Consider the following 44,258-nt stretch of genomic DNA (forward strand, 5'->3'; position numbering starts at 1 on the left):
AACCCAGACCTATGTGCCTCGTGTTTAACTGTCCAACTTTTTGGGGTCAGTACAGGGGGAGACTTACCCGAAATCTGATTTATTCAACAAAGCCCTGCGCCGTATATACGCCGGCCGGTTTTTCACAGAGCGTGTGGATGCCGTGGCGCATTGCCAGCATTGACAAACGCGGATGCTCGTAGTGCGGCGTTGCGACAATCACCGCGTCGATAAGCCCGCTCTGAAGCATCTCCTGTGCGTCGCTGAAAAGGGGGAGGGAGCCGACCAGCTGGCGAATGGCCGGATGCTTTTCCGGTGCATTATCACAAACCGCCGCCAGGCATGCGTCACTGACCGTACCCGCCAGTAAATAACGCGCGTGGACCGTACCGATATTACCTATTCCGATAATGCCAAAACGTACCTTCTCCATGTCACACCTTAATTTCAGTTGAAATGAGGGATGACCGGAAAATAGGAAAGGGGAGCCGCAGCGACAATGTGTTTTTGTGAGAATACTCGCAAGCTGTTTAAGTAATCTCCAGGGTCTCTGAAATTTGGTTTTAAAATCAAAGCGCTGTTTCTGCAAATATTTGCAAAAACTGATTGAGAGCGAGGTCACACTATGCCGGGCAGGTTAAAAATGGAGGAGATTGCGACCCTGACGGGGTATTCCGTCAGCACGGTTTCGCGGGTATTAAGCGGCAAGTCTTATGCCAGCGATAAAGCCCGTGACGCGATCGTTCGCACCGCGCGCGAATTAGATGTTCTGGAGGCAATGGCAAGCGGAAGGCTGTTAATTAACGGTATCGCTGTCTTTGCCCCGGAAAGAACCTTTCAGGGGCGTGGAGACATTTTTTATCTGGAAGTGACCAAAGGCATTGCTGAAGCGTGCGCCCCGCATAACGTGTGGGTCAGTTGCTGCGGATTAGAAGAGCAGCACGCCGACGTGAAATTGTTTATGGAAAAGGCCAGCCATAAGAATATCAACGCAATAATAATTATTGGGACTGATGATTCCACCATCTTTAAACTGGCGAGCACGCTGAATAAGCCTTGCGTATTGATTAACTCCGTTGATCGGGATCGGGTGCTGGACGCCGTGTCTCCCGATCACCGGGCGATTGGTTTCACCGCCATGCAGTACCTTTTTGAGCAGGGGCACCGCCGTGTGCTCACGCTCACCTGCCTGCGGCGTGAGACGCTGTATGCGCGTCTGGACGGCATTAAAGAGGCGTACCGCCATTTTCACGTGGCCTTTGATCCCCAGCGTGATTTGCTGGTGACGGAGTGGTTTACGGCAGAGGAGGCTGAGCGGGCGCTGGATGCATGGCTGTTAAGTCATGACAGATCGCAGTGGCCAGAGGTGATTTTCCCGAACAGTACCAGCATGACGGAGGGGGTGATCAGGGCGTTAACGCGCCACGGGCTGCGCATTCCGGAAGACATTTCGCTCATTACGACCGATTTTGCATGGAATTTAGCGCACCGTCTGGAAAAACCGATCACGGGCGTCACGGTGCCCTGCCGTGAGCTGGGGATTGAGGCCGTACACCTGCTGCAAACGCGGCTCAACCGACCTCAGGCGCCGGTCTATAACCTGCTGTTGCAGGGCAAAGTCATGGATTACGGCTCAGTCAGTAATGCCACGCGCCACGCGGCTCGCGTGGCGCTGGATCAGTAATCAGGCAAGCTGCGGCGGCAGGCACACGCCGATGCCACCAATGCCGCAGTAGCCGTACGGATTTTTGTGCAGATACTGCTGGTGGTCGTCCTCGGCATAGTAGAACGGTTTCGCGGTGGTGATTTCCGTTGTCACCTCGCGCGTATCACCTGCGTCGCGCATGGCCTGCTGGAAACGCTCCTTACTGGCGAGTGCGGCGGCTTCCTGCTCAGGCGTGAGCGGATAAATCGCCGAACGATACTGGGTGCCATGGTCATTACCCTGACGCATACCCTGCGCCGGGTCGTGGTTTTCCCAGAATACCTGCAGCAGCTGTTCATAGCTGATGACGGACGGGTCGTATACCACGCGTACGGCTTCAGCATGGCCGGTCTCGCCGGAGCAGACTTCGCGGTAGGTGGGGTTTGGCGTATATCCGCCCGTGTAGCCCGCCGCGGTGCTGTAGACGCCAGGCAACTGCCAGTAGAGGCGTTCCACGCCCCAGAAGCAGCCCATGGCAAACAGGGCGATTTCCATGCCATCAGGTACGTTGGTCATGGAATGGCCATTCACGGCGTGTAAGGTTGCGACTGGCATAGGGGTGTTGCGTCCCGGTAATGCATCTGCTTGTGAAACCAGATGCTTTTTGTCGAATAAACTCACGATGGGGCCTCCCGGGGTGCGATGTTTCGGTTAAGGTTGTCACGAAGCGTTTAATTGAACACAATAAATGCGCTGAATGAGTCTAGATTTAATCATAAGAAATATTTGGGTGTTACACCCTTTTTCAACCCGAGAATTGGGTTTTTTGGCCAACAGGCCGTATTTTGCCGCGGAGCGGCACTTCATTTGCTTCCAGGGTGGAAACAGGGATATTCAGGAGAGAACGTGACAAAAATCCGCCAGTTATGTTTGGTCAGTGTCTTGCTGACAAGCGGGGTTGCCAGCGCGGCGAATGTCCGTTTGCAGGTTGAGGGGTTATCCGGGGCGCTGGAAAAAAACGTGCGTGCACAGCTGTCGACGATTGAAAGTGACGAAGTGACGCCGGACCGGCGTTTTCGTGCACGCGTGGATGACGCGATACGCGAAGGGCTAAAAGCCCTGGGATATTACGAACCCACCATCGATTTCGATCTCCGCCCACCGCCAAAAAAGGGGCGGCAGGTACTTATTGCCCGCGTCTCGCCGGGTGAGCCGGTGCTGATAGGCGGCACCAATGTGGTGTTACGCGGCGGCGCGCGTACCGATCGCGATTATCTGGATCTGCTCAGTACGCGGCCTAAAATCGGTACCGTACTGAATCACGGTGATTACGACAGTTTCAAAAAATCGCTGACGAGCGTCTCCTTACGCAAGGGCTACTTCGACAGCCAGTTCAATAAAAGCCAGCTGGGCATTGCGCTGGGCAGACGCCAGGCCTTCTGGGATATCGACTACGACAGCGGCGAACGCTACCGCTTTGGCGATGTGACGTTCGAAGGCTCGCAAATTCGTGAAGAGTACCTGCAAAACCTCGTGCCGTTCAAAAAGGGTGACTACTACCATTCACGCGATCTGGCCGAGCTGAACCGCCGCCTGTCGGCAACCGGGTGGTTTAATTCGGTGGTTGTTGCGCCGGAGTTTGAAAAGGCCCGCAAAACCAAGGTATTACCACTGCACGGTGTGGTGTCGCCACGCACCGAAAACACCATTGAGACCGGGGCTGGCTATTCAACGGATGTGGGGCCGCGCGTGAGGGCGACCTGGAAAAAGCCGTGGATGAACTCGTACGGCCATAGCCTGACCACCAGCGCCAGTATCTCAGCCCCGGAGCAACAGCTCGACTTCAGCTACAAAATCCCGCTGCTGAAGAACCCGCTTGAGCAGTATTACCTGGTCCAGGGGGGCTTTAAGCGTACCGATTTGAACGATACCGAGTCGGATTCCACCACGCTTGCCGTATCCCGATTCTGGGATCTCTCCAGCGGCTGGCAGCGCGCCATTAACCTGCGCTGGAGTCTTGACCACTTTACCCAGGCCAACGTCACCAACACCACCATGCTGCTCTATCCGGGGGTGATGATCAGCCGTACCCGCTCACGCGGCGGCCTGATGCCGACCTGGGGCGATTCCCAGCGTTACTCTATCGATTACTCCAACACCATGTGGGGTTCCGATGTGGATTTCTCGGTGATTCAGGCGCAAAACGTCTGGATCCGCACGCTGTATGACAAACACCGCTTTGTGATGCGCGGTAACCTCGGCTGGATTGAAACCGGCGACTTCGACAAAGTCCCGCCTGACCTGCGCTTCTTCGCCGGGGGAGACCGCAGTATCCGCGGCTACAAATACAAATCCATCGCGCCTAAAGATGATGACGGCAAGCTGATCGGGGCCTCCAAGCTGGCGACCGGCTCGCTGGAGTACCAGTACAACGTCAGCGGAAAATGGTGGGGCGCCATGTTTGTGGACGGCGGCGAAGCGGTGAGCGATATCCGCCGCAGCGATTTCAAAACCGGCGCGGGCGTGGGCGTGCGCTGGCAGTCGCCCGTCGGGCCCATCAAGCTCGACTTCGCTGTGCCGGTGGGTGACAAAGAAGAACACGGTTTACAGTTTTACATCGGTCTGGGGCCTGAATTATGAGTTTATGGAAGAAGATAAGCCTCGGAGTACTGATTTTTATCGTGCTGCTGCTCGGTACGGTGGCGTTTCTGGTGGGCACGACAACCGGCCTGCATCTGCTGTTTAACGCGGCGAACCGCTGGGTACCCGGGCTGGAAATCGGCCAGGTGACGGGCGGCTGGCGCGATCTACGTCTGAAGAATATTCGCTACGAGCAGCCTGGCGTTGCGGTCAACGCGGGCGAGTTTCACCTTGCCGTCAGGCTGGGTTGCCTGCGGGACAGTAAGCTCTGCGTCAACGACCTGTCGCTAAAAGATGTGAACGTGGCGATTGATTCGGAGAAAATGCCGAAATCAGCGCCGGTTGAAGAAGAGGACAGCGGCCCGCTGAATCTCTCGACGCCGTACCCGATTGCGCTTTATCGGGTGGCGCTGGACAACGTCAATGTCAAAATCGATGACACCACCGTATCGGTGATGGATTTCACCTCCGGCCTGCGCTGGCAGGAGAAAAACCTCACCCTGACGCCAACCACCCTGCAGGGATTGCTGATCGCGCTGCCGAAGGTGGCGGACGTGGCGCAAGAGGAGATCGTCGAGCCGAAGATCCAGAACCCACAGCCGGAAGAGAAACCGCTGGGTGAAACGCTGAAAGATCTGTTCTCGAAGCCTGTCCTGCCGGAGATGACGGACGTGCACCTGCCGCTGAACCTGAATATCGAAGCGTTCAAGGGCGAGCAGTTGCGTCTGACTGGCGACACCGATCTCACGGTCTATAACATGTTGCTGAAGGTCAGCAGCATCGACGGCAACATGAAGCTCGACGCGCTGGATATCGACACCAACCAGGGCTCTGTCAATGCCTCGGGTCATGCCCTGCTGCGTGACAACTGGCCGGTGGATATTACCCTGAACAGCGCGCTCAACATCGACCCGCTGAAAGGCGAAAAAGTGAAGGTCAAGGTAGGCGGCGCGCTACGCGACAAGCTGGATGTTGGGGTGAATCTCTCCGGCCCGGTGGACATGGTTCTGCGCGCGCAAACCCAGCTGGCGGAAGCCGGACTGCCACTTAACCTTGAGGTGGTCAGCAAGCAGCTGTACTGGCCGTTCACCGGCGAAAAACAGTTCCAGGCCGATGACCTGAAGCTGAAGCTGAGCGGCAAGATGACCGATTACACGCTGTCGTTCCGTACCGCCGTGAAGGGCCAGGACGTGCCACCCGCCACGATCACGCTGGATGCAAAAGGGAATGAACAGCAGGTTAATCTCGACAAACTGACCGTTGCGGCGCTGGAAGGCAAAACCGAGCTGACCGCGCTGCTCGACTGGCAGCAGGCGATCAGCTGGCGCGGTGAGCTGAAGCTCTCGGGGATTAACACGGCGAAAGAGGTGCCGGACTGGCCGTCAAAACTGGACGGTCTTATCAAAACCCGCGGCAGCCTGTACGGCGGCACGTGGCAGATGGATGTCCCGGAAATCAAGCTCACCGGTAACGTGAAGCAGAACAAGGTTAACGTAGAAGGTTCGCTCAAAGGCAACAGCTACCTGCAGTGGGTGATCCCGGGTCTGCACGTGGAGCTGGGGCGCAACACGGCGGATATCAAAGGCGAGCTGGGGGTGAAAGATCTGAACCTCGACGCCACTATTGATGCGCCGAATCTGGATAACGCCCTTCCGGGGCTTGGCGGCACGGCGAAGGGGCTGCTTAAGGTGCGCGGCACGGTGGATGCACCGCAGTTGCTGGCGGATATCACGGCCAGTAACCTGCGCTGGCAGGAGCTGTCCATCGCCCGCGTTCGCGTTGACGGGGATGTGAAATCCACCGATCAGATCGGCGGTAACCTGAACCTGCGCGTGGAGCGCATTTCTCAGCCGGACGTGAACATTAATCTGGTGACCCTGGACGCCAAAGGCAACGAGAAGCAGCACGACCTCCAGCTGCGCGTGCAGGGCGAGCCGGTTTCCGGGCAGCTTCACCTGACGGGGAGCTTCGACCGCAAGGCGGAGCGCTGGAAAGGGACGCTCGACAACACCCGTTTCAACACCCCGGTAGGGCCACTGGTGCTGTCACGCGCTATTGCCCTGGACTACCGCAATGCCGAACAAAAGATCAGCATTGGCCCACACTGCTGGACCAACCCGAATGCGGAGCTGTGCGTGCCGCAGACCATCGACGCGGGAGCGGAAGGGCGCGCGCAGATCACCCTCAATCGTTTTGATCTGGCGATGTTAAAACCGTTCATGCCGGATACCACTCAGGCGAGCGGCGTCTTTAGCGGGAAGGCCGCTGTGGCCTGGGACACCACCAAAGAGGGGCTGCCACAGGGCAGCGTGACGCTTTCTGGCCGCAACGTGAAGGTGACACAGGATGTCAACAACGCGCCGCTGCCGGTGGCGTTTGATACCCTGAACCTGAGCGCGGATCTGCACAACAACCGGGCCGAGCTGGGGTGGCTTATCCGCCTGACCAATAATGGCCAGTTCGACGGTAAGGTGCAGATTACCGACCCACAAGGGCGACGTAATCTGGGCGGGAACGTCTCTATTCGCAACTTCAACCTGGCGATGGTTAACCCGATTTTCTCGCGCGGTGAAAAAGCGGCGGGGATGCTCAACGCGAACCTGCGGCTGGCGGGCAACGCGCAAAGCCCGCAGCTGTTCGGTCAGATGCAGCTAAACGGTGTGGATATCGACGGCAACTTTATGCCGTTCGATATGCAGCCAAGCCAGATTACGATGAACTTCAACGGGATGAGCTCAACGCTGAACGGCTCGGTGCTGACCCAGCAGGGGCAAATCAACCTCAGCGGTGACGCCGACTGGAGCCAGCTTGATAACTGGCGCGCCCGTATCGCCGCGAAAGGCAGCAAGGTGAGGATCACCGTACCGCCGATGGTACGTCTGGATGTCTCGCCGGATATCGTCTTTGAAGCAACGCCGAGCCTCTTTACCCTCGACGGGAACGTGGACGTGCCGTGGGCGCGCATCGTGGTTCACGAGGTGCCGGAAAGCGCGGTGGGCGTCTCCAGTGATGAAGTGATGCTCGACGATAACCTCAAGCCGATTAATCAGCAAAGCGCGGGCATTCCGATCAACAGCAATCTTACCGTGCATGTGGGGAATAACGTTCGTCTGAACGCGTTTGGGCTGAAGGCACGCCTGACGGGTGACCTGAAAGTGGCGCAAGACAGACAGGGGCTTGGCCTGAACGGGCAGATCAACATTCCTGAAGGGCGTTTCCATGCTTATGGTCAGGATTTGATTGTGCGTAAAGGTGAACTGCTGTTCTCCGGTCCGCCGGATCAGCCGCTGCTCAACATTGAAGCGATTCGTAACCCGGAAGCGACAGAAAACGACGTGATTGCGGGCGTGCGCGTCACCGGTTCGGCCGACGAACCGAAGGCGGAGATCTTCTCCGACCCGGCGATGTCCCAGCAGGAAGCACTCTCTTACCTGCTGCGTGGTCAGGGCCTGGATAGCGGCCAAAGCGACAGTGCAGCGATGACCTCAATGTTAGTGGGTCTGGGGGTTGCACAAAGTGGTCAGGTTGTGGGTAAAATCGGTGAGACGTTCGGCGTAAGCAATCTGGCGCTGGACACCCAGGGCGTGGGTGACTCCTCGCAGGTGGTGGTCAGCGGCTATGTACTGCCGGGTCTGCAGGTAAAATATGGCGTGGGGATCTTTGACTCGCTGGCAACTCTCACGTTACGCTATCGCCTGATGCCTAAGCTATATCTGGAAGCAGTGTCCGGCGTAGACCAGGCACTTGATCTGCTCTATCAGTTTGAGTTTTAGCAATGCGAATATTTGTCTACGGCAGTTTACGAACCAAGCAAGGCAACAGTCACTGGATGACCAATGCCCTGTTGCTTGGGAATTACAATATCGAAAACTACCAGTTGTACAGCCTGGGCCACTATCCAGGCGCGGTTCCCGGCGAAGGAACAGTACACGGTGAAGTTTATCGTATTGATAACGCGACACTTGCCGAACTTGATGCCTTGCGCACCAGGGGCGGTGAATACGCGCGCCAGTTGATCCAGACGCCGTACGGAAGTGCGTGGATGTACGTCTACCAGCGTCCGGTCGAAGGGTTAACGCGGATTGTAAGCGGTAACTGGTTAGACAGAGACCAGTACTGAAAAAACAACGCCACCGTGAGGTGGCGTTGTTTTTTGTGCCTCTTGCCGGGGGCGTAGCGCACCCGGGCGAAACTCTCCATCCACAAAAAAGCCCCGACCAGCGGGGCTTTATCGATGTGCGGAAAGAATTACTTCTTAGCAGCGCGTTCGAAAGAGGCGATGATTTCTGCTTTCGCCGCTTCTGCGTTGTCCCAGCCGTCAACTTTAACCCACTTGCCTTTTTCGAGGTCTTTGTAGTGCTCGAAGAAGTGAGTGATCTGCGCTTTCAGCAGTTCTGGCAGGTCGTTCACATCTTTGATGTGATCGTACTCTTTGCTCAGCTTGGTGTGCGGTACCGCAACCAGTTTCGCATCTTCGCCGGATTCGTCGGTCATTTTCAGCACGCCAACTGGGCGGCAGCGAATGACTGCGCCTGGCTGCAGTGGGTATGGCGTTGGAACCAGCACGTCAACCGGGTCACCGTCCAGAGACAGGGTGTGGTTGATGTAACCGTAGTTGCATGGATAGAACATCGCGGTAGACATGAAACGGTCTACAAACAGCGCACCGCTCTCTTTGTCCACTTCGTATTTGATAGGATCTGCGTTAGCCGGGATTTCGATAACAACGTAGATGTCTTCTGGCAGTTCTTTACCCGCAGGGACGTTGAGTAAGCTCATGTCTGTGTCCTTTAAAATGGATGGTAAACAAGTGGCAGGTATTATAGCCAACTGGCGCTGAATGTCTCCGCCTGTTTTCGTCTTCTCAACGCGTTCGTCTCACTTTTCAGACCGATTCCATGGCAGAAAAATCCATAAACTCAGCCGCATTTTTCATGAAGAAATGAAAGCGATTACAAACTTGTGATTAACGTTTTATTCACTTTTCTGAAGTGTGATGTAACGCAATTCGTTACATATTTCATTGGCTATAGTCATTTCGCAGAACATCTTTTAACCAACAATAACTCACCCTACGAGGACGTTCATATGTGGAAGCGCTTACTTCTTGTCACAGCAGTTTCGGCAGCCATGTCGTCTATGGCGATGGCCGCACCTTTAACCGTAGGATTTTCGCAGGTCGGCTCTGAATCAGGCTGGCGTGCGGCAGAAACCAACGTTGCGAAAAGCGAGGCCCAGAAACGCGGCATCACGCTGAAGATCGCCGATGGTCAGCAAAAACAGGAAAACCAGATTAAAGCCGTGCGTTCGTTTATTGCGCAGGGTGTGGATGCCATCTTTATTGCGCCCGTTGTGGCGACCGGCTGGGAGCCAGTCCTGAAGGAAGCGAAAGACGCTGAGATCCCGGTCTTCCTGCTCGATCGTTCCATCGATGTAAAAGACAAATCTCTCTATATGACCACCGTGACCGCCAACAACGTTCTTGAAGGGCAATTAATTGGTGACTGGCTGGTGAAACAGGTGGATGGCAAGCCGTGTAACGTCGTTGAGCTGCAAGGTACGGTCGGCGCGAGCGTGGCCATCGACCGTAAGAAGGGGTTTGCTGAGGCCATCTCCAAAGCGCCAAACATTAAAATTATCCGTTCTCAGTCCGGCGACTTTACCCGCAGTAAAGGTAAAGAGGTCATGGAGAGCTTTATCAAGGCTGAAAACAACGGCAAGAACATCTGCATGGTTTACGCCCACAACGATGACATGGTGATCGGGGCGATTCAGGCCATTAAAGAAGCGGGCCTGAAACCGGGCAAAGATATTCTCACCGGCTCTATCGACGGCGTGCCGGACATCTACAAAGCGATGATCGACGGCGAAGCCAACGCCAGCGTGGAGCTCACGCCAAACATGGCCGGTCCGGCATTCGATGCGCTGGAGAAATTCAAGAAAGACGGCACGATGCCTGAGAAGGTGACGGTCACCAAATCCACTCTCTACCTGCCGGATACCGCGAAAGAAGAGTTAGAGAAGAAGAAAAATATGGGCTACTAAGCTCAGCCCCCTCACCCTAGCCCTCTCCCCGGAGGGGAGAGGGAAAAGGGCAGTTTGGGCAGAAAATTAAAGACTGGCACGAATAGTCCCCTCTCCCCTCCGGGGAGAGGGTCAGGGTGAGGGGGAAAACCATGACCACTGAACAACACCAGGAAATCCTCCGCACAGAGGGCTTGAGTAAATTCTTCCCCGGCGTAAAAGCGCTGGATAACGTTGATTTTAGCCTGCGACGCGGCGAGATCATGGCGTTGCTGGGCGAGAACGGTGCGGGGAAATCGACGCTGATTAAAGCCCTGACCGGGGTTTATCACGCGGATCGCGGCACCATCTGGCTGGAAGGTAACGCCATATCACCCAAAAATACCGCCCATGCGCAGCAGCTGGGGATCGGGACGGTGTACCAGGAGGTGAACCTGCTGCCGAACATGTCGGTCGCGGATAACCTGTTTATTGGCCGGGAGCCACGACGCTTTGGCCTGCTGCGCCGCAAGGAGATGGAAGCGCGGGCGACAAAACTGATGACGTCTTACGGCTTCTCTCTCGACGTACGCGAGCCGCTGAACCGTTTTTCCGTCGCCATGCAGCAGATTGTCGCCATTTGTCGCGCTATCGACCTCTCGGCAAAAGTGCTGATCCTTGATGAGCCCACCGCCAGCCTCGATACCCAGGAAGTGGAGATGCTCTTTACCCTGATGCGCCAGCTGCGCAATCAGGGCGTGAGCCTGATCTTCGTCACCCATTTCCTCGATCAGGTGTATGAGGTGAGCGATCGCATTACGGTGCTGCGCAACGGCAGTTTTGTCGGCTGCCGCGACACCCGCGAGCTGCCGCAGATTGAACTGGTCAAAATGATGCTCGGCCGCGAGCTGAAATCCAATGCGCTCCAGCGTGCCGGCCGTACGCTGCTGAGTGAGAAACCGGTCGCCGCGTTCAGTGATTTCGGCAAGAAAGGGGTCATCTCGCCGTTTAACCTGGAGGTGCGCCCCGGTGAAATTGTCGGTCTGGCGGGGCTGTTAGGCTCGGGCCGTACCGAAACCGCCGAGGTGATCTTCGGGATCAAGCCTGCAGACAGCGGCACCGCGCTGATCAAAGGTAAACCGCAAACCCTGCGCTCGCCACATCAGGCCTCCTGTCTGGGTGTGGGTTTCTGCCCGGAAGACAGAAAAACGGATGGCATTATTGCCGCCGCCTCGGTGCGGGAAAATATCATTCTGGCCTTACAGGCGCAGCGCGGCTGGCTGCGGCCGATCCCACGGAAAGAGCAAAACGCCATTGCCGAGCGCTTTATTCGCCAGCTCGGTATCCGTACCCCGAGCGCAGAACAGCCGATAGAGTTCCTCTCCGGGGGCAACCAGCAGAAGGTACTGCTTTCCCGCTGGCTGCTGACCAAACCTCAGTTTTTGATCCTCGATGAACCGACCCGCGGCATTGACGTGGGGGCGCACGCCGAAATTATCCGCCTTATTGAAACCCTGTGCGCGGACGGGCTGGCGCTGCTGGTCATCTCGTCTGAACTGGAGGAGCTGGTGGGCTATGCCGATCGCGTCATCATCATGCGCGATCGCAAGCAGGTGGCAGAGATCCCGCTGGATAAACTGTCCGTTCCGGCAATCATGAATGCCATCGCGGCGTAAGGAGTGAATCGTGATGTCTCGTTCGCTTTCGCAAACTGGCGAAACAAAACGCCGCTTCAACTGGCCGACCGGCACGCCGCAAATCGCCGCGCTGCTGGTGGTGTTGCTGGTCGATAGCCTGGTCGCACCGCATTTCTTCCAGATAATCGTGCAGGATGGCCGTCTGTTCGGCAGTCCGATCGATATTTTAAACCGCGCCGCGCCGGTGGCGCTGCTCGCCATTGGTATGACGCTGGTGATCGCCACCGGCGGGATCGACCTTTCTGTAGGCGCGGTGATGGCCATTGCCGGGGCGACGGCAGCATCAATGACCGTCGCCGGGCACAGCCTGCCAGTGGTGCTGCTGGCGGCGTTGGGCACCGGCGTGCTGGCCGGACTGTGGAACGGCATTCTGGTGGCGGTGCTCAAAATCCAGCCGTTTGTTGCCACGCTGATATTGATGGTGGCCGGGCGCGGTGTCGCGCAGCTCATTACCTCGGGGCAGATTGTTACCTTCAACTCGCCGAACCTGGCGTGGCTCGGGAGCGGCAAGCTGCTCTTTTTCCCCACGCCGGTGATTATTGCGCTGGTGACGCTGGTGGTGTTCTGGATCTTTACCCGCAAAACGGCGCTGGGCATGTTCATTGAAGCGGTCGGGATCAACATCCGTGCGGCGCGCAACGCCGGGGTCAATACGCGGCTGATGGTGATGCTCACGTACGTATTGAGCGGCGTGTGTGCTGCCATCGCCGGGGTGATCGTCGCGGCAGATATTCGTGGGGCTGATGCTAACAACGCCGGGTTATGGCTGGAGCTGGATGCGATCCTGGCGGTGGTTATTGGCGGCGGATCGCTGATGGGCGGGCGCTTTAACCTGCTGCTCTCGGTGATTGGCGCGCTGATTATTCAGGGGATGAACACCGGGATCCTGCTTTCCGGGTTCCAGCCGGAACTCAACCAGGTGGTGAAAGCGGTGGTCGTGCTCTGCGTGCTGATCGTCCAGTCACCGCGCTTTGTCAGCATCATTAAGGGGATCCGTGGCCATGATAAAACGTAATTTACCGTTAATGATCACGCTGGGCGTGTTTGTGCTGGGCTATCTCTACTGCCTGACCCAGTTCCCGGGGTTCGCCTCGACGCGTGTGATTTGTAACATACTGACGGACAACGCCTTTTTAGGCATCATCGCGGTCGGCATGACCTTTGTGATCCTCTCCGGGGGGATTGATCTCTCCGTCGGATCGGTGATCGCCTTTACCGGTGTGTTCCTTGCCAAAGCGATCGGTTTCTGGGGCATCTCGCCGCTGGTGGCGTTTCCGTTGGTGCTGGTGATGGGCTGTGCGTTTGGTGCCTTTATGGGGCTTCTGATTGACGCGCTCAAGATCCCGGCCTTTATCATTACGCTTGCCGGGATGTTCTTCCTGCGCGGCGTGAGCTACCTGGTGTCTGAGGAGTCGATCCCGATCAACCATCCGGTGTACGACACGCTCTCCAGCCTGGCGTGGAAAATCCCCGGCGGGGGCCGCCTGAGCGCGATGGGGCTGCTGATGCTGGGCGTGGTGGTCATTGGTATCTTCCTTGCCCATCGCACCCGGTTTGGTAATCAGGTCTACGCTATTGGCGGCAACGCGACTTCGGCCAACCTGATGGGGATCTCCACCCGTAGCACCACCATCCGCATCTATATGCTCTCCACCGGGCTGGCGACGCTGGCGGGGATTGTCTTCTCCATTTACACCCAGGCGGGTTACGCGCTGGCCGGGGTTGGCGTTGAACTGGATGCGATTGCCTCTGTGGTGATTGGCGGCACGCTGCTCAGCGGCGGGGTGGGGACGGTGCTGGGAACACTGTTTGGCGTGGCAATCCAGGGGCTGATCCAGACCTATATCAACTTTGACGGCACGCTCAGCTCCTGGTGGACGAAAATCGCCATCGGCATTTTACTGTTTATTTTTATTGCCCTGCAGCGCGGTCTGACGGTGCTCTGGGAGAACCGCCAGAGCTCGCCTGTTACCCGCGTGAACACATCAGTAACAGAGCGATAACATGCTGAATTTGCTTAAAGTCTAAACATTTTCCGGTAGCGGCCGATACTCTTTTTTTATGCCCAGAAATATCTCGCTACCGGAAATAACATCATGCTTAAAACGCTATCGATTCGTACCGGCTTGCTCTCTTTACTGGCCGTTATGACCCTTCTGCTGCTGATTGTCAGCGGCATTGGCATTTATGCTCTCACACAGAGTTCTTCGTCACTTCAGCGCATTAACCACCTTCAGGGTGAGCAGATGGTGCAGCTCAATTCTGGCTATACGCTGATCCTTCGTGCGCGCAACGAGGCGGGCCAGGCTGTCAGAATGATGGAAATTGGTCTGCTGGACGATGCCGCGAAATCGGTGAAAAGCATTAATCAGGAGATCGCCCTGGCGCAAAAAACGCTGAAAGGCGTGATCGACGCAGGCGTGGCCGATCCCCAGGGACAGCAGTTGCTGGATAAGGTGGCGGCCAGTCTGGCGGCCTATAACCAGCAGGGGATCAACCCAATGTTGAAGGCGCTGAACGAACAGAGCGCAGACAGCTATTACGATCTGCTGGAGAGTAAGCTCATTCCGGTAGCAAAGCAGTTTGATAACGATATGCAGGCGTTCCAGATGTGGAGCGACGCGCGCGGGAAAGCGGAAGTCAGCGCCGTGCAGTCGAGCAAAACGCGGGTTCTGGTCCTGATCGTTGTCGCGGCGCTGCTGACGGCAGGCATCATTGTGCTGGCCTGGCTGGTGCTGCGCCACATGCTGCTCAAGCCGCTCTCGGCGTCGATTGCGCAGCTGGAAAACGTCGCCGCGGGGGATTTAACCCACACGCTGAATGCCCCGGCGAGCCAGGAGTTCAACCGTCTGAACGCTGCCATCGAGGGCATGCGCCAGTCGCTGATGCACTCGGTGCTGCGGGTCCGCGATGCCAGCTCGCAAATTGATACCGGCAGCCGCGAGCTGACGGCGGGAAACAGGGATCTTGCCGAGCGCACGGAGTCCACCGCGACCTCGCTGGAGCAGACCGCCGCCAGCATGGAAGAGATCACCGCCACGGTGAAACTCAACGCGGATAACGCCGAGCAGGCGCACCAGCTGGCGAAATCTGTCTCGGATACTGCCGATCACGGCAGCGAAATGGTCTGCTATGTAATTGAGAAAATGCGCGATATCTCCGGCAGTTCGGCGCGCATTGCCGACATTCTGAGCGTTATTGACGGTATTGCCTTCCAGACTAACATTCTGGCGCTGAACGCCTCCGTGGAAGCGGCGCGTGCGGGCGAGCAGGGGCGCGGTTTTGCCGTCGTTGCGGGCGAGGTGCGCAATCTTGCCAGCCGCAGCGCCGATGCGGCAAAAGAGATCCGTTCACTTATCAGCGACTCGCAGACCCACGTTAATGAGGGCAGCGAGCTGGCGCAGCAGGCGGGCGAAACGATGGATGAGATCGCAACCGAAGTGCTGCGCATGACCAAACTGATGCGCGAAATTGCTACCGCGTCTCAGGAACAGAGCCGCGGCATTGAACAGGTGAATATTGCGGTAAATCAGATGGATGAAACCGCGCAGCAGAATGCGGCGCTGGTACAGCAATCCTCTGCCGCGACGCGCTCGCTGGAAGAGCAGTCACGCCAGCTGATGGAAGCCATGTCATCATTTAAACTGACGACGCAGAGTGTCGCATAATATTCCCCGACCCTGGTACATTCTGTACCAGGATATTATTCTCGGACAAATTAATCGCGCTAATATTATCGTGAATATTACCGAGTAATATTTCCAGATGGTGAGTTAAGGTTAACGCTTTTTCCGTCGGTTCAAGATATAACCCTTTACGGATAAATAGCGGTTCAGCAAAAAGCTGGCTAAAGCGCTTCAACGCCAGGCTCACGGCCGGGCGTGACATCTCCAGCCGGACAGAGGCCTTCGCCATGCTGCCGCAGCGGACCACTTCAATAAAGACAGGAATAAGATTTAAATCGATGCCGGTATTGGCACGGGAATAGTTTTTCGTCACGGGTACGCTCCAGGAAATATCTGTCAAACTGTTATGGAAATAATGCAGGAGCGAATCTGAATATTAAAGCGCGTTTTTTATAAACACTTATACGGTAAATTATATAAATGTATTGGGGAGCCAGAGCGGCTCCCCGGGAGAGGGATTACGCGTCCGGATACTCACGGATAAAACGTTCAACGTCTTCAACCATATGGTTGTTGCCGACGAAGAAGGAACGACGCTGGTGCAGACTTTCTGGCACGATATCCAGAATACGCTCTTTACCATCGCTCGCCTTGCCGCCCGCCTGTTCCGCCAGGAACGCCATCGGGTTGCATTCATACAGCAGACGCAGCTTCCCGTCCGGGTGGCTGGCGGTGCTTGGGTAGAGGTAAATGCCGCCTTTCAGCAGGTTACGGTGGAAATCCGCAACCAGGGAACCGATATAGCGGGAGGTGTAAGGGCGCTGCGTCGCTTTATCTTCTTCCTGGCAGAATTTGATGTACTTCTTCACGCCAGTCGGGAACTTGATGTAGTTACCTTCGTTGATGGAGTAGGTGTTGCCCTTCTCCGGGAAGCGCATACGTTCCTGACACAGGCAGAACACGCCCAGCGACGGATCGTAAGTAAAGGCATGAACGCCACAGCCGGTGGTGTAGACCAGCATGGTGGAGGAGCCATACACGACATAACCGGCAGCAACCTGCTGACTGCCAGGCTGCAGGAAATCTTCTTCTGTCACCGGCGTGCCAACAGGCGTGACGCGGCGGTAGATGGAGAAAATGGTACCGACAGAAACGTTAACGTCGATGTTGGAGGAGCCGTCCAGCGGATCCATCAGAACAACGTATTTCGCGTGTTCACACCCTTCGAATACGACAATTTCATCTTCTTCTTCAGAGGCGATACCCGCAACGATGTCGCGCGCGCGCAGTGCAGCTTTCAGTTTTTCATTTGCGAACAGATCGAGTTTCTGCTGAACCTCGCCCTGAACGTTCTCGGCACCGCTGGCACCCAGGATATCGACCAGACCGGCCTTGTTGATATCACGGTGGATGATCTTAGCGCCCAGCTTTATTGCCGACAGCAAAGCAGTGAGTTCACCGGTAGCATGAGAGAACTCGTGCTGCTTTTCGACAATAAATTCACCTAACGTTTTCATAACACTTTCCCTGCATCTTTGTGAGTAGAGCGATTGTATGTTCACTAAAACGACTAATGCCCAACAATCTTAACAAATATTCAAATAGTAGCGCAGAGGTGAATCGCGCCAGCAATATACGGATTTACCTGAAATGCGTTTCACACCCGCTAACATGTGAGTAAAATGTGCGCCACATTGAAGAAGGATAGTGACGTATGCGCATTCATATATTGGGGATTTGTGGCACTTTCATGGGCGGACTGGCAATGCTGGCGCGCTCGCTGGGCCATGAAGTGACAGGTTCGGACGCCAATGTGTATCCGCCGATGAGCACGCTCCTGGAAAAACAGGGCATCTCTCTGATTCAGGGTTATGATGCCAGCCAGCTGGATCCCGCGCCGGATCTGGTGATCATTGGCAACGCCATGACGCGAGGTAATCCGTGCGTTGAGGCGGTACTGGAACGCAATATTCCGTTCATGTCTGGCCCACAGTGGCTGCATGATTTCGTCCTGCGCGACCGTTGGGTTGTTGCCGTGGCCGGTACGCACGGTAAAACCACCACCGCCGGTATGGCGACCTGGATCCTTGAAGCTTGTGGTTACAAGCCTGGCTTTGTCATTGGCGGCGTTCCGGGCAATTTCGACGTGTCTGCGCGTCTGGGGGAGAGCCCGTTCTTTGTGATCGAAGCCGATGAGTACGACTGTGCGTTCTTCGACAAGCGCTCCAAGTTTGTACACTACTGCCCGCGCACGCTGATCCTCAACAACCTTGAGTTCGATCATGCGGATATCTTTGACGATCTGAAAGCCATTCAGAAACAGTTCCACCACCTGGTGCGCATCGTTCCGGGTCAGGGCCGTATCATCCTGCCGGAGAACGACATCAATCTTAAGCAGACCATGGCGATGGGCTGCTGGAGCGAGCAGGAGCTGGTGGGTGAGCAGGGCCACTGGCAGGCGAAAAAACTCAACGTGGATGCCTCGGAGTGGGAAGTGTGGCTCGACGGCGAGAAAGTGGGTGAGGTGAAGTGGGGCCTGGTTGGCGAACACAACATGCACAACGGCCTGATGGCAATCGCTGCCGCACGCCATGTGGGTGTTCAGCCTGCGGATGCGGCGAATGCACTGGGTTCATTTATCAATGCCCGTCGCCGTCTGGAGCTGCGCGGTGAAGCCCACGGCGTAACCGTGTATGACGATTTCGCGCACCACCCAACTGCTATTCTGGCGACGCTTGCAGCGTTACGCGGCAAGGTCGGCGGTACCGCGCGCATTCTGGCGGTGCTGGAGCCACGCTCTAACACCATGAAAATGGGCATCTGCAAAGACGATCTCGCGCCATCCTTAGGGCGTGCCGACGAAGTCTTCCTGCTGCAGCCGCAGCATATTCCGTGGCAGGTAGCTGAAGTGGCCGATGCCTGCATTCAGCCTGCGCACTGGAGTGCGGATGTTGATGCTCTGGCGGATATGGTGGTGAAAGCCGCTCAGCCGGGTGACCATATTCTGGTGATGAGTAACGGCGGTTTTGGTGGGATCCATCAGAAGCTGCTGGACGGTCTGGCGAAAAAGGCTGAGGCCGCAGAGTAAAAAAAAGCCCGGTGGCGCTAGCGCTTACCGGGCCTACATTACTCTTCTCCCTCTCCCCTATGGGGAGAGGGCTGGGGTGAGGGGGGAACAGGCGGTTCGATATTACTCTTCGTTCTCAGACAGCTCGCGCAGATACTGGAAAATCAGACGCGCGGACTTCGGCGGCTTATTCCCTTCTTTCTCTTTCTTCGCGTTGCGGATCAGTGAACGCAGCTGCTGGCGGTCGGCATCCGGCCACAGGTTCAATACTTCCGGTACCGCATCATCACCCTGTTCAATCAGACGGTCGCGGATCTGCTCCAGCTTGTGGAACAGCGCAACCTGCTGGTTGTGGCGGTTTTTCAGTTTATCCAGCGCCTGGCGGATCGGATCGACGTCGCGCTGACGCAGCATTTTACCGATAAGCTGAAGCTGGCGACGACGGCCTTCTTTTTTGATTTTCTGTGCCAGTTCAATGGCATCACGCAGATCCTGGTCGAGCGGGATCTTATCCAGCGCGTTTTTACCCAGTTCCACCATTTCTGCGCCAAGCTGTTTTAACTCTTCGGCGTCGCGTTTAATTTCACTTTTACTGACCCAGATGATCTCATCATCTTCGTCTTCGATGTCATCACCGGGAACGTCGTCGAGCCAGTCTTCGGGCTGCTTAGTCATGTCAGGCTCCTTAAAAAAAGAGGCTAATGTTACCAGTTAAGACGCGCACTGAAAAACGGTTCTCTGTTAGACTTCAGTTAACTCTCTCTTACAGTATGGCATTTGCGATGAAAGTAACCTCACAAGTTGAAGCGCAGCGTAAAATTCTGGAAGAAGCCGTCTCCACCGCGCTGACGCTCGCTTCAGGTAAATCAGATGGCGCCGAAGTGGCGGTCAGCAAAACCACCGGCATTAGCGTGAGCACCCGCTATGGCGAAGTGGAGAATGTAGAATTCAACAGCGATGGCGCACTGGGGATCACGGTCTATCACCAGAACCGCAAAGGCAGCGCGTCGTCTACCGATCTCAGCCCCGATGCCATTGCCCGTACCGTGCAGGCGGCGCTGGATATTGCGCGTTACACCTCACCGGATCCTTATGCTGGCGTTGCGGATAAAGATCTGCTGGCGTTTGATGCCCCGGATCTCGATCTTTTCCACCCGGCGGAAGTTACCCCGGACGAAGCCATTGAGCTGGCCGCACGTGCCGAACAGGCGTCTTTGCAGGCGGATAAACGCATCACCAATACCGAAGGCGGCAGCTTCAACAGCCACTACGGCATCAAAGTCTTCGGCAACAGCCACGGAATGCTGCAGGGCTATTGCTCAACCCGTCACTCGCTCTCAAGCTGCGTGATCGCCGAAGAAAACGGCGATATGGAGCGGGATTATGCTTACACCATCGGCCGCGCGCTGGGGGATTTGCAGTCTCCGGAGTGGGTGGGCAAAGCGTGTGCCGAACGCACGCTGTCTCGCCTGTCACCGCGTAAGCTCTCCACCATGAAAGCCCCGGTTATTTTTGCCAATGAAGTGGCGACCGGCCTGTTTGGCCATCTGGTGGGCGCTATCGCGGGCGGCTCAGTTTACCGTAAATCGACCTTCCTGCTCGACTCACTGGGCAAACAGATCCTGCCGGAATGGCTGACCATTGAAGAGCACCCGCACCTGCTGAAAGGGCTGGCCTCCACGCCGTTCGACAGCGAAGGCGTGCGCACGGAACGCCGCGATATCGTTAAAGACGGCATTCTGACCCAGTGGCTGCTGACCAACTACTCCGCGCGCAAGCTGGGGCTGAAAAGCACCGGACACGCGGGGGGCATCCATAACTGGCGCATTGCCGGACAGGGCCTGAACTTCGAGCAGATGCTGAAAGAGATGGGCACCGGCCTGGTGGTGACAGAACTGATGGGCCAGGGCGTGAGCGGCATTACCGGAGACTACTCTCGCGGTGCGGCAGGCTTCTGGGTCGAAAACGGCGAGATTCAGTATCCGGTGAGCGAAATTACCATCGCCGGCAACCTGAAGGACATGTGGCGCAATATCGTTACGGTCGGTAACGATATTGAAACACGTAGCAATATACAGTGTGGTTCTGTATTACTGCCGGAAATGAAAATTGCCGGCCAGTAATACCCGAAAAGCGTTTTAATAATAAAAAAGGAAGTGAGCAATGCGTAAACACCTGTTAGCGATCGTCGCGGCTTCAACGCTGGTTCTTGGCTCTTCTGCGTTTGCTGCCGATCTCGAAGACAACATGGACATCCTCAGTCAAAACCTGAAGGTCGTTCAGAAAACGGACAATGCGGCAGAAATGAAAAGCGCATTGACCAAAATGCGTGAAGCGGCGCTGGACGCGCAAAAAGCGACGCCGCCAAAGCTGGAAAGCAAAGCGGCAGACAGCGCAGAGATGAAGGACTATCGCCACGGCTTTGACGTGCTGGTCGGTCAGATTGACGGCGCGCTGAAGCTCGCTAACGAAGGCAAAGTGAAGGAAGCCCAGGCGGCAGCCGACCAGTTTGTCGCGACGCGTAACACGTATCACAAAAAGTATCGTTAATTGGGTGCCTGAGCTGTACGTCCTTTCCCGTATGCGGGGGCGCAGTTAGCGCCCCCGCATCTTTGCTCCCTACTGGCCGGAGCGACACTCCATCCGCGCTGTCACTTCAAGCGAGCCGTTTCGAAAACGGATCTCGCACAGTGTTTTCCTCGTCACCAGCGTTAAGATGATTATTGTCAAAGCAATAATCATCAAAACCCGGATAATTGGGGATTGGCGTTTCATGGATGCCTCCTTGCTTTAAAGCGGGCGAGGTAGCGAACTCCACGGTCCGACGTGTCGTTTCGAGCCCCCGCCCTGATTTTTTATCAGGCGGGGCTTTCCACTTTCCGTCCCATGCCTGAGACGGTCAGTCTCAAGCACCCGCCGCCACTCTAGCGAATCCCCATAAGAAAACCTTATCCACGTCACATTTCTACGAGTCGGCTCGTAATCTTTTCCGCTTCGCTCTTCCCATATTTGCCGTCAGATAACGTGATATTCATCACGTAAATACAGCGATTTATCCAGATTCAGCCTATTTATGTGGCACAGATCACTGCTGCGGCTCGCCTTTCCACTTCGAAGTGGAAAACAACTCGCTACAAACCCGCCATCGCCAACGTTAGTTTTATTCCAGAGCCATTAACGGGGTAAGACCAGTGAGTAACGGAGCGGTAATGAACGACGTTGGGGATCAGGCGGAGCAAACAGAAAAGCTCGCGAACACCATGCTGCAGCAGGTTTATGCCCTGCTGGCCCGGCACAACATCATCCCCAATGCAGTACAGGAACAGATGCTCACCTCCCATGTCCGCGCGATGGCGCACCGGTCCGTGACCGGCGAGCCGCTGCCGGAAGTGGAGGCAGAGCTGTTCGACGAAATTTCACCGGATTCAATGCGGCTCGCCCGTGAAGTGGTAGCGCAGTTTGGCAACCTTCCTGATGAAGAAGCCTGGCTGCTCTCCGTTCACTTTGAAGTCGCGAAAGACAACCTTTAAGGAGCAACACATGGAACAGATTACAGTCGTGATTGGCGATCGCCTGGGTAAAGGCCAGAAAGTGGCTGCCGGTGTGGAAAAAGCGGGTGGACGTGCGGTTGTCGTGCCGGGTATGGCGGCAGATATGAAACTCGGCGACGTCATGAAAGCGGAAAACGCCACCTTCGGCATCTCCTTCTGCGGCAGCGGCGGCGCGGGTGCCATCACGGCGCAAACCAAATATGGCTACAAAGCGAAATACGGCATGCGCTCCGTAGATGAGGGGGTGACCGCCATCAACGAAGGCTGCAACGTGCTGGGCTTTGGCTTTATGGATAAAGAAGAGCTGGGCGAGCGTCTGGTGCAGGCGTGGCAGAAGAAGCACGGCGCATAAGCATGAAAGAACAGTTCACAACCACGGTGAGAGTGAAGGGGAAGGGCGACGCCAAAGCGCGCGCCTTTGCCGACGCACTCAACCACGTTCAGGCCGCGGTGATGAAAGCCTCACCGCATATCTTACTGCGTATTGAGCCACAGGATGTGCAGGTCGTTCAGGCGCAAGAAGCGGTGCGTAAAGAAGCGTTTCTGTTCTTCTTTTTGCGCCGGGAAAGACGCACCTACAGCGTGGAGCTGGATGTGACCGTCAACGTGACCGCCATCAATCTCGACCAGGTGGATTTCGTCACGCAACGCTGATTATTCATAAAAGGGCAGACTGATGTTCTTAATTATATTAATAAAATCGCTCATCATTGGCGGCCTGGTAGGCGTCGGTGTTGGAGCCGGGGCTGCACGCATGTTTCATGCGCCTACCACTCAGGGTATGGGCGCGTTTCGTACGTTGGGGGAACTGAACTCCTGCGAAGGGGATCCGGCTTCTCACTTCTCCTTTGGGTTAGGCTTCTTCTTTAACGCCTGGGCCTCTTCCGTGGCCGCAGGTGCCTTCACACAGGACGTAGACCACCGCATCATCCCAAACTGGGGTGCTGCAGCCTTGATGATCAAAAACCGTAACGTCGGCGAAACGCTGCACGATCCCCGCAAGATGGCGATTGCCTGCGGCATCATCGGCATGATTGTCGTCACCTTCCTTAACCTCACTGCCTCGTCTGTTCCGGCCGCGCTGCAGGTCACTGCCGTGAAGGTGCTGGTACCGGCGGCAAACCTGCTGGTGAACACCGTGATGCCGGTGATCTTCTGGCTGGCGGCCATCGACGCGGGTAAAAAATCCGGCTTCTGGGCGACCATCTTCGGCGGCGCGGCGCAGCTGATTATGGGTAACGCCGTACCGGGCCTGGTACTGGGGATCCTGATCGGTAAAGGCGTGGAAGAGAGCGGCTGGAACCACGTCACCAAAGTGATGATGGCGGCCATCGTTCTGCTCTTCGTGCTGAGCGGCTTCTTCCGCGGCTTCGACATGAAGATGATTGAATCCTTCCATCTGACCGTGCCGAACTGGCTCGACATGATCCACAACTCGCTCAGCGGTAAATAACAGGAGCCTCTACATGGAACAGAATAAAGGTTTTTGGTATGCCGACTGGTCGTTCCCGATCTTCGTTGGCCTGCTCTCCTCCGGCGTGTTTGCCGGGACGCACATGTACTACCTTTACGGCATCGGCGCGTTTAACGAAGTGGCCTTCGTGGCGATGCTGAAGGCGGGAATTGATACCGGTGTATACGGCGCAGTGGCGGCGTTCGGCGCAAGCTTCCTGTTCGCCCGTATTATCGAAGGATCGCTGGTAGGGATCCTCGACATCGGCGGGGCTATCCAGACCGGCGTGGGTCTGGGTGTGCCAGCACTGCTGCTGGGCGCGGGGATCATGTTCCCGGTGACCAACTTCATTGCCTCGCTGATTACCGGCCTGGTGATTGGTCTGGCGATCGGCTACGTCATCATCCTGGCGCGTAAGTTCACCATCAACCAGAGCAACTCCACCTACGGGGCGGACGTGATGATGGGCGCGGGCAATGCCTCCGGTCGTTTTCTGGGGCCGTTGATTATCCTCAGCGCCATGACCGCTTCTATTCCGATTGGCGTCGGTTCTCTGCTGGGCGCGCTGCTGTTCTACATCTGGCAGAAGCCGATCACCGGCGGTGCCATCCTTGGCGCCATGATTTTAGGCTGGTTGTTCCCGGTCGCCCTTTAATACCTGCGGGCGCGCTGGCGCCCGCCTTATCAGGAGAACCCCATGTTTGATTTACTCCTGCGCCGTGCGCGCCTTAGCGACGATACCCTGACCGATATCGCCATTCTGGACGGGAAAATTGCCGCAACAGGCGACATAGACGCTCCCGCCCGCAAAACGGTGGAGCTGAACGGTGACGTATTCGTCAGCGCAGGCTGGATCGACTCCCACGTCCACTGCTACCCGAACTCCCCCATTTACCACGACGAACCGGACAGCGTGGGTATCGCTACCGGCGTCACCACCGTGGTGGATGCGGGCAGTACCGGTGCCGACGACGTGGACGATTTCTACGAAATCACCCGCAAAGCCTCAACCGAGGTCTTTGCCCTGCTGAATATCTCCCGCGTGGGGCTGATTGCCCAGAACGAGCTGGCCAATATGGCGAATATTGATGCCGATGCCGTGAAGCAGGCGGTGAAACGCCATCCTGACTTTATCGTCGGGCTGAAAGCGCGCATGAGCAGCAGCGTGGTGGGTGAAAACGGTATTACGCCGCTGGAGCGTGCGAAAGCCATTCAGAAAGAGAACGGCGACCTGCCGCTGATGGTGCACATCGGCAATAACCCGCCTAACCTCGACGAAATTGCCGAGCTGCTGAGCTCGGGCGACATCATTACCCACTGCTACAACGGCAAGCCAAACCGCATTCTGACGCCCTCCGGCGAGCTGCGCGCCTCCATTACCTCTGCCCTGAAACGCGGTGTGCGGCTGGACGTAGGCCACGGTACGGCGAGCTTCAGCTTTGAAGTGGCGAAACGCGCTATCGCGATGGGCATTCTGCCGCACACCATCAGCTCGGATATCTACTGCCGCAACCGCATCAACGGCCCGGTGGGCTCGCTTTCGAGCGTGATGTCGAAATTCCTCGCCATCGGCATGTCATTGCCGCAGGTGATTGACTGCGTCACCGCCAACGCCGCCGACGGCCTGCGCCTGACGCGCAAAGGGCGTATCGAACCCGGCCTCGACGCCGACCTGACGCTGTTCACCCTTAAACGTCAGCCGACGGTGCTGACGGATGCTGAAAACGACAGCCTGCAGGCTGAACACATTCTGGTGCCGCTTGCCGCGATCCGCGCGGGCAAGGGCTACATGACCGAACAAGGGAGCACGGAACATGCCTTCGATTTATGAGAAGTACAACTTAAAGCAGGTTATCAACACCTCCGGCCGCATGACGGCGCTGGGTGTCTCCACGCCACGCCCGGAAGTAGTGCAGGCGGCGATGGACGGCATGAATCACTATTTCGAGATGAAAGATCTGGTCAATAAAACCGGGGAATACATCGCGAAGCTGCTGGACGTGGAGGGCGCGACGGTGGTCTCCTGCGCATCCGCGGGCATCGCCCAGTCCGTGGCGGCGGTGCTGGTGAAAGACAGCGACTGGCTGCTGGAAAACCTGCACGTCACTCCAGTTGAGAACAACGAAATCGTGCTGCCGAAAGGCCACAACGTTAACTTTGGCGCGCCGGTGGGCACCATGGTAGCGCTTGGCGGCGGCAAGCTGGTGGAAGCGGGCTACGCTAACGAATGCTCAGCCGATCAGCTGGCGGCGGCCATCACCCCGCGCACCGCGGCGATCCTTTACATCAAATCGCACCACTGCGTGCAGAAAAGCATGCTCAGCGTTGAGCAGGCGGCGGTTGTGGCGCGCAAACATGATCTGCCCCTGATCGTCGATGCCGCAGCGGAAGAAGATCTGCATACCTATTACCGCTCCGGCGCCGATCTGGTGATCTACAGCGGCGCGAAAGCGATCGAAGGGCCCACCAGCGGCCTGGTGATCGGCAAGACCCAGTACGTCGAGTGGGTGAAGCGCCAGACGGCGGGCATTGGCCGCGCCATGAAGGTGGGTAAAGAGGGGATCCTCGGCCTGACCTGCGCCATCGAACACTACCTGACGGCGACTAAAGAGAGCGGGGCGGAGATGGTGGCGAAGATGACGCCGTTTATCGACGCGCTCAACACCCTGAACGGCGTTACCGCGCGCGTGGTCTGGGACAGCGCCGGTCGCGATATCGCGCGTACCGAGATTAAGTTTGACGAAGCCGTAACCGGCATCGGCACCGGCGAGCTGGTGAATGCCCTGAAGCAGGGCGAATACGCCATTTATTTCCGCGGCTACAAGGCCAACGAAGGGATTATCGAAGCGGACGTGCGCAGCGTGAACGCTGACCAGCTGAACATTGTGTACCGCCGCATAAGCGAAGTGTTAGGACAGGAGAAAAAGGCATGAAACTGACCCCCAATTTTTACCGTGACCGCGTCTGCCTGAACGTGCTGGCAGGCTCAAAAGCGAACGCCAGCGCCATTTACGAGGCGGCGGAAGGTCATGTGCTGGTGGGCGTGCTCTCCAAAAATTACCCGGACGTGCCCAGTGCGGTTGCCGATATGCGCGAGTACGCGGCGCTGATTGATAACGCGCTCTCGGTAGGCCTGGGGGCGGGGGACCCGAACCAGTCGGCGATGGTGAGCGAAATCTCCCGTCAGGTGCAGCCGCAGCACGTTAACCAGGTTTTCACTGGTGTAGCCACCAGCCGTGCGCTGCTGGGGCAGAATGATTCGGTGGTCAACGGTCTGGTCTCCCCGACCGGCACCGTCGGGATGGTAAAAATCTCCACCGGCCCGCTGAGCAGCGCGGCACCGGACGGCATTGTGCCGGTTGAAACGGCGATCGCCCTGCTGAAAGACTTTGGCGGCAGTTCAGTCAAATACTTCCCGATGGGCGGCCTGAAGTGCCGTGACGAATACCAGGCCATGGCGGAAGCCTGCGCCCGTCACGACTTCTGGCTGGAGCCGACCGGGGGAATCGATCTGGAAAACTACGAGGCGATCCTGCAGATCGCCCTGGACGCGGGCGTGAGCAAAATCATTCCGCATATTTATAGTTCGATTATCGACAAGACCAGCGGCGATACGCGTCCGGAAGATGTGCGTACGCTGCTTGCGATGACGAAGAAGCTGGTGAAGTAAAAACTGCCCCTCATCCCAGCCCTCTCCCCAAAGGGGAGAGGGTGTAATCGTCCCCTCTCCCCTTTGGGGAGAGGGTGAGGGGGGAACACACCGCACAACCCCAAAGGAGCCACCATGCACACCCGTACCCTGCTTGTCGCTTCACTCTCTTTACTGGCTAACGCCGCTATCGCCCAGCCGCAGTACGCCTGGGTCGGCACCTATAACCCCAACGGGGAAGGGCTGTACCGCTTTACCGTCGACCCGAGCACCGGTGCGCTCGGCAATAAAACGCTGGTGAGTCAGCTGCCGAACGCCGCGCAGCTGGCCGTCTCGCACGATGGCAAAACGCTGTATCTGGCAAGCGAAGTGGAGCAGGGCGTGGTGCAAGCGCTACGCGTGGGCGCTAACGGCGAGCTGAGCGAGTTGAATCAGGTCTCCTCCGGCGGTGCGGGGCCGGTGTATCTTTCGCTCACGCCGAACGGTCAGCATCTGCTGGTGGCGAACTATGTAAGTGGATCGATCGCAGTGCTGCCGATCAAAGCCGATGGCAGCCTGGGTGACGCCACGGATCGGCACCAGGATCAGGGTGAGCCAGGCGCTGCGAAACCGGAGGCGGCAGCAGAAGGCAGTTTTGCCATCAGCGATCATAATGGCCCCCATGCGCACATGATCGCCGCCGATCCGAGCGGGAAATATGTGTTTTCCACCGATCTGGGGCTGGATCGCATCTATCAGTACCGCTTTGACGATCGAACCGGCAAGCTGACGCCGAACGATCCGCCGTTTATCAGCGCCTCCTCAAAAGGGGCCGGGCCGCGGCACTTTGTCTTTACGCCGAAGGGGGATGCGCTGTGGCTGATTAACGAAGAGGCGTCTACGCTCACCCATTATACGCTGGACAGCAACGGCAGGCTGAAAGAGGGCAAAACGCTCTCCGCGCTGCCAGAAGGTTACAAAGGCACCAGTTTTGCGGCCGGACTGGCGCTGAGTGCAGATGGTAAACAGCTGTACGTGGCTAACCGTTTGCATAACAGCATCGGGCACTTTACCGTAACAGCGGAGGGCACGCTGACGCATCAGGACGATGTCTGGGCGCGCGGTGACTATCCGCGCACCCTGACGCTCGATAAACAGGGGCGCTGGCTGTACGTCATGAACCAGCGCAGCGACAACATTACCCGTTTCCGCGTCGGTCAGGACGGCAAGCTAAGCTTTGAGTCAGACTACACCCCGGTCGGCAGCCCATCCCAGATGGTCATTTCACCCTGAGCAGTAAGAGGACAACGACGTGCGATTTCCGAACCAACGTTTAGCGCAACTTTTCGATCTGTTGCAAAACGAGACGCTGCCGCAGGACGAGCTGGCGCAGCGGCTGTCGGTCTCCACGCGAACCGTCCGGGCGGATATTTCCGCCCTGAACGCGCTGCTGGCAAGCCACGGCGCGCAGTTTATTCTCAGCCGCGGCAATGGCTACCAGCTCAAAATTGACGATGCGGTACGTTATCAGCAGCTACAGGCTTCCCATCCGCGCGCGCTGCGCATTCCCCGTACCGGGCCGGAGCGCGTGCATTATCTGGTGGTGCGTTTTCTCACCTCGGCGTTTTCACTCAAGCTGGAAGACCTGGCCGATGAGTGGTTCGTCAGCCGCGCCACGCTGCAGAGCGATATGGTGGAGGTGCGTGAGTGGTTCCACCGCTACAACCTGACGCTGGAAACGCGTCCACGTCACGGCATGAAGCTGTTTGGCAGTGAGATGGCGACCCGCGCCTGTCTGACCGATCTGCTCTGGGAGCTGGCCCAGCAGGACAGCCTGAACCCGCTGGTGACCGACGTGGCGCTCAATGCCGGAGTAGCAGAGCAGATGGTGCCCGTACTGCACGAGGCGCTGACGCGGCATCACATCCGCCTGACCGACGAAGGCGAGCTGTTCCTGCGACTCTACTGCGCGGTGTCGGTGCGCCGCATCAGCGAGGGGTATCCACTGCCGGAATTCCACGCCGAAGATGTGGAAGAGAACGTGCGTGACGCAGCGAAAGATATCGCGGTGACCATTCAGCAGCTGGCGGGCAAAGCGCTTTCCCCTTCGGAAGAGAGCTGGCTGTGCGTGCATATCGCCGCGCGGCAGATCCAGGATATCGCGCCGAGTGCCATCAATGCGGATGACGACGAAGCGCTGGTCAACTACATCCTGCGCTATATCAACACCCACTATAACTACAACCTGCTCAGCGACGAGCAGCTGCATGCGGATCTGCTTACCCATATCAAAACCATGATCACCCGCGTGCGGTATCAAATCATGATCCCGAATCCGCTGCTGGATAACATCAAGCAGCACTATCCGATGGCGTGGGATATGACGCTGGCGGCAGTCTCAAGCTGGGGCAAATACACGCCGTATGTGATCAGCGAAAACGAGATTGGCTTCCTGGTGCTGCATATTGGCGTCGGGCTGGAGCGCCACTACAACATTGGCTACCAGCGACAGCCGCGCGTGCTGCTGGTGTGCGATGCCGGTAATGCCATGGTGCGTATGATTGAGGCGGTGCTGCAGCGCAAATACCCGCAGATTGAGGTCACACGCACGCTTACGCTTCGCGAGTACGAGCAGACGGAATCCATTAACGAAGACTTTGTGATCTCAACTGCCCGCGTCAGTGAAAAGTCTAAGCCGGTGGTGATGATCGCCCCGTTCCCGACGGACTACCAGCTGGAGCAGATTGGCAAGCTGGTGCTGGTGGACAGAACCCGTCCGTGGATGCTGGATAAATACTTCGACGCTGCGCATTTCCGTATTCTCAACGCCCCAGTGGACGAGCAAACGCTGTTCCGCGAGCTCTGCGTCCAGCTTGAAGAAGAGGGCTTTGTGGGGGCTGAGTTCCTCGACTCGGTCGTTGAACGTGAAGCCATCGTCAGCACCATGCTCGGCGACGGCATCGCGCTGCCGCACTCCCTTGGCCTGCTGGCACAGAAAACGGTGGTCTATACCGTGCTCGCCCCGCACGGCGTCCAGTGGGGCGACGAAACCGCCCACGTTATCTTCCTGCTCGCCATCAGCAAACGCGAATACGAAGAGGCGATGGCGATCTACGATATTTTCGTCACCTTCCTGCGCGAACGTGCGATGTCACGACTCTGTAGCTGCGGAAATTTTGCCGAGTTTAAGGCGGTGGCGATGGAGAGTTTGAGCCGGTTTTGAGAGGCGTTATCCAGAATTCGATGTAATGCGAATGTAATGCTAAACTGCATTACACATTCGATTCGCCTGGAGGCATAATGGCTACGCTTAACGTCCGTCTGGATGACAAACTCAAAAACGAGGCTTATGCCGTGCTGGAAAAACTCAATATCACCCCAACAGAAGCCGTGCGACTCCTTTTTCAGTACGTTGCGGAGACGGGGCGCATGCCGGTGAAAACGGTCACGATTAGCGACAGCGAAGATGCGCTGATACAGACAGTCCGGGAGCGACTGGCTAATCCGCAAAAGGGAATTAAGGTTAGTCTGGATGACTTATGAACTGGAATTTGACCCGAGGGCGTTAAAAGAGTGGAGCAAGCTGGGGGAGACTGTAAAAAAGCAGTTCAGGAAGAAACTTGCCGGGGTGTTGGTAAACCCCCGGATCGAATCGGCCCGTCTGCATAATCTGCCTGATTGCTACAAAATAAAACTCAGATCCCAGGGTTACCGTTTGGTCTATCAGGTTCAGGACAACGTGGTAACGGTAGTTGTCGTCGCCATTGGGAAAAGAGAGAAATCAGCCGTATATCACGATGCTAACAAACGGCTATAGCGTTCAGCGCAAATGATGCACAACCTGGTTACTGCTGCCGCGCCAGATAAGCGCCGGGTCTTTTAAATCCTGTACAAATTTGCCGTCGACCAGCACGTTAATCAGATCCACCACTTCCCTTTGCTGCGCGTTCAGCTCGTCCAGCTTATAGCCCGTCCAGACCCAGATATCTTTTCCTGCGCACTCGCGGCGAATGCGTTTCACCAGCCTCAGGATCTCCGGCACGTTTTGCGGATGCAGCGGATCGCCGCCGGAGAGCGAAATCCCCTGGCGTTTGATGCGGGTGTCGTTGAGGTCGTTAATGATCCGGTCTTCCATCTCGGCAGTAAACGGCATGCCGGAATTGAGCCGCCAGGTGCTTTTGTTGTAGCAGCCAGGGCATTCGTGCACGCAGCCTGAGACAAAAAGAGTGCAGCGGGTGCCGGGGCCGTTAACGATGTCGACGGGGTAGTACTGGTGATATCGCATAGAAATGTCCAGAGAATGTATGCGCGCTGATGCCCTCACCCCGGCCCTCTCCCACGGGGAGAGGGGGAAGAGTTCCCTCTCCCTTGAGGGAGAGGGCTAGGGTGAGGGGGAGAACACGGAACTTAACCGATCTGCCCATTCCCTAAATGCTTCACGCGGCGTTTCACCTCTTCCTGCTTACCGGCGTTGAACGGACGCGCATCCGGGCTGCCAAGATAGCCGCACACGCGGCGGGTTACCGATACGCGGGCCGCATCGTGGTTGCCGCATTTCGGGCAGGTAAAGCCTTTACTGGTACACTCAAACTCGCCGGTAAAGCCGCACTCGTAGCACTCGTCGATAGGCGTGTTGGTGCCGTAATACGGCACGTGCTGATAGCTGTAATCCCACACGTCTTCCAGCGCTTTAAGGTTGTGCTGGATGTTCGGGTATTCGCCGTAGCAGATAAAGCCGCCGCTGGCGATAGGGGGATAAGCCGCTTCAAAGTCAATCTTGTCGTACGGGTTAACCTTTTTCTCCACGTCCAGGTGGAAGCTGTTGGTGTAGTAACCTTTATCAGTCACCCCTTCCACAATACCGAACTCGGCGGTGTCCAGACGGCAGAAACGGTCACACAGGTTTTCGCTCGGCGTACTGTACAGGCTAAAGCCGTAGCCGGTCTCTTCTTTCCACTGGTCAACGGCATCGCGCAGGCGCTGAACAATGGCGATGCCTTTCTCGCGCAGCGCGTCGCTGTCATACATATGCGTGTTGCCAAACAGGGCGTTGATGGTTTCGTGAATGCCGATATAGCCCAGCGAGATCGACGCACGACCGTTTTTGAAGATCTCAGACACGTCGTCGTCCGCTTTCAGACGCACGCCGCAGGCCCCTTCCATATAGAGGATCGGTGCCACGCGTGCCTTGACCCCTTCCAGACGGGCGATGCGGGTCATCAGCGCTTTACGCGCCAGCTGTAAACGTTCATCCAGCAGCGCCCAGAAGGCGTCTTCATTTCCTTTGGCTTCCAGCGCGATGCGCGGCAGGTTCAGGCTTATCACGCCCAGGTTGTTGCGGCCGTCATGCACCTGCTCACCATTTTCGTCCTCATACACGCCGAGGAAGCTGCGACAGCCCATCGGGGTTTTAAACGAACCGGTGACTTTCACCACCTGGTCGTAGTTCAGAATGTCCGGATACATACGCTTGCTCGCGCACTCCAGCGCCAGCTGTTTAATGTCGTAGTTCGGGTCACCAAACTTATGGTTCAGGCCGTCGCGGATGGCGAATACCAGTTTCGGGAACACCGCCGTTTTGCGGTTTTTGCCAAGACCGGAGATACGGTTACGCAGAATGGACTGCTGAATCAGACGCGATTCCCAGCTGGTTCCCAGACCAAAGCCGAACGTGACAAACGGCGTCTGACCATTCGCGGTATGCAGCGTGTTCACCTCGTACTCCAGCGACTGGAACGCGTCATAGCACTCTTTCTCGGTGCGGGAATGGGCGTAGCCGTCGGCATCGGGGATCTGCCACTCTTCCGCCGTTTTACGGTGCTTCTTAAAGCTTGCAGTAACAAACGGGGCCAGCACTTCATCAATGCGGTTAATGGTGGTGCCGCCATAAATGTGGCTCGCGACCTGGGCGATAATCTGCGCCGTGACGGCCGTCGCCGTGGAGATGGACTTCGGCGGTTCAATCTCGGCGTTACCCATTTTAAAACCGTGGGTCAGCATGCCTTTCAGATCGATCAGCATGCAGTTAAACATCGGGAAGAACGGCGAGTAGTCGAGATCGTGGTAGTGGATCTCACCGCGCTCGTGCGCCGATACCACGTCGCGCGGCAACAGATGCTGACGGGCGTAGTGTTTAGCCACGATGCCGGCCAGCAGGTCGCGCTGGGTCGGGATCACCTTGCTGTCTTTATTGGCGTTTTCATTGAGCAGGGCGGAGTTGGTCTGCTCGACCAGACCCCGGATTTCCTGATTCAGGCGGCCGCGCTTTTCACGCTGGACGTCGCGGTCGTGGCGGTACTCAATATAAGCGCGCGCTAACTGCTTGTAAGGACCAGACATCAGCTGGTTCTCAACCGCAGTCTGGATCTCGCTGATATCCACCTGGCTGCGTTCGTTCATCTGGCGGCTAACGACGTCTGCGACGGTGGCGCAGTAATCTGCGTCATCGACTCCCGCTGCTTTAGCTGCACGCAGAATGGCTTCCTGAATGCGCTCTGATTTAAACGGCACTTTACAGCCATCACGTTTCATCACATGCGGTGTCATGATCACTCCATTTTAAAAACAGGTTATCCACAGAGGTGGGGAAGTATGCACCGGGTGGATTATCAGCCAGCCCAATGACTTCCCGCGTTCCCGACCCTTGTTATCCACAATCCCGGAGAGCGGAGTCGCCGTGTTGTTGTTGGAATAGTAGACGATAAATACAAGATGTTGGGTCGGCCAGCATTTTAAGTGCTACATATAGTGATTTGCATCAAACATGTTTGCGATTTTTTTGATTCAGAACAAAGTAAAAAGACGAGAGTACAAACGGCGGGCGCTGGAGCGAATGTAAATCCGCAAAGGAAAAATCTGATTAATTATTCAACAAAAACAGTAAAGTAAGCCGGGCGCTGCTGTTACGCCCGGCGGGAGATTACGCCTGTAGCCACCAGACGGCTTCAAACGGACGTAGCGTGGCGGTATGTGGGGCCGGGTAATTACTCATGACGGCCTGCCACTCACCGCTGAGAACGCCTGATTCCCATTCATGAGACTGATGGCTGAGGTTAGCCACCACCACCAGGGTTTTCCCCTGCCACTGGCGGCGATAACACCACAGGGACGGATGTTCCGGCAGCAGATCCTGATAATCGCCCCACGTCAGCACCGGCAGGGTTTTGCGCAGGCGAATCAGCGACTGGTAGGTATAAAACACCGAATCGGGATCGTCCAGCGCCGCGCGGGCGTTGACCGTCTCGTAGTTGTCGCAGACGCCAATCCACGGCTCACCTTCGGTAAAACCCGCATTGTGCGAGGCATCCCACTGCATCGGCGTGCGCCCGTTATCGCGCGACTTACTCGCCAGAATCGCCAGGAGTTCGTTCGGATCGCGGCCGTTAGCCCGCAGTTCGGCGAACATGTTCAGGCTTTCCACGTCGCGGTAATCGGTGATGCGGCTGAAGTGCGGGTTGGTCATGCCAAGCTCTTCACCCTGATAGATATACGGCGTGCCCTGCATCCCGTGCAGCACCATGCCCAGCATCTTCGCCGCCGGTACGCGGTATTCGCCTTCATCGCCAAAGCGCGACACAATGCGCGGCTGATCGTGGTTACACCAGAACAGCGCGTTCCACGCTTTGTTATGCATCCCCTGCTGCCAGTGGTTGAAGAGGGTTTTCAGCGCCACGAAATCCGGTTTTGCCAGCGTCCATTTTTCGCCGCCGGGGTAATCCACCTTCAGATGATGGAAGTTAAAGGTCATCGACAGCTCGCGCCCGTCGAGAGACGCATACTGCTGGCAGTTCTCCAGCGAGGTGGAGGACATCTCGCCCACCGTCATTAGATTACGCGGCGTAAAGACGTCGCGGCTCATCTCCTGGAGATATTCATGAATGCGCGGCCCGTCGGTGTAGAAGCGGCGACCGTCGCCAATATCGTCATTCGGGAAAGCCTGGTCTTTCGAAATCAGGTTAATCACATCCAGACGCAGGCCGTCCACGCCGCGATCGGCCCAGAACTCGCACACCTTTTTCAGTTCGGCGCGCACGGCCGGATTCTCCCAGTTGAGATCCGCCTGCTCTGGGGCGAAGAGGTGCAGATAATACTGCTCGCTCTCGGCGTGCCAGCGCCAGGCGTTGCCGCCGAATTTGGAGCGCCAGTTGTTGGGAAGCTGCTCCGGCGTGCCGTCGCGCCAGATATAAAACTGGCGGTACGGGCTGGCTTTATTCAGTGATTCACGGAACCAGGCGTGCTGGGTTGACGTGTGGTTAAACACCATATCCAGCACGATGCGAATGCCGCGTTCATGCGCCTGGGCGACCAGCTCGTCAAAGTCATCCAGCGTGCCGTACGCCGGGTCGATGGCAGTGTAATTCGCCACGTCGTAGCCGTTATCCACCTGCGGGGAGATGTAAAACGGCGTCAGCCAGATGGCGTCAATACCGAGGGTTTTCAGGTAGTCCAGCCGCTGCGTCACTCCGCGCAAATCGCCGGTGCCGCTGCCGGTCGTGTCCTGAAAACTTTTTGGGTAAATCTGATAGATGACTCCGTTCTGCCACCAGTGAGGAAGGGTATTCATAATGCGTTCCTGCAAATGCGAAGGGGCGCAACTGCGCCCCGAAAGATGAAGTTAAACAATCTGCAGCGCGCCCTGACGGAACTTACGCTGGTAAACCACGGTGGTGAGCGCCATAGGGACGATGATCGCGATGGCCATCGCCAGGGCAAACACCTGCCAGAAGGCGGGCTGAATGGAGAGAATACCCGGCAGGCCACCAACGCCGATGCCGTTTGCCATCACGCCGTTGAGACCACATACCAGACCCGCCAGACCCGAGCCGATCATGGCGCAGAGCATCGGGAAGCGGTATTTCAGGTTGATACCGTACATCGCCGGTTCGGTGACCCCGAGATACGCGGAGATGGCGGCCGGAACGGAAATTTCACGCTCGTTATGCTTACGGCTGACCAGAATAATGCCCGTTACGGCAGATGCCTGAGCGATGTTAGACAGCGCGATAATCGGCCAGACCGGCGTGCCGCCAAGGCTCTGGATCATCTGCATATCAATCGCCAGCGTGGTCTGGTGTACGCCGGTGATCACCAGCGGGGCGTACAGGAAGCCGAACAGCGCGGCACCAATCGGCGCGAAGCTGCCGGTCATCAGGTGACGGACGGCAAAGGCCACGCCGTCGCCGATCATGCGGCCAAACGGACCGATAAAGGCGTGCGCCAGGAACACCGCCAGGATCAGCGAGCAGACCGGCACCACTACCAGATAGAGGTAATCTGGCACGATGCGTTTCAGGCGCGTTTCAATAAAGCCCAGCGCCAGACCCGCCAGCAGTGCCGGGATAACCTGCGCCTGATAGCCCACTTTGGCGATGGTGAACAGGCCAAAGTTCCACACTTCCGGCGCCTGCTGGCCAAGTAAGTAAGCGTTCATTAACTGCGGAGAGACCAGCGTTACGCCGAGTACGATACCCAGAATCGGGGTACCGCCCATTTTGCGTACGGCGGACCAGCAAATCCCCACCGGCAGATAGAAGAAGATCGCTTCGCCAATCAGCCACAGGAAGTCGTAAATGGTTTTCAGCGCCGGGTACATCTGCGCCAGGGTTTTGCCGTCGCTCATCGGCACATCACCGATGACGTTACGGAAGCCTAAAATTAAGCCCCCGCTGATCAGCGCCGGCAGCAGCGGGAAGAAGATCTCTGCGAAGTGGGAGATAAGCTGCTCGTGCCATTTCATATTCTGGCGCGCGGCTTTTTTGGCCTGCTCTTTATCTGCCGCGTTGTGCCCGGTAGTGGCGAGCAGAGCCTGATAGTAATCGCCCACTTCGGTACCAATAACCACCTGGAACTGCCCGGCGTTGGTGAAGCAGCCTTTCACCATCGAAAGCGCTTCAATCGCTTTCGGATTGGCTTTGGCCGGATCGTTCAGCACGAAGCGCAGGCGGGTAATACAATGGCTGACCGTCGCGATGTTTTCGCGACCGCCCACCAGGACGATCAGCTGATCGATATCTGCTTGTTTGACTTTACTCATCATGAAACCTCATGACAGATGGGAGGGGTGTAATGACCTGAGCGCAAGCCTACTCCTTCAGCGGGACGGCGAAAATGGGAACGTTCCCGAAATCGGGCGAAGATCACAATAAACCGATTTATGGCGGTTATGAAAGATGGACGGGAATGACGATTTGGCGGGGTTCTGCGCGCCCGTTGATCTGCTCAATCAGCTGTGCGGCGGCCTGACGGCCGGACTCAGCGTAGCCCGGATCGACGGTGATGATCTCCGGGTGCAGGAACTTCATCAGCGGGGTACTGCCTACGCTGGCAACCTGCAGCTCGTCGATGCGCTGTTCCTGTAAATATTTGCTCGCACCCAGCGCCAGGGTGTCGGTCGCGCACACCAGCGCGGTGGTCTGCGGGGTCAGCACGCTGGCGACCTGTTCATAGCCCTGCTTCATGCCAAGCCCGGGCAGGGAGGCCACGGCAGAGAGGTTGTGCTTTTTGCAAAACGCCAGATAGGCTTCGTGACGGCGTTTGCCGGTGGTGACGTCCGCGTGCGGTACGCCAAGATAGCTGATATGACGATGGCCTTTTTCGTACAGGCGCTGCATCAGGGTAATAATCGCCCCTTCATCGTCATAGCAGACGGAGGCAAATCCGTGGGCATCGCGTGCCAGCAAGACCAGCGAGGGTTGCCAGGGTTTGAGCATCTCTTCTTTAATGCCGGTAAAGCCAAACAGGACCACCCCGTCGATGTTGCGTCGCGCCAGCATCCCCAGATGCTCTTCCACCAGCTGTGGCGAGAACTGGCTCTCCATCATGATTGGATCGTAACCCTGCTCATAGAAGGCGGGCAGCATGGTTTGTACGGCGAGGTTTTCAGAGAGAGAATCCAGACGCGAGACAATAATGGCGACCACTTTATCGCTCTGTCCGCGCATGGCCCGTGCGGAACGGGAAGGGGAAAACCCGTGCTGATTCATCACCGCCTCGACGCGCTCGCGCGTGCGTTCGCTGACACCGCTCTCGTTGTTCAGCACGCGCGACACGGTGGATTTCCCCACGCCGCTTAAACGCGCAATGTCTTTAATCGTAAGGCGGTTTTGCATGCTGTATTCCCTGTAACAACGATAACGGTGTCAAATGAGCCTAATGCTATAGCGCTAATTCGCTATGGGCAAAGTCTGGTTTACGTTCGGTTTATTTGAGGGTGGGTATAATACCGCCCGACGCGCCGCTTAGGGTACGGTTAAATCCTTATACTGCGCGGCGTACCCCTTATTTTTACTTACCGGAGGCGACATGGATCCCGATCCCACACCTCTCCTGACCAGGAGAACCCCTTCTTTCCGGTAAGCCAGCCTTGTGCTGTCTCACCGGTGATGTGAGGCAGCAACGTTCTGAACGTTCCTGCTTGAAAATTTAAGTGCCTGTCAGGTACGGCTTTGCCACGCCTGCAGGAATGACTGCGTCCGCCCAGGCGGATGCGGGGGAATGACTATGTTTAAAAATATCACCCGGCAGCTGCAGGCGCTGCTGAGCCGCCACCTGCCACACCGTCTGGTTCAGCGCGATCCGCTGCCAAACGGCAAAAATTTCTCCGGCGCCACTATTCCCGCCAGCCTGACCGAGCGTTGCCTCAACGTGGCGGCGATGGATGAGAACGAAGTCTGGCGCGCCTTTAACGGACACCCGGAAGGGCTGAATGCGGCTGAAGTGCAAAAAATCCGGGCCGTGCATGGCGATAACCTTATCCCGGCGCAAAAACCAGCGCCGTGGTGGGTGCATCTGTGGATCTGCTACCGCAACCCCTTCAATCTGCTGCTGACGGTGCTGGGCATTATCTCTTACGCCACTGAAGATCTGTTTGCCGCAGGCGTTATCGCCCTGATGGTGGGGATCTCCACGCTGCTGAACTTTATCCAGGAAGCGCGCTCAACCAAAGCGGCGGATGCCCTGAAGGCGATGGTCAGCAACACCGCGACCGTGTCGCGAGTCATCAACGATCTGGGTGAAAACGCCTGGGTCGAACTGCCCATCGACCAGCTGGTGCCGGGCGATCTGGTGAAGCTCGCCGCCGGGGATATGATCCCGGCGGATTTACGCATCATCCAGGCGCGCGATCTGTTCGTGGCCCAGGCCTCGCTCACCGGGGAGTCCCTGCCGGTGGAAAAGGTGGCGCGAACTCGCGATCCGCAGCAGATGAACCCGCTTGAGTGCGACACCCTGTGCTTTATGGGCACCACGGTGGTCAGCGGCACGGCGCAGGCGATTGTCACCGCCACCGGCGGCAATACCTGGTTTGGTCAGCTTGCCGGACGTGTGACAGAGCAGGAGAGCGAGCCGAATGCGTTCCAGAAAGGGATTGGCCGCGTCAGCATGCTGCTGATCCGCTTTATGATGGTGATGACGCCGATTGTGCTGCTGATCAACGGCTATACCAAAGGCGACTGGTGGGAAGCCGCGCTGTTTGCGCTCTCCGTGGCGGTTGGCTTAACGCCGGAAATGCTGCCGATGATTGTCACCTCCACCCTGGCGCGCGGGGCGGTGAAGCTGTCAAAACAGAAGGTAATCGTCAAACACCTCGACGCCATTCAGAACTTTGGCGCGATGGACATTCTCTGCACCGACAAAACCGGCACGCTGACGCAGGATAAAATCGTGCTGGAGAACCACACCGATATCGCCGGTAAAACCAGCGAACGCGTGCTGCACAGCGCCTGGCTGAACAGCCACTACCAGACCGGGCTGAAAAATCTGCTCGATGTTGCGGTGCTGGAAGGGGTGGATGAAGAGTCTGCCCGCTCACTCTCTGGCCGCTGGCAGAAGGTGGATGAGATCCCGTTCGATTTTGAGCGCCGCCGGATGTCGGTGGTGGTCAGCGAGCAGCCGGATGTGCACCAGCTGATCTGCAAAGGCGCGTTGCAGGAGATCCTCAATGTTTCCACCCAGGTGCATTACAACGGCGACATCGTGCCGCTGGACGACACCAAGCTGCGCCGCATCAAACGCGTCACGGATAACCTGAACCGTCAGGGGCTGCGGGTGGTGGCGGTGGCGAGCAAATTCCTGCCTGCGCGCGAGGGAGACTATCAGCGTATCGACGAATCCGATCTGATCCTCGAGGGTTATATCGCATTCCTCGATCCGCCGAAAGAGACCACCGCTCCGGCGCTGAAAGCGCTGAAGGCCAGCGGGATCACCGTGAAAATCCTTACCGGCGACAGCGAGCTGGTGGCCGCCAAAGTATGCCACGAAGTGGGGCTGGACGCGGGTGACGTGGTGGTAGGCAGCGATATCGAACACCTCAGTGACGACGAGCTGGCTCAGCTTGCCCGGCACACCACGCTGTTTGCCCGCCTGACGCCGATGCACAAAGAGCGCATCGTCACCCTGCTGCGTCGCGAAGGGCACGTGGTGGGCTTTATGGGCGATGGTATCAACGACGCGCCCGCGCTGCGTGCGGCGGATATTGGCATCTCCGTGGACGGGGCGGTGGACATCGCCCGCGAAGCGGCAGACATCATCCTGCTGGAAAAGAGCCTGATGGTGCTGGAAGAGGGCGTGATCGAAGGGCGTAGGACTTTTGCCAACATGCTGAAATACATCAAAATGACCGCCAGCTCCAACTTCGGTAACGTCTTCAGCGTGCTGGTGGCGAGCGCGTTTCTGCCGTTCCTGCCGATGCTGCCGCTGCATCTGCTGATCCAGAACCTGATGTACGATGTCTCTCAGGTGGCGATCCCGTTTGATAACGTCGACGACGAGCAGATCCAGAAGCCGCAGCGCTGGAACCCGGCGGATCTGGGGCGTTTTATGCTCTTCTTTGGCCCGATCAGCTCCATCTTTGACATCCTGACCTTCTGCCTGATGTGGTTTGTGTTCCACGCCAATACACCGGAACATCAGACCCTGTTCCAGTCCGGCTGGTTCGTGGTGGGGCTGCTGTCGCAAACGCTGATTGTGCATATGATCCGCACACGTCGTATTCCGTTCATCCAGAGCCGTGCCGCCTGGCCGCTGATTGTGATGACGGGGATTGTGATGGCGCTCGGCATCGCGCTGCCGTTCTCACCGTTGGCCAGCTACCTGCAGCTGCAGGCGCTGCCGCTGAGCTACTTCCCGTGGCTGGTGGCGATCCTCGCGGGCTATATGGTGCTGACGCAGATGGTGAAAGGGTTTTATGCGCGTCGGTATGGGTGGCAGTAAAAACATCCCCTCTCCCCTTTGGGGAGAGGGCCGGGGTGAGGGGACTGGCTTTCCTCTCAAATTCAACAACCTGTGATCTCCGTCGGCGCATTCGCTTGACGACAAATTGAGCGCATGTTAACAGAATGTTTTGCCTTTATACCCTAAATAATTCGAGTTGCATGAAGGCGGCAAGGGAGTGAATCCCCGGGAGCTTACATAAGTAAGTGACCGGGGTGAACGAGTGCAGCCAACGCACAGGCAACTTGAAGTATGACGGGGATATTTGGCCCGTCAGATAAGGAACATTCATGTTACGGTACAGCCTCTTAACCGCCGGGCTGCTGCTCGGCGCGTCAGCGTTTGCCGCCCCGGCAGGCGATCTTCCCCTGATGCCCTGGCCTGCGAAGGTTGAACGCCCGACCACTCAGGGCGCGCTGGTGCTTAATAATCAACTCTCCGTAAGCGTCAGCGGAGACGATCTCGGTGACGCAGTTAACCGCCTGCGCCAGCGCATTGCCCTGCAAACCGGCTGGACGCTGCAGCCGCAGGCCGACAAACCCGAAAAACCGACCATCCGCATTGCCATTGCCAAAAAAGTGAAGCCGCAGCCGCTGCCGGACAGCGACGAAAGCTATAAGCTGACGGTGGATGCCAACGGGGTGGATATCTCCGCCAATACCCGCTTCGGCGCGCTGCGTGCCATAGAAACGCTGCTCCAGTTGGTGCAAAACGGCGCGGAAAACACCTCTGTACCGTGGGTGACCATTGAAGATTCCCCGCGCTTCCCGTGGCGCGGGCTGCTGCTGGACTCGGCGCGCCACTTTATCCCGCTGGCGGATATCAAACGCCAGATCGACGGTATGGCCGCGGCAAAACTCAACGTGCTGCACTGGCATTTAACCGACGATCAGGGCTGGCGTTTCAGCACAAAGCGCTATCCTAAGCTGACCCAGCTTGCCAGCGACGGGCTGTTCTACACGCCAGAGCAGATGCGCGAGATTGTTCGCTATGCTGCCGATCGCGGTGTCCGCGTCGTGCCGGAGATCGATATGCCAGGCCACGCCTCGGCCATTGCCGTGGCCTACCCGGCGCTGATGAGCGCGCCGGGGCCGTACGAAATGGAGCGCCACTGGGGAGTCTTAAAGCCGGTGCTGGATCCGACCAAAGAGGCCACTTACGCCTTTGCTGACGCGATGGTCAGCGAACTGGCAGCGATCTTCCCCGATCCTTATCTGCACATCGGTGGCGATGAGGTGGATGACAGCCAGTGGAAAGCGAATCCGGCCATTCAGCAGTTTATGCGCGACCACAAGCTGGCGGACAGCCATGCGCTGCAGGCGTATTTCAACCGCAAGCTGGAAACGATCCTTGAAAAACACCACCGGCAGATGGTGGGCTGGGATGAGATCTACCATCCCGATCTGCCCAAAAGCATTCTGATCCAGTCCTGGCAGGGGCAGGATGCGCTGGGACAGGTGGCGCAGAACGGCTACAAAGGGATCCTCTCGACGGGCTTCTATCTCGATCAGCCGCAGTCCACCGCTTACCACTACCGCAATGAGATCGTGCCGCAGACCTTAAACGGCGTGGACGTGATTGCCGACACCGACAGCGCCCAGAGCTGGGCCTTCTCCATGCCGCGTCTGAAAGGCAAGCCGGTCGAAGGCAGCTTTACGCTGGTGAAAGGGGAGTCCAGCTGGCGCGGGTTTATTGATTTTGCCGGCAAGTCCCGCCGCGCGGTGGATAACATTGCGTGGCGCGATGACAATCAGGTGACGTTTACCGTTGATACCTGGATGGGCGAAACGCGCCCGGTGGTGTCGGTTGATAACGATAAGCTCACGGGTTATTTCCTGGTGGGGAATGTCCGCTACCCGATCAGCGGTACGCGTCTGGATGAGGTTCCTAAAGGCACTCCGCCGGTAGTGCCGGATATCGCGCATCAGGTTAATCTGCTTGGCGGAGAAGCCGCGCTGTGGGCGGAAAACGTGGTGGCGCCGGTGCTGGATATCCGTCTGTGGCCGCGTACCTTTGCGGTGGCGGAGCGGTTATGGTCCGCGCAGGATGTTACCGATGTCGACAACATGTACACCCGCCTGCAGGCGATGGACAGCTGGTCGACGGTCTCGGTCGGGCTGCAGCAGCACACCCAGCAGCAGGTGCAATTCACGCGCCTTGCCGGGAATGCCGATACGCTGCCGCTGCAAATCCTCGCCCAGGCTGTGGAGCCTGCGCAGTATTACACTCGTCAGCATCTCAAATTCCAGGCCGGAAACTACCATCAGTTTGAGCCGCTCAACCGCTTCGCGGATGCGCTGAACGCTGAAAGCGCCACCGTGCGCCAGATGAACAAATGGGCCGACCGTCTGGTGAGCGACGCCGAGGATACCGAAAGTGCCGACGCGCTGCGCCATGTGTTTAACCGCTGGCAGAGCAATACCAGCGACGCGCTGGCACTGAGTGAAAACAGCTATCAGTTGAAGGCGATCAAGCCGGTGATTCAGGAGGTGGACAAGCTGGCCTCGATTGGCCTGAGGCTCACCGATCTGGTGGCGCGTCAGGGCACGCTGGACGATAAAGAGATCGCCTCAATTCAGAGCGAGCTGGATAACGCGGCGAAGGTTCAGGACGAAGTGGTGATTGCAGCGGTGTACCCGCTGGAGACGCTGCTGCGCGCGACGCGTAATCAGTAGACAAAACCCCCTCACCCTAACCCTCTCCCTTTGGGCTGAGGGATCCCCAGTAATATGGTCATGCCACCATGACCATATTACTGTAC

General features: G+C 57.3%; 37 protein-coding genes and 1 pseudogene. 26 read left to right on the forward strand and 12 right to left on the reverse strand.

Annotation, left to right across the window (positions count from 1 at the left end):
• Nucleotides 1-94: 94 nt before the first annotated feature.
• Nucleotides 95-412: pseudogene (locus HX884_RS10745) on the reverse strand (Gfo/Idh/MocA family protein); the annotation flags it as partial.
• A gap of 192 nt (nt 413-604) precedes the next feature.
• Here HX884_RS10745 and HX884_RS10750 point away from each other — a divergent pair.
• On the forward strand, nt 605-1,663 hold the full coding sequence (locus HX884_RS10750) for a LacI family DNA-binding transcriptional regulator (RefSeq protein WP_178328135.1): 1,059 nt from the start codon (nt 605-607) through the stop codon (nt 1,661-1,663).
• Here the strand turns inward: HX884_RS10750 and msrA are convergent, their stop codons facing one another.
• The gene (msrA, locus tag HX884_RS10755) at nt 1,664-2,305 is read right to left on the reverse strand and encodes a peptide-methionine (S)-S-oxide reductase MsrA (protein ID WP_058683223.1); all 642 of its coding nucleotides are present in this window, start codon (nt 2,303-2,305) and stop codon (nt 1,664-1,666) included.
• 225 nt (nt 2,306-2,530) lie between these two features.
• On the opposite strand from msrA, the gene tamA reads away from it, so the two are divergent.
• From tamA to HX884_RS10770, 3 genes are read left to right on the forward strand one after another with little or no spacing between them, the layout of a single operon-like run.
• Nucleotides 2,531-4,264 (forward strand): autotransporter assembly complex protein TamA, encoded by a 1,734-nt coding sequence (tamA, locus tag HX884_RS10760; protein WP_013095333.1) that lies wholly within the window; start codon nt 2,531-2,533, stop codon nt 4,262-4,264.
• Nucleotides 4,261-8,037 (forward strand): autotransporter assembly complex protein TamB, encoded by a 3,777-nt coding sequence (gene tamB, locus HX884_RS10765; protein ID WP_178328136.1) that lies wholly within the window; start codon nt 4,261-4,263, stop codon nt 8,035-8,037. The genes tamA and tamB overlap by 4 nt, the downstream gene beginning before the upstream one ends.
• A gap of 2 nt (nt 8,038-8,039) precedes the next feature.
• Nucleotides 8,040-8,384 (forward strand): gamma-glutamylcyclotransferase, encoded by a 345-nt coding sequence (locus HX884_RS10770; RefSeq protein ID WP_028027890.1) that lies wholly within the window; start codon nt 8,040-8,042, stop codon nt 8,382-8,384.
• 128 nt (nt 8,385-8,512) lie between these two features.
• On the opposite strand, the gene ppa is transcribed toward HX884_RS10770, so the two are convergent.
• Nucleotides 8,513-9,043, reverse strand: coding sequence for an inorganic diphosphatase (gene ppa / locus HX884_RS10775; RefSeq protein WP_008501423.1), 531 nt, complete (start codon nt 9,041-9,043; stop codon nt 8,513-8,515).
• 309 nt (nt 9,044-9,352) lie between these two features.
• On the opposite strand from ppa, the gene ytfQ reads away from it, so the two are divergent.
• The 5 genes from ytfQ (at nt 9,353) to HX884_RS10800 (ending at nt 15,632) form a co-directional block, all read left to right on the forward strand.
• Nucleotides 9,353-10,309 (forward strand): galactofuranose ABC transporter substrate-binding protein YtfQ, encoded by a 957-nt coding sequence (ytfQ, locus tag HX884_RS10780; protein WP_044158919.1) that lies wholly within the window; start codon nt 9,353-9,355, stop codon nt 10,307-10,309.
• A gap of 131 nt (nt 10,310-10,440) precedes the next feature.
• Nucleotides 10,441-11,943 (forward strand): galactofuranose ABC transporter, ATP-binding protein YtfR, encoded by a 1,503-nt coding sequence (ytfR, locus tag HX884_RS10785; RefSeq protein ID WP_178328137.1) that lies wholly within the window; start codon nt 10,441-10,443, stop codon nt 11,941-11,943.
• A gap of 10 nt (nt 11,944-11,953) precedes the next feature.
• Nucleotides 11,954-12,979 (forward strand): galactofuranose ABC transporter, ATP-binding protein YtfT, encoded by a 1,026-nt coding sequence (gene ytfT / locus HX884_RS10790; protein ID WP_161799150.1) that lies wholly within the window; start codon nt 11,954-11,956, stop codon nt 12,977-12,979.
• The gene (gene yjfF / locus HX884_RS10795; protein WP_014830436.1) at nt 12,966-13,967 is read left to right on the forward strand and encodes a galactofuranose ABC transporter, permease protein YjfF; all 1,002 of its coding nucleotides are present in this window, start codon (nt 12,966-12,968) and stop codon (nt 13,965-13,967) included. The genes ytfT and yjfF overlap by 14 nt, the downstream gene beginning before the upstream one ends.
• A gap of 93 nt (nt 13,968-14,060) precedes the next feature.
• Complete coding sequence (locus HX884_RS10800) at nt 14,061-15,632, forward strand: methyl-accepting chemotaxis protein (RefSeq protein ID WP_013095343.1); 1,572 nt, start codon at nt 14,061-14,063, stop codon at nt 15,630-15,632.
• On the opposite strand, the gene HX884_RS10805 is transcribed toward HX884_RS10800, so the two are convergent.
• Nucleotides 15,604-15,963, reverse strand: coding sequence for a LysR family transcriptional regulator (locus HX884_RS10805; RefSeq protein ID WP_178328138.1), 360 nt, complete (start codon nt 15,961-15,963; stop codon nt 15,604-15,606). The genes HX884_RS10800 and HX884_RS10805 overlap by 29 nt on opposite strands.
• Before the next feature lie 145 nt (nt 15,964-16,108).
• Entirely contained in the window at nt 16,109-17,107 is a 999-nt protein-coding gene (gene fbp, locus HX884_RS10810; RefSeq protein WP_013095345.1) for a class 1 fructose-bisphosphatase, read from the reverse strand.
• 197 nt (nt 17,108-17,304) lie between these two features.
• Between fbp and mpl the strand changes: the two genes are divergently transcribed.
• Nucleotides 17,305-18,678 carry a UDP-N-acetylmuramate:L-alanyl-gamma-D-glutamyl-meso-diaminopimelate ligase gene (mpl, locus tag HX884_RS10815; protein ID WP_013095346.1) on the forward strand — a complete coding sequence of 458 codons (1,374 nt, stop codon included), beginning with the start codon at nt 17,305-17,307 and terminating at the stop codon, nt 18,676-18,678.
• Nucleotides 18,679-18,780: 102 nt separating this feature from the next.
• On the opposite strand, the gene yjgA is transcribed toward mpl, so the two are convergent.
• Nucleotides 18,781-19,332: a ribosome biogenesis factor YjgA gene (yjgA, locus tag HX884_RS10820; RefSeq protein ID WP_008501414.1), complete on the reverse strand. Its 552-nt coding sequence runs from the start codon at nt 19,330-19,332 to the stop codon at nt 18,781-18,783.
• Between the two features lie 95 nt (nt 19,333-19,427).
• Between yjgA and pmbA the strand changes: the two genes are divergently transcribed.
• Both pmbA and cybC read left to right on the forward strand, forming a co-directional pair.
• Nucleotides 19,428-20,780, forward strand: a complete 1,353-nt coding sequence (gene pmbA, locus HX884_RS10825; protein ID WP_032618803.1) for a metalloprotease PmbA — start codon at nt 19,428-19,430, stop codon at nt 20,778-20,780.
• Between the two features lie 40 nt (nt 20,781-20,820).
• The gene (gene cybC / locus HX884_RS10830) at nt 20,821-21,207 is read left to right on the forward strand and encodes a cytochrome b562 (protein WP_013095348.1); all 387 of its coding nucleotides are present in this window, start codon (nt 20,821-20,823) and stop codon (nt 21,205-21,207) included.
• Nucleotides 21,208-21,276: 69 nt separating this feature from the next.
• Here cybC and HX884_RS10835 read toward each other — a convergent pair whose 3' ends face one another.
• Nucleotides 21,277-21,432, reverse strand: a complete 156-nt coding sequence (locus HX884_RS10835; protein WP_020688727.1) for a Hok/Gef family protein — start codon at nt 21,430-21,432, stop codon at nt 21,277-21,279.
• A gap of 416 nt (nt 21,433-21,848) precedes the next feature.
• Between HX884_RS10835 and HX884_RS10840 the strand changes: the two genes are divergently transcribed.
• The 12 genes from HX884_RS10840 to HX884_RS10895 all read left to right on the forward strand — a co-directional run bounded on the left by HX884_RS10840 (nt 21,849) and on the right by HX884_RS10895 (nt 31,106).
• Nucleotides 21,849-22,187 (forward strand): glycine dehydrogenase, encoded by a 339-nt coding sequence (locus HX884_RS10840; RefSeq protein WP_028027887.1) that lies wholly within the window; start codon nt 21,849-21,851, stop codon nt 22,185-22,187.
• Nucleotides 22,188-22,197: 10 nt separating this feature from the next.
• On the forward strand, nt 22,198-22,560 hold the full coding sequence (locus HX884_RS10845) for an SFCGS family glycine-rich protein (RefSeq protein ID WP_006179053.1): 363 nt from the start codon (nt 22,198-22,200) through the stop codon (nt 22,558-22,560).
• Between the two features lie 2 nt (nt 22,561-22,562).
• Complete coding sequence (locus tag HX884_RS10850) at nt 22,563-22,862, forward strand: DUF4312 family protein (protein WP_006810338.1); 300 nt, start codon at nt 22,563-22,565, stop codon at nt 22,860-22,862.
• Nucleotides 22,863-22,884: 22 nt separating this feature from the next.
• Nucleotides 22,885-23,661 carry a DUF4311 domain-containing protein gene (locus HX884_RS10855; RefSeq protein WP_006810337.1) on the forward strand — a complete coding sequence of 259 codons (777 nt, stop codon included), beginning with the start codon at nt 22,885-22,887 and terminating at the stop codon, nt 23,659-23,661.
• Between the two features lie 13 nt (nt 23,662-23,674).
• The gene (locus tag HX884_RS10860) at nt 23,675-24,316 is read left to right on the forward strand and encodes a DUF4310 family protein (RefSeq protein ID WP_013095350.1); all 642 of its coding nucleotides are present in this window, start codon (nt 23,675-23,677) and stop codon (nt 24,314-24,316) included.
• Nucleotides 24,317-24,358: 42 nt separating this feature from the next.
• Nucleotides 24,359-25,492: an amidohydrolase/deacetylase family metallohydrolase gene (locus tag HX884_RS10865; protein ID WP_038418558.1), complete on the forward strand. Its 1,134-nt coding sequence runs from the start codon at nt 24,359-24,361 to the stop codon at nt 25,490-25,492.
• A complete protein-coding gene (locus HX884_RS10870) occupies nt 25,476-26,594 on the forward strand; it encodes a DgaE family pyridoxal phosphate-dependent ammonia lyase (RefSeq protein ID WP_058684036.1) in 1,119 nt (372 codons plus the stop codon). Before HX884_RS10865 ends, HX884_RS10870 begins: the two co-directional genes overlap by 17 nt.
• Nucleotides 26,591-27,331 carry a KDGP aldolase family protein gene (locus tag HX884_RS10875; RefSeq protein ID WP_178328139.1) on the forward strand — a complete coding sequence of 247 codons (741 nt, stop codon included), beginning with the start codon at nt 26,591-26,593 and terminating at the stop codon, nt 27,329-27,331. Before HX884_RS10870 ends, HX884_RS10875 begins: the two co-directional genes overlap by 4 nt.
• A gap of 114 nt (nt 27,332-27,445) precedes the next feature.
• Nucleotides 27,446-28,582 carry a lactonase family protein gene (locus tag HX884_RS10880; protein WP_178328140.1) on the forward strand — a complete coding sequence of 379 codons (1,137 nt, stop codon included), beginning with the start codon at nt 27,446-27,448 and terminating at the stop codon, nt 28,580-28,582.
• A 19-nt stretch (nt 28,583-28,601) separates the two neighbouring features.
• The gene (locus HX884_RS10885; RefSeq protein ID WP_178328141.1) at nt 28,602-30,512 is read left to right on the forward strand and encodes a transcription antiterminator; all 1,911 of its coding nucleotides are present in this window, start codon (nt 28,602-28,604) and stop codon (nt 30,510-30,512) included.
• Nucleotides 30,513-30,589: 77 nt separating this feature from the next.
• A complete protein-coding gene (locus HX884_RS10890; RefSeq protein WP_008501400.1) occupies nt 30,590-30,832 on the forward strand; it encodes a type II toxin-antitoxin system RelB/DinJ family antitoxin in 243 nt (80 codons plus the stop codon).
• A complete protein-coding gene (locus HX884_RS10895; protein WP_178328142.1) occupies nt 30,822-31,106 on the forward strand; it encodes a type II toxin-antitoxin system RelE/ParE family toxin in 285 nt (94 codons plus the stop codon). Before HX884_RS10890 ends, HX884_RS10895 begins: the two co-directional genes overlap by 11 nt.
• A gap of 3 nt (nt 31,107-31,109) precedes the next feature.
• Here the strand turns inward: HX884_RS10895 and nrdG are convergent, their stop codons facing one another.
• The 5 genes from nrdG to treR form a co-directional block, all read right to left on the reverse strand.
• Nucleotides 31,110-31,574, reverse strand: a complete 465-nt coding sequence (gene nrdG / locus HX884_RS10900) for an anaerobic ribonucleoside-triphosphate reductase-activating protein (protein ID WP_058683233.1) — start codon at nt 31,572-31,574, stop codon at nt 31,110-31,112.
• A 122-nt stretch (nt 31,575-31,696) separates the two neighbouring features.
• A complete protein-coding gene (gene nrdD, locus HX884_RS10905; protein ID WP_013095357.1) occupies nt 31,697-33,835 on the reverse strand; it encodes an anaerobic ribonucleoside-triphosphate reductase in 2,139 nt (712 codons plus the stop codon).
• Between the two features lie 373 nt (nt 33,836-34,208).
• A complete protein-coding gene (gene treC, locus HX884_RS10910) occupies nt 34,209-35,852 on the reverse strand; it encodes an alpha,alpha-phosphotrehalase (RefSeq protein WP_178328143.1) in 1,644 nt (547 codons plus the stop codon).
• A 51-nt stretch (nt 35,853-35,903) separates the two neighbouring features.
• Nucleotides 35,904-37,322 (reverse strand): PTS trehalose transporter subunit IIBC, encoded by a 1,419-nt coding sequence (gene treB / locus HX884_RS10915; RefSeq protein WP_038420863.1) that lies wholly within the window; start codon nt 37,320-37,322, stop codon nt 35,904-35,906.
• Nucleotides 37,323-37,449: 127 nt separating this feature from the next.
• Entirely contained in the window at nt 37,450-38,397 is a 948-nt protein-coding gene (gene treR, locus HX884_RS10920; RefSeq protein ID WP_020688716.1) for a trehalose operon repressor TreR, read from the reverse strand.
• A gap of 391 nt (nt 38,398-38,788) precedes the next feature.
• Here treR and mgtA point away from each other — a divergent pair, with 391 nt between their 5' ends.
• A complete protein-coding gene (gene mgtA, locus HX884_RS10925) occupies nt 38,789-41,497 on the forward strand; it encodes a magnesium-translocating P-type ATPase (RefSeq protein WP_178328145.1) in 2,709 nt (902 codons plus the stop codon).
• 290 nt (nt 41,498-41,787) lie between these two features.
• Complete coding sequence (locus HX884_RS10930; protein WP_178328144.1) at nt 41,788-44,172, forward strand: beta-N-acetylhexosaminidase; 2,385 nt, start codon at nt 41,788-41,790, stop codon at nt 44,170-44,172.
• The last annotated feature ends 86 nt before the right edge of the window (nt 44,173-44,258 follow it).

The sequence above is a fragment of the Enterobacter sp. SECR19-1250 genome (genome assembly GCF_013391025.1).
GTDB classification, from domain to species: domain Bacteria; phylum Pseudomonadota; class Gammaproteobacteria; order Enterobacterales; family Enterobacteriaceae; genus Enterobacter; species Enterobacter cloacae.

Excerpts from the sequence above, each read along its gene's own strand:
- HX884_RS10800 (WP_013095343.1), top strand. The coding sequence starts at position 14,061 with ATGCTTAAAACGCTATCGATTCGTACCGGCTTGCTCTCTTTACTGGCC.
- nrdD (WP_013095357.1), bottom strand. The coding sequence starts at position 33,835 with ATGACACCGCATGTGATGAAACGTGATGGCTGTAAAGTGCCGTTTAAA.
- HX884_RS10865 (WP_038418558.1), top strand. The coding sequence starts at position 24,359 with ATGTTTGATTTACTCCTGCGCCGTGCGCGCCTTAGCGACGATACCCTG.
- HX884_RS10750 (WP_178328135.1), top strand. The coding sequence starts at position 605 with ATGCCGGGCAGGTTAAAAATGGAGGAGATTGCGACCCTGACGGGGTAT.
- HX884_RS10855 (WP_006810337.1), top strand. The coding sequence starts at position 22,885 with ATGTTCTTAATTATATTAATAAAATCGCTCATCATTGGCGGCCTGGTA.
- HX884_RS10930 (WP_178328144.1), top strand. The coding sequence starts at position 41,788 with ATGTTACGGTACAGCCTCTTAACCGCCGGGCTGCTGCTCGGCGCGTCA.
- HX884_RS10835 (WP_020688727.1), bottom strand. The coding sequence starts at position 21,432 with ATGAAACGCCAATCCCCAATTATCCGGGTTTTGATGATTATTGCTTTG.
- ppa (WP_008501423.1), bottom strand. The coding sequence starts at position 9,043 with ATGAGCTTACTCAACGTCCCTGCGGGTAAAGAACTGCCAGAAGACATC.
- yjgA (WP_008501414.1), bottom strand. The coding sequence starts at position 19,332 with ATGACTAAGCAGCCCGAAGACTGGCTCGACGACGTTCCCGGTGATGAC.
- HX884_RS10880 (WP_178328140.1), top strand. The coding sequence starts at position 27,446 with ATGCACACCCGTACCCTGCTTGTCGCTTCACTCTCTTTACTGGCTAAC.
- HX884_RS10860 (WP_013095350.1), top strand. The coding sequence starts at position 23,675 with ATGGAACAGAATAAAGGTTTTTGGTATGCCGACTGGTCGTTCCCGATC.
- ytfR (WP_178328137.1), top strand. The coding sequence starts at position 10,441 with ATGACCACTGAACAACACCAGGAAATCCTCCGCACAGAGGGCTTGAGT.
- mgtA (WP_178328145.1), top strand. The coding sequence starts at position 38,789 with ATGTTTAAAAATATCACCCGGCAGCTGCAGGCGCTGCTGAGCCGCCAC.
- treB (WP_038420863.1), bottom strand. The coding sequence starts at position 37,322 with ATGAGTAAAGTCAAACAAGCAGATATCGATCAGCTGATCGTCCTGGTG.
- HX884_RS10850 (WP_006810338.1), top strand. The coding sequence starts at position 22,563 with ATGAAAGAACAGTTCACAACCACGGTGAGAGTGAAGGGGAAGGGCGAC.
- HX884_RS10895 (WP_178328142.1), top strand. The coding sequence starts at position 30,822 with ATGACTTATGAACTGGAATTTGACCCGAGGGCGTTAAAAGAGTGGAGC.
- mpl (WP_013095346.1), top strand. The coding sequence starts at position 17,305 with ATGCGCATTCATATATTGGGGATTTGTGGCACTTTCATGGGCGGACTG.
- cybC (WP_013095348.1), top strand. The coding sequence starts at position 20,821 with ATGCGTAAACACCTGTTAGCGATCGTCGCGGCTTCAACGCTGGTTCTT.
- nrdG (WP_058683233.1), bottom strand. The coding sequence starts at position 31,574 with ATGCGATATCACCAGTACTACCCCGTCGACATCGTTAACGGCCCCGGC.
- ytfQ (WP_044158919.1), top strand. The coding sequence starts at position 9,353 with ATGTGGAAGCGCTTACTTCTTGTCACAGCAGTTTCGGCAGCCATGTCG.
- yjfF (WP_014830436.1), top strand. The coding sequence starts at position 12,966 with ATGATAAAACGTAATTTACCGTTAATGATCACGCTGGGCGTGTTTGTG.
- HX884_RS10845 (WP_006179053.1), top strand. The coding sequence starts at position 22,198 with ATGGAACAGATTACAGTCGTGATTGGCGATCGCCTGGGTAAAGGCCAG.
- HX884_RS10875 (WP_178328139.1), top strand. The coding sequence starts at position 26,591 with ATGAAACTGACCCCCAATTTTTACCGTGACCGCGTCTGCCTGAACGTG.
- treC (WP_178328143.1), bottom strand. The coding sequence starts at position 35,852 with ATGAATACCCTTCCTCACTGGTGGCAGAACGGAGTCATCTATCAGATT.
- pmbA (WP_032618803.1), top strand. The coding sequence starts at position 19,428 with ATGGCATTTGCGATGAAAGTAACCTCACAAGTTGAAGCGCAGCGTAAA.
- fbp (WP_013095345.1), bottom strand. The coding sequence starts at position 17,107 with ATGAAAACGTTAGGTGAATTTATTGTCGAAAAGCAGCACGAGTTCTCT.
- HX884_RS10770 (WP_028027890.1), top strand. The coding sequence starts at position 8,040 with ATGCGAATATTTGTCTACGGCAGTTTACGAACCAAGCAAGGCAACAGT.
- HX884_RS10870 (WP_058684036.1), top strand. The coding sequence starts at position 25,476 with ATGCCTTCGATTTATGAGAAGTACAACTTAAAGCAGGTTATCAACACC.
- treR (WP_020688716.1), bottom strand. The coding sequence starts at position 38,397 with ATGCAAAACCGCCTTACGATTAAAGACATTGCGCGTTTAAGCGGCGTG.
- tamB (WP_178328136.1), top strand. The coding sequence starts at position 4,261 with ATGAGTTTATGGAAGAAGATAAGCCTCGGAGTACTGATTTTTATCGTG.
- HX884_RS10890 (WP_008501400.1), top strand. The coding sequence starts at position 30,590 with ATGGCTACGCTTAACGTCCGTCTGGATGACAAACTCAAAAACGAGGCT.